The following is a 56920-nucleotide window of genomic DNA, read 5'->3' as shown; positions in this document are numbered from 1 at the left end:
GCCGGCCACCCACATCGCTCGCACGCGCAAACCCCCGTGAGCTCGTCGGGGGTTGGTAGAACCCCTGCCCTCAGGTCACGAGTCGAATCCCAGCCCCATCCGGTCGAGCGCGCGCAGCCACAGATTGCGCTTGCCCTGGTGCTGGTCGGCCTGGGCGATCGACCATCGGGTGAACTGGATGACCCCCGACCGCACCGGCTCCGGAGGGAACGGGATCGGCTTCTCCTTGACCATCCGCAGCTCGGTCCGCTCGGTACGCTCGCCCGACAGCAGGTCCAGCATGACGTTCGCGCCGAACCGCGTGGCCCCGACGCCCATGCCGGTGTATCCGGTGGCGTAGACCAGCCGCCCGCCGTGCGCTTGACCGTAGAAGGCGCTGAACCGGCTGCAGGTGTCGATCACGCCGCCCCACCGGTGCGTGAAGCGCACCCCGTCGAGCTGCGGGAAGGTGTCGTAGAAGTGCCCCGCGAGCTTGACGAACGTCTCGTCGCGCTGGTCGTACTCGGGCTTGACCAGGCCGCCGTTGTAGTAGACGGCGTCGTAGCCGCCCCACAGGATGCGGTTGTCGTCGGTGAGCCGGTAGTAGTGGAACCGGTTGGCGGAGTCGCCCACGCCCTGCCGGTTACGCCAGCCCACCTGGCCGAGCTGCGCGTCGGTCAGCGGCTCGGTCATGAGCGCGTAGTCGTACACGGGGACCACGAAGTGCTTGAGCCGCCGCAGCAGGGGCGGGAACACGCCGGTGCCCAGCGCGACCTTCGGCGCGGAGACAGAGCCGTACGGGGTGTGCAGCGTGATCAGCGTGCCGTCGTCGCGCAGCGAGCGGACCGGGCTGCGTTCGTGCACGCGTACGCCGAGCCGCAGGCACGCCTCCCGCAGCCCCCACGCCAGCCGCGCCGGGTCGAGCATGGCGCAGCCGCTGCGCTCCCAGAGCCCGCCCAGGTAGGTCGGCGAGTCGATCTCGGCCCGCACCTGGTCCTGATCGAGCGGCACGTAGTCGAGCCCGAGCTCGGAGATCAGGTCCAGGTGCTCGTTGAGCCCGTCGAGCTGCCACGGCTCGGTGGCCACGTGCAGCTCGCCGGTGCGTTCGAAGGAGCAGTCGACGCCGTAGCGCTCCAGCGTGCGCTCGATCTCGTCGAGGTTGGCCACCCCCATGCGTTCGAGCCGGTCGATCTCGTCCGGCCACCGCTCCAGCCCGTTGGCCAGGCCGTGGGTGAGGGTCGCCATGCAGAAGCCGCCGTTGCGGCCGGTGGCCGCCCAGCCGATCCTGCGCCCTTCGAGCAGGACCACGTCCAGCGAGGGGTCGCGTTCCTTGGCCATCAGGGCCGTCCAGAGCCCTGAGAAGCCTCCGCCGACGACGACCAGGTCGGCGCTGGTGTTCTGGTCGAGCCGCGGCTGCGGCTGGGGTCTGGCCGGGCTGTCCAGCCAGTACGGCTTGCGCTCCGCGTCAGCAAGCGCCTTCAGCGGATCCACAAATCCCACATCCCTACGAAAAGGTCAGATACGGCGCCTCGCCGCGACCGCGTTGCCGATCGCGATCAGCACCCCGATGCCGAAGATCAGCGTACCCATGACGTTGACCTGCGGTGGGATTCCCGTCTTCACCGCTCCGACGATCCACAGCGGGAACGTGATGGTCGAGCCGTTGACGAAGCTGGTGACCACGTAGTCGTCGATGGACAGCGCGAACGACAACATGGCCCCCGCCATCACGCCCGGCAGGATCGACGGCAACGTGACCTGACGGAACGTCCCCCACGCCGTCGCTCCGAGGTCCTTGGCGGCCTCCTCCAGCGACGGGTCGAGCGTGACGACGCGCGCCCGCACGGTCACCACGACGAACGACAGCGAGAACAACACGTGCGCGATGATGATCGTGTTCGCGTCGCGCGGCACGTTCCCCGAGACGAAGAGCGACAGCAGCGACGCCCCCATGACCAGCTCGGGCGTGGAGATCGCGGCGAAGATCAGGAAGTTCGTGACGCCCTTGCCGCGGAAGCGGTGCCGGCCCAGCGCCAGCCCGAGCATGGTGCCGATCACCACCGTGACGATCGTGCTGACGGCCGCGATGACCAGCGAGTTGCGCAGCGCCACGGTCAGGTCCGAGATGTCGAAGAGCTCGCCGTACCAGCGCAGTGTGAAGCCCTGCCAGGTGGTGTTGGACTTGCTCTTCTTGTCGTTGAACCCGAAGAGGATCATCACGGCGATCGGCGACGACAGCCAGACGATGACCAGCCACGTGTAGACGTGGAGCAGCTTGTCCCCGAGCCTCGTCCCGCGCGCGCTCATCTCGCCGCCGCCTCGAGGACGTTGTCGGTGCCCAGCGCCCTGGCGTAGACGAAGATGCCCACGAGCAACACCGCCATCAACGTGAACGACAGCGCCGAAGCCGTCGGGTAGTTCAGGTTGGTCAGGTATTCGGTCTGGATGATGTTGCCGATCATCGTGTTGGAGGTGCCCCCGAGGATGGCCGCGTTGATCGGGTCGGCCGTGGCGGGCACGAACGTCATCAGCACCCCGGCGAACACCCCCGGCAGCGACAGCGGCAGCACCACCCGCCGGAACGCCGCCGCCCGGGTGGCGTACAGGTCCTGCGCCGCCTCCACCACCCGCGGGTCCACCCGTTCCAGCGACACGTAGATCGGCAGGATCATGAACGGCAGGAAGTTGTACGTCAGCCCGCCGACCACGGCGAACGTCGTGGCCAGCACGTGGAAGTCGTCGGCCAGCAGCCCCCAGCCCTTCAGCGTGCCGAACAGGATGCCGTTGTCGGCCAGCAGGAAGTTCCACGAGATCGTCCGCAGCACGAACGACACGAAGAACGGCAGCAGGATCAGGAACAGGTAGACGGACTTGCGCCGGCCGCCCTTGAACGCGATCCAGTACGCCACCGGATACCCGATGACCAGCATGGCCACCGTGGCCATACCGCCGTAGAGCAGCGAGCGGACCAGTTGGGTGCTGTACCTGCCGATGGCGTCGCCGTAGTTGGAGAAGCTGAACGTCATGGCGAAGCCGTCGATGGCGTTGCCGGTCTGCAACGACACCGACGCCATCGCCACCATGGGCACGACCAGGAAGATCGCCAGCCACATCCAGCTCGGCAACGCCAGCAGGTAGGGGGTGAGCCGCCGCATCGGCTATGCCTGCGTGATGGACTGGAAGATCGGGTTGAACACCTGCTGCGTCTTGTTGGTCAGCGGCGTGTAACCGCGCAGCTTGGCGTAGTCGGCCTCGCTCGGGAACATGAGCGGGCTGTCGACCATGTCCTCCAGCGCCTTCTTGTCCTCGCCCTTGGCCGTCTTGGCCTTCTCCCTGAGCAGGTCCTGCACCGCCGGGACCGGGGTGACGTACTGGATGAACTCATCCAGTTCGGCGGCCACGGCCGGCTGGTAGAGGAAGTCCATGAGCATGAGCGCGTCCACCGGGTTGGCGGCGCCCTTGGGGATGAGCATGTTGTCGGTCCAGATCGTGCCGCCCTCCTCGGGCACCACGAACTTGACGGGCTCGCCGGCGAGCTGACGCTGGAAGACGTCACCCGACCAGGCCATGGTCAGCCAGACGTCGCCCTTGGACACGGCATCGATATAGCTCTGATCGTAATATTTCCGGACAATTCCGGCGTCGCGCTGCTCCTTGAGCTTGTCCCCGGCCTTGCGCCAGTCCGCCTCGGTCGACTTCTCCGGGTCGATGCCCAGCGCGAACATCCCGAAGTTCCCGATCTCCTGGGCGTCGGCCATCATGCCGACCCGCCCCTTGTACTTGGGATCGAACAACGACTGGATGCTGGTGATGTCTTCCTTGACATGCTCGGTGTTGTACGCGATCCCCGTCACGCCGGACGTGTACGGAATCGTGTACTTGTTGCCCGGATCGTAGGAACGTTCCTTGTACTTCTGCCCGGCGTTGGCCGCGAAGTTCGGCAACTTGGAGTGGTCGAGCGGCACCACGTAGCCCAGCTGGAGCATGTTCTGGAGCTGGATGCCGTTGGTCATGACGACGATGTCGTAGCCCAGCGACTGCCCGGCGCGCAGCACGGGCTCGGACTTGCCGAAGAACTCGGCGTTCTCCTGGATGACCTCTTTGTACTCGTACGAGATGCCGGTGGCCTGCTGGAACTGCTTCAGCGGGCCCTGGTCCTCGGGCATGTACTCGGGCCAGTTGGCGAAGACGACCTTGCCGTGCTTGGTCTGCTTGGACCAGAAGTCCTGGACGGCGTCGGCCTTGGGAGGTGCGGCCTTCTGTCCCTGCACGCCACAGGCGGCGAGGGCGAGCCCGGCGGCGGAGAAGCCGGCGATCCTGAAGGCGTCACGACGGGTGCGCAGACGGGGGTTCATGGGGTGCTATCAACTTCCAATCACGTATGAGTGCTGCGCCTGCCAGGACAGCCACACGGAGTCGCCCCGCTCCGCCGTGGCCGTGGCGTCATGCGCGTTCTGCTGGAACACCGTGACCTCGGCCCCGTCAGCGAGGCTCACGGCGTAGCTGTTGTAGGTGCCCAGGTAGACGACCTCGGCCACGGTGCCGCGGACGGAGCTCACGCCGTTCACGGGCTCGTCCGTGCCGATGGTGATCTTCTCCGGGCGCACGGTCACCGTCACGTCGCCCTCCTGCCCCGGCACCAGCACCCGGCCACCGGCGATCTTCAGCTCACCGGCCGTGGCCGTGCCCGCCAGCAGGTTGGAGGTGCCGATGAAACCGGCCACGAACGCGGTCGCGGGCCGCTCGTAGATCTCGCGCGGCCCCGCGAGCTGCTCGACCAGGCCGTCGTTCATGACGGCGATGCGGTCGCTCATGGTGAGCGCCTCGTTCTGGTCGTGGGTGACGTACACGAAGGTGATGCCGACCTCGCGCTGGATGCGCTTGAGCTCGATCTGCATGGCCTGGCGCAGCTTGAGGTCGAGCGCCCCGAGGGGCTCGTCGAGCAGCAGCGCCCGCGGCCGGTTGACCAGGGCCCTGGCCAGCGCCACCCGCTGCTGCTGGCCGCCGGACATCTCGCGCGGCCGGCGCTTCTCCCTGCCGGTCAGGTCGACGATCTCCAGCATCTCGCCGACCCGCCGCTTGATCTCCTCCTGCGGCGTCTTGCGCTGCTTGAGCCCGAACGCCACGTTGTCCCAGACGCTCATGTGCGGGAAGAGCGCGTAGGACTGGAAGACCATGTTGACGTCGCGCTTGTTCGGCGGGACGTTCGTGACGTCCTGGCCGTGCAGCTTCACCAGGCCCTTCGTCGGGGCCTCGAAGCCGGCGATCATCCGCATGGTCGTGGTCTTGCCGCAGCCGGACGGGCCGAGGAGGGAGAAGAACTCCCCCTCGGCGATGTCCAGCGAGACACCCTTGACGGCCTGGACCACCTCGCCGTGAGAGAGGTATTCCTTGACGACGTTCTCTAGCTCGATGGCACTGGTCATCGTGTGCTATTCACCGATGTAGTGCATGACGTGCTTGACCCTGGTGTAGTCGTGCAGGCCGAAGACGGACAGATCCTTGCCGTAGCCGGAGTGCTTGAAGCCGCCGTGCGGCATCTCCGACACGAACGGGATGTGCGTGTTGACCCAGACCACGCCGAAGTCGAGCCGGTTCGACATGCGCATCGCCCGGCCGTGGTCGGACGTCCAGACCGAGCCGCTCAGGCCGTACTTGACGTCGTTGGCCTTGGCGAGGGCGTCGGCCTCGTCGGTGAACGTCTGTACGGTGATCACGGGCCCGAAGACCTCGTTCTGCACCATCTCGTCGTCCTGCTTGAGCCCGTCCACCACCGTCGGCGCGAAGAAGTAGCCCTTGTCGCCGACCCGCTGCCCACCGGTGAGGACCTTGGCGTGGGCGGGGACCCGCTCGATGAAGCCCTGGACCTTGGCCAGCTGGTTCTCGTTGTTGAGCGGCCCGTACAGCGCGTCCTCGTTGTCCAGGCCGCCGGTCACGGTGCCGGCGGCGGCCTCGGTCAGCGCGGCCACGAACTCGTCGTGCACGCTCTCCTGCACCAGCACCCGGCAGGCGGCGGTGCAGTCCTGGCCGGCGTTGTAGAGGCCCGCGGTGGCGATGTCGGCGGCGGCCTTGCGCAGGTCCTTGACGTCGTCGAAGACCACGACCGGCGCCTTGCCGCCGAGCTCCAGGTGCACCCGCTTGAGGTCGTCGGCGGCGCTCTTGGCCACCGACATGCCCGCGCCGACCGAGCCGGTGATCGCGACCATGGACGCCGTCGGGTGGCTCACCACGAGCGCGCCGGTCTCGCGGTCGCCGGTGACGACGTTGAAGACGCCCGCCGGCAGCACCTCGCCGAGGATCTCGGCGAGCTTGAGCGTGGAGAGCGGGGTGGTGTCGGACGGCTTGAGCACGACCGTGTTACCGGCCGCGAGCGCCGGCGCGATCTTCCACACCGCCATCATCATCGGGTAGTTCCACGGCGTGACCTGCCCGACCACGCCGATCGGCTCGTGCCTGATGACGCTGGTGTGCTCGGCGAGGAACTCGCCGGCCGTGGGCCCTTCGAGCGTGCGTGCCGCCCCCGCGAAGAAGCGGAAGTGGTCGGCGGCGATGGGCGTCTCGTCCTCGGCCATGCGGGCGCGCGGCTTGCCGGTGTTGCGGCACTCGGCCTCGTTGATCTCGTCGGCCCGCGCGTCGATGGCGTCGGCGACCTTGAGCAGCAGGTTGGCCCGCTCCCCCGGGGTGGTCCTGCCCCACGAGTCGAACGCGGCGGCCGCGGCGGCGAAGGCGGCATCGACATCCTCGGGTCCCGAGACAGGGGCCTGCACGAAGGCCTCACCCGTGCACGGGTCGATGATGTCGGAGAACTGGCCGCTCTTCGCGTCCACGAACTCACCGTTGATGTAGTTCTGCAGACGGGTGGTCAAGGTCTGACCTCCTCGTGAGTGGGCTGAGATGCCGCGACTCTGACAGAGTGAAAGCATCCGGACAAGGGATTTCGTGGTGAAGATACCAAATTGCTACGAATTCGCTTGACAGACTGCCGAGAACTGACAACATGTCGCACCAGGACGGCAATCCAGCGGGAACGCCCCCGTAACGCCGGACCGCTAGGAGGATTCCTCTCGATGACGACGCCGCCCCGCGTACGCCGCGGCAACGCCAACGCCGCCCCCGTCGTGCTCGATGATCTGTCGAAACAGATCATCGAGCAACTTCAGCGTGACGGGCGCATGCCGTACGCGGCCATCGGCAAGGCGGTGGGCCTGTCCGAGGCCGCGGTACGCCAGCGCGTGCAGCGGCTGCAGGACGCCGGCGTGATGCAGATCGTCGCGGTCACCGATCCCCTCACCCTGGGCTTCCCCCGGCAGGCGATGATAGGCGTCAACATCGAAGGTGACCTGGAGTCGGTGGCGGACGAGCTGGCGGCCATCGAAGAGATCGACTACGTCGTGCTCACGGCGGGCTCGTTCGACGTCATCGTCGAAGTGGTGTGCGAGGGCGACGGGCACCTGCTGGAGATCCTCAGCAAGATCCGTGCCATCCCCGCCGTACGGGCCACGGAGTCGTTCGTGTACCTGAAGCTGCGTAAACAGACGTACTCCTGGGGCACCCGCTAACCGACCCTCGCGAGCGCCCGCACGGGCGCCCCGTCGGCTCCCGGCAGCCGGAGGGGCAGCATGAAGACCTCGATCGGCCTGCCACGCCGCTGTGCGTCCAGAAGCCGTTCCAGACCGGTCAGGTTCTCGGCGATGACGGCGTGCGCCCCGCACAACACCCGGTGCGCCGGGAAGTCCTGGGCCGGCGTGGGATCCACGCTCAGCGCGTCGATCCCGACGGTCCTGACCCCGCGCTCGACGAGCAGCGCCGCGGCCTCCTCGGTGAGGAACGGGTGCGCCTGGTAGGCGTCCGTACCCCAGTACGCCGACCACCCGGTCGCCACCAGCACGATCGCCGGCTCCAGACCCTCGAAACGCTCCGCCCCGATGGCCGAGCGCGGCGGCAGGCCCCGGACATCGACAACGACGGCAGGCCCGCAGAAGCGCTCCAGTGGCAGCTCGTCCAGCGCAGGCAACGCGTCGTCGATGTGGAACGGCGCGTCCACGTGGGTGCCCGATTGAGAGCCCAGGTGCAGCGCCAGCACGTTGACGCCGTCCCGCGCCACGGTGAGCGCCGGGCCGACCGAGACCTCGGGGTCGCCCGGATAGACGGGCATCCCGGTCTCGATCGGCACCGACAGGTCGACGAGCTCCATCACGTGACCGGCTCGGCCGCGGCGTCCACGATGGGCAGCACGGGAGTGTCGGCCGCCCGGACCAGCCGCGGCCCCTCGGGACCGTAGACCTCCCGCGGCTCGGGGAAGACGGCCAGCAGCGCCAGGTAGAGCAGACCCGCGACCGCCAGGCCCACCGGCAGCGAGACGTCCACACCGCCGGCCAGGTCTCCGAGCGGCCCGACGAACTGCCCCGGCAGATTGACGAACATCAGCGCCAGCCCCGCTGACACCAGCCAGGCGCTCAGCCCTCGCCCGTTCCAGCCGTGCGTGAACCAGTAGCGGCCGCCGCGCTGGCGCCGGTTGAAGACCTGGAGGGCGTCGGGGTCGTACCAGCCGCGCCGGGTCACGTAACCCAACATCATGATCACCATCCACGGCGCCGTGCAGGTGATGATCAGCGTCGCGAACGTCGAGATGCTCTGCGTGAGATTCGCGGCGAAACGGCCCACGAAGATGAACACGATCGACAGGGTGCCGATGAAGACCGTCGCCTGCACGCGCGAGAACCGGGGGAAGACGCTGGAGAAGTCGAGCCCGGTGCCGTAGAGGGAGGTGGTTCCCGTGGACATGCCGCCGATGAGCGCGATGAGACACACCGGCACGAAGTACCAGCCCGGCGAGACGGCCAGCAGCCCGCCGACGTAGTTGGGCGCGGCCGGATCCACGTAGTCGGCGGCCTTGGTGGCGATGATCGACGCCGTCGCCAGGCCGAAGAAGAACGGCAGGATGGTGGCGATCTGCGACAGGAACGCGGCGGCCATCACCCGGGAGCGGGGCGTGTTCGCCGGGATGTAACGGGACCAGTCACCCAGGAAAGCCCCGAACGACACCGGATTCGACAAAACGATCAGCGCCGCCCCGATGAACGACGGCAAGAACAGCGGGTCACCCGGCGGCAGAGCGCCCGGGTAGGACGGGTCGAAGTCACCCGCGAACGCGAACGCGCCCAGCACGAACAGCAGCGACGCCGCCAGCACCGCGATCTTGTTGACGAACAGCATGAACCTGAACCCGTACACGCAGACGACGAGCACGAGCACCGCGAAGATCCCGTACGCGACGGCGTACGACAGATCGCTGTCGGGCAGCCCCGCCAACCGGTGAGCGCCACCGACCAGCGCGTCCCCCGATGACCACACCGAGATCGAGAAGAACGCGATCGCGGTCAGCAGCGACAGGAAGGAGCCCACGATCCGCCCGTGCACGCCGAGGTGAGCCGACGACGAGACGGCGTTGTTGGTGCCGTTGAGCGGCCCGAACAACGACAGCGGCGCCAGGATCAGCGCCCCGACCACCAGCCCGAGCACCGTGGCGGCCAAGCCCTGCCAGAACGACAGGCCGAACAGGATGGGGAAGGCGCCGAGCACGCAGGTGGCGAAGGTGTTCGCACCGCCGAAGGCCACCCTGAACAGGTCGAGCGGGCGCGCGGTGCGATCGGCGTCGGGGATGCGCTCGACCCCATAAGTCTCGATTTCGGTGATGCCGCTCATGTCTGCTTCTTCTCCTGCATCGCTAGCAAGCTGACGAGGTCGTACGCCACGTGGGAGGCGGCTATGGAGGTGATCTCCGCATGGTCGTAGGCCGGCGCCACCTCGACCACGTCGGCCCCGACCAGGTCGAGCCCGGCCAGGCCGCGCAGGATCTCCAGCAATTCCCGGCTGGTGAGCCCGCCCGCCTCCGGCGTCCCGGTGCCGGGGGCGTGCGCGGGATCGAGCACGTCGATGTCGACGGACACGTACAGCGGCCGATCCCCGACCCGCTGCCGCAGCACGTCGACCACCTCGTCCAGCCCGCGCCGCAGCACATCGGCCGCGGTCAGGATCCCGAACCCGAGCCGCCGGTCATCCTCGAGATCCTTCTTGCCGTACAACGGCCCCCGGATCCCGACGTGGCTGAGGGCCTCGGTGTCGACCAGCCCTTCCTCCACGGCCCGCCGGAACGGCGTCCCATGCGTGTACTCGGCCCCGAAGTAGGTGTCCCACGTGTCGAGATGCGCGTCGAAGTGCAGCAACGCGACGGGACCGTGCTTCCTGGCGGCGGCCCGCAGCAGCGGCAGCGCGATCGTGTGATCTCCGCCGATGGTGACGAGCTTCGCGTCGAGCGCCCCCGCGGCCTCTTCGACGGCCTCGATGGCGGAGGGGATGTCGAACGGATTGGCCGCGATGTCCCCGGCGTCGGCGACCTGCACCCGCTCGAACGGCGAGACGTCGAGCGCCGGGTGGTAGGGCCGCAGCAGCCGGGACGCCTCCCTGACGGCGGCCGGCCCGAACCTCGCACCCGGCCGGTACGACACGCCGGCGTCGAAGGGCACCCCCACGACGGCGACATCGGCCCGCTCCACCTGGTCGAGGCGGGGCAGGCGAGCAAAGGTGGCGGGCCCCGCGAAACGCGGGACCCGCGAGGAGTCGACGGGGCCGATATTCATGTCGGCCAGTCTTCGTCACGCTTCCGACCTGCGGCAATTGGAGGTCACACGAAGTATGACCCTGCCCGTTGTGGACGATCACAAGGTGGCGGGTTACCGAACCTGGATGGTCGCGATCTCCCAGCCCTTCAAGGGCAGCCGCACCACCCCGTCCGTGACCTCCAGAGACTCGCCCGGCCGGCCGCGCAGATCGGCGTGCCGTGCCCGCAGGAGGTGGCCGGAGATCACGGCTTCCGTGTCGTCCGGGGTCAGGGCGACCACGCGGAGCTCCCGCCAGTCGTCACGCATCCTGAGCGAGGTCATCACCACGCCCTCCCCCGTCACCGACAGCCCGGAGGCCGGTGTGGGCAGCGGAAGAGCACGATCCCCGAGCCCCGGCACCACCAGCAGATCGTGACGGAAGGCTTCCGCCTGCGGCACCACCTCGCCCCAGGACGACTCGTACGGCATCAGCGCCAGGCTCACCGACCGGACGCCCCGCGACTGAGCGGCCGGGGTCGGCAGTTGGGGGCCGGCCGGTTCGGGGCGGAGGGCGTTGCGGTTGCGGGACAGGTAGCCGACCGAGCGCAACAGGGTCAGTGCCAGCTCCCCGTCCACCAGCTCGTACTCCGTGACGTGCTCCAGCAGCGCCGCCACCCCGCCGGCCGCCACCCATGACGAGGCGGGGAAGGTCGGCAGGGGCGTCTCACCGCAGCCGCCCTCGGCGGTCAGGCCGCGGGTGACGACCGCGAACTGGCCTTCGGCGTACGACTCCGCGGCAGGTGCGGGGAGCGGGATGTGCAGGCGGACCCGGTGGTCGTCGCAGCGGTTGTCGAAGCTGATGTGCAGGCGGACGAACGGCTCGCCGGCGCGCAGCTCGACGCGCGTCGTGACGGCGATCTCCTCGGTGCGGGAGGCCCTCGACAGAGCAGGGACCTCCGGCGCGCCGTCGAGGGCGTCGCCCGCGGCCGGCCACGTGTACGTGCGCCGCACGTCCGCCACCGCCACCAGCGGCCCCGACCAGACCATCTCCACCTCGACCGACGACGGCTCGGACACGATCAGGTCCGCCGCCGGAGGCGCGTGGTTGTAAGTGTCGCCGACGTCGCCGCCGTCCACGATGCGGCCCGCCCCCGATACGGTCGTGCCGTCCTGGCCGACCAGCGTCAGCGTGCCGTCGCGGTTGATCGTGACCCGGAGCAGCCCGTTGTCCAGCACCTCCTCGTCCCCCCGCACCGGCAGGGTCGCCGAGTCGGAGCCCATCCAGCACGTCGCGTGATGCTGGACGTTGGGCAGCCCGCCGGACGGCACCGGCGGGTAGAACACCTGGCCGTGCGGGCGGGGCCGCAGGCTGGTGTGGCCCAGGGGCGGGACCTCCACCATGGCGGCGACCGTACGCCGGGGCTCGGCGACGATGCGCACGCGGGTCACACCGTCGAGCGCTTCGCGGCGCAGGCCGGCCACGTCGAAGACGACCGAGGTCTCGCGTGCCACCGTGAACGTCAGCGTGCCGTCCTCGACCGCCCAGCCGGTGATGTGCTGCCCGTAGAGCTCTGTCCCGTGGACGAACGTCAGCGCCGTGGCGGGGTCCATTTCCGCGTCGAGCAGCAGCGTGGGCGCGTACTCCAGCGGCTGCGTCGGCACCGGCTCGCCCGAGGCGTCCACGAGCGGGTCGGTCCCGGCCACGTCCACGATCACGATGCCGCTGCGCACATCGGGCGTGGGGTTGACGACGAGCACCCCGTCCGACGGCACGGCGGCCGCCAGCCGGGCGGTCACCATGTCGCGAACGGCCTGCCCGAGATGTTCGGCCTCGGCGATGCGGGCGGCCACCTGCTGAGCGGTCTCGTCCACGCCGCAGCCGGTCACCGAGTCGTGCCCGCTGGCGTCCACCAGCCGCCACCATGCCATGTCGAGGAAGCGCCCGGGCCACTCGCCGCCCCAGAGCGCGGCCAGCGGCTCGGCGTAGCGCTCGACCATACGTTCGGCGCGGCCCATGGCCTGCTTGACGTGGGGGCGGATGGAGATGACGCCGGGGAGGATGTTGGCCCGGGCATGGGAGCGCAGCTCCCCATGCACGCGCGGCAGCCCTTCGACTTCGCCGGAATAGGCCCCGATATATCCGTACAAGGTGTCCATGCGGGCGCCGATCGCCTTCACCATCTCGGGCAGGCCGCGCACGGGGGCGGAGTGGTCGGTGCCGTACATGGCCAGCAGGTCCCCTTCGGGGCCATGCCAGGCACGCATCGTCTTGACGAACTCGGCCGCCCGCCCGGCCAGCCCGTCCATGTCGTAGAAGAGGTGGGCGCCGTTGCCGTACCCGCCCGCCGGCAGGTATTGGGTCCGCAGCGCCGTGCCGTCGGGGGCGACCCAGGCGAAGGCGTCGGTGGTGACGGAGGACGGCACGCCACGGTAGACGCACGCGTGCAGCAGCCCAGCCTTGCGCAGGATCTGCGGCATCTGCGCCGCGTGCCCGAACATGTCGGGCAGGTATCCCACGGGCATCGCCCCGCCGAGCTTGTCGGCCCGGTCCATGCCGAGCTCCAGGTTGCGGACGATGTTCTCGCCCGAGCACAGGAACTCGTCCAGGAGGATCTGCCACGGCCCGATCGCCAGCCGCCCCGACTCGACCAGCGCGGCGATGCGGTCGCGGTTCTCCGGCCGCACCTCCAGGTAGTCGTCCACGCAGGCGAGCTGCCCGTCGAGGGTGAAGTGGTAGCCGGGCTCGCGCTCCATCGTGTCGAGCACCTCGTCCAGCAGCGCCACCAGGCGCAGCCGGAAACGCTGGAACGGCTCGTACCACTCCCGGTCCCAGTGCGTGTGAGGTACGACGACGATCTCCATGCTCACGCGGCCTCCCCTCCCACGGGCAGATCATGTTGTACGGCGTAGCGGGCGGCGATCCGCTGGGCCGTCACGATGTCCTCCAGAGCGCCGCCTACGTCGGTGAGCGGCGGCTTGCCATCGTTCACGAAAGCATGGAAGGCGGCCAGCTGCACCTCGAACGCCTCGGTCACGTCCCGCCATTCGGTCCGGCTCTCGCCGCCGGACACCACGGTGAGCGTCGTCGGCGCGTTCATCAGGTAGGGCGTGGGGAAGACCAGCTCCAGCGTGCCCAGGTCGTGGTGGATGGCCACGGTCTCGCGGTAGGCCGGGTAATCCTCCAGGTAGTGCCAGCGGATGGAGAACCTGCCCTGGACCGGCAAGGGGCCGGAGATCTCGATGGAGCCGGGCGCGGGGCCCCAGGCCTCGACGTACGAGATCTCATGCGGCGACCCGGTAAAGCGCCTCAAGAGCGACAAGTCGTGACATATCGAGCCGAGTGCCACCCCGTACAGACTCTGCACCGCCGGCGAGTCCCCCACCGCCTGCGACACGAGCGTGCTCTCGGCGGCCCGCAGCGAGGCCAGCAGCCCGGCGTCCACGTCACGCGCCTGCGTCAGGTTCGCGAACGCCAGCTGCGACTCCCCGCTCGGATGCAGCACCGTCACCTCGACCGCCCGGATCACGCCGGGCCCGCCCAGCTCGGCCAGGAGCTCCTCCGCGCGGCGCACCGCGGGGTCGTACTGCTTCATGTAGCCGACCATCAACCGCCCCTCGGGCAGCGCCGCCACCTCGGCCCTGGTCAGCGCCAGCGGCTTCTCGCAGAACACGGCGTGACCGGCGGCCAGTGACCGGCGCACCGCCTCGCCGTGGGACCCGGAGGCCAGCACGAGCACGGCGTCGAAGCCGCCGGCGGCGAGCATGTCCTCCAGCGTCGTGTACCGGCGGGCGGCGCCGAGCCGGTCCCCGACGGCGGCGGCGAGCGTAGGCGACAGGTCGCAGACGGCCGTCACTTCGAACAGGTCGCGGCGCCTGGACAGCAGCGGCACGTACACCGCCTGCGTCACCGCGCCGCACCCGAGCAGAGCGATTCTCACAGTCCCAGCTCCTCCAGCTTGCGGCGGTTGGCGGCCTGGTCGGCGATGTTGCTGTCGACGGTGCGGCGGCCGGGCAGCGTGTCCTGCTCGATGACGATCCACCCCGCGTAGCCGATCTCGTCGAGCGTGCGCACCACGGCAGGCAGGTCCAGCTCGCCCTCGCCGAGCGGGGCGAACCCGCCGCGGCCCATGAGCTCGCGCAGGTCGGCCCCGTCGGACAGGGCCTGGGCAAGGATCTTGGTGTCGCCGTCCTTGATGTGCACGTGCCCCACGCGGCCGGCCCACGCGCGCAGCGCCGCCACCGGGTCTCCCCCGGCGAGCAGCAGGTGCCCGGTGTCGAGGCAGAGCTGCACGTCGGTCAGCTCCAAGAGCCGCTCGACGTCCTCGGGAGTCTCCACGTACGTGCCGAGGTGGTGATGGAAGGCGGGCTCGAAACCGCGGTCGCGGCAGCGGTTCGCGGCCTCCTGCACGCGGGCGGCGTAGGCGGGCCACTCGGACGGCGGCAACCCTGGAACGCTCCCGCCGGGGCGGGCGAACCGCTCCGGCGTGCCCGAGCAGGCCAGCGTGGGCCGCGGCCCCAGCCCCTCGGGCGCCGGCGGCGCGGCGGCGAAGACGTCCAGCGCGGCCTCCAGCGCGGGCAGGCCCCGCGCGTACGCCTCGGCGTCGCCGTAGCGCAGGTCCACCCAGCCGCCCGCGAGCAACAATCCGCTCCCGGCCAGCCGATCGGTCAGCTCCGAGCCGGTGCCCAAGTAACCGATCGGCCCGGAGTCGATGCCCTCGTACCCGGCATCGGACAACGCGCGCACCATCTCGTCGGGGCTGAGCGGCGGCGGCGCGTCGGACAGCTCGAACACTCCGAAGCTCACGGGAGCATTGGCGACCTTTGTCACTCGCACAGCGCCATCACCTCGTTCTCGTGGGTTTCCAACCGGTGCCGCCCTACACCTGCGGGGACCAGCGCCCGATCGTCGCGGATCAGCTGCCTGGCGCCGTCCGGACGCACCAGGACCAGGCCGCTCGCGTCCAGCGCCAGCAGCTCGTCGCCCAGCCTGAGCAGCAGCGGCGCGTCGGGACCCGCCGAGACGGCGGTGCGTCCGGCCCGTACGCCGTCCAGCACCGTGCTCGTGTCCTCGGCCAGCACCCAGGTCGTGGGCGCGCCCGGCAGGCCGTCGGAGCCGTGGCGGTGGAAGTCGCTGCCGCCGATCGCGATCACGTCGTCGCGCCAGGCGTCCGCCCAGGCCAGCGGCGCGCCCCAGCGCCGGTCCCACCAGCCCGAGCTCCACACCTCGGCGAGCCGGGGCCGCCAGCTGATCGGCAGCAGCCAGGCGCAGTCGCCGCCGAGCGGGTGATTGACGGAGATCAGGCCGCCCGCGCGCTCGGCATGCTCGACCCAGGCGTCGGCGGGCTGCCGGAAGTCCACCCAGCCGACGTCGCCGAACACGTTCGCGTGGCCGCGGTCGGTGGTGACCTCCTGGCCCGGGATGAGCGTGATCTCCCGGTCGATCTTGGCGAGCCAGGGGTGGTGGCTGACGGTGTTGTGGTCGGTGACGGCCAGGAAGTCGAGCCCTCGGCCGTGGGCCAGCTCGGCCAGCTCGGCGATGGTCAGGTTGCCGTCGCTGTGCAGGGTGTGGGCGTGGAAGTCCCCGGCGAACCACCGCATGCCCTCGATATCCGGAATATCCCGACGCGGCGGCCGCTCTCCGTGCGGCGGCTCCTCGACGACCGGCTCCGCCGGGGCCACGGCGCCGGAGGTGATCTCCAGCGTGTAGTCGAGCCCATGGAGCGGGATCCGGTGCAGCCGCAACCACACGTGCCAGGTCCCGGCCTCCACGGCACCGGGCAGGTAACCGGGCGTCGCCCAGTCGGCGGTGATCGTGTACTCGTCACGCGCCCCGCCCGACCAGCCGCGGAACCCGCCAGGCGAGCCGCATCCGAGGTCGATCACGCCCTGCGACCGGTCGTAGGACAGCCGCACCGTCACCGCCGCGGTCCCCGCGGGCACCTCGAACGGCACCTCCCGCAGCGTCCGCTCCAGCCGATCGTCCAGGCTCCAATGGCCCCGCCCAACAGAAAAACCGCCCATCAGACTGCCGCTCCACTGTGGTGCCCGGTCAAGACCATAGCGGCAGTCCGCTTCGCACCTATGGTCATACGAGCTCTCCGTCCCGGTAGACGAGCGCCCGGTCCCGCCGGGGAACGGCGTAGCCGTCGTCGCCCAGCGCCGGCTCGCTGCCCTCGGGCACGACGGCCTGCACGATCACGTCGGCGACGTCGAGGGTCACCAGGTGGGAGGCGCCGAGGTTCTCCACGATGGCCACCTTCCCGCCGAGCGCCCCCTCCGCCGGTTCGGCCGAGTAGGACATGTACTCGGGTCGCACGCCGTACACAATCTTCTCCCCGTCGCTCAGCCGTCCCTCGGCCGAGACCGGTACCGCCACCTTGCACCCTGCCACGTCCAGCGTGTCACCTCTCACGGCGCCGTTCAGCAGGTTCATCGGCGTGGAGCCGATGAACCCGGCCACGAACGTGTTGGCGGGCCGCTGGAACACCTCGGCCGGCGTGCCGATCTGCCGGATGTGCCCGGACTCCATCACCGCCATCCGATCGGCCATGGCCAGCGCCTCGGCCTGGTCGTGGGTGACGAAAACGGTGGTGACGCCCAGCTCCCGCTGGAGTTTCTTGAGGAACGTCCGCGCCTCCAGCCGCAGCCTGGCGTCCAGGTTGGACAGCGGCTCGTCGAAGAGGAACGCCTGCGCCTGCGTGGCCATCACGCGCGCCAGCGCGACCCGCTGCTGCTGCCCGCCGGACAGCTGGCCGGGACGCCGGTCCATGAGCTGTTCGAGGCCGAGCCGCGCCGCCACCTCGACGGCCTTGTCGCGGCGCGCCGCCTTGGCGACCTTCTTGATGCGCAGTGGGTAGGCGATGTTGTCCGTGACGTCCATGTGCGGGAACAAGGCGTAGTCCTGGAAGACCATCGCGACGTCCCGGCCGCCCGGCTGCACGCCGGTCACGTCACGCTCGCCGATGACCACCGAGCCGCCGGTGGCGGTCTCCAGCCCGGCGATCGTGCGCAGCAACGTGGTCTTGCCGCAGCCGGAGGGGCCGAGCAGGGCGAAGAACTCGCCGTCCGGGATGGCGAGGTCGAGCGCGTCGAGGGCTTTCACTCCGCCGGGATAGACCTTGGTCAGCCCGCGTAGTTCGATGGCGGCCATTTAACGCTTGATCCCTCCATGGAAGCGGAAGCCGTATTTCTTGCTGACGAACAGGTACATGAGCACCACGGGGACCGAGTACAGCAGCCCGAACGTGGACAACATCCGCAGGTTGGCCTGGCCGCCCTCGGTGTAGAGCGTGTACGTGATCACGGCCGCCGGCTGCTTCTCGACGTCGCTCAGCAACAGGTAGGGCATCAGGAAATTTCCCCACACGTTGGCCACGGCCCAGACCGCGATGGTCGCCAGCCCCGGCCGTACCAGCGGCACCACCACGTGCCGCACGATCTGCAGCGGCGACGCCCCGAACACCCGCGCCGACTCCTCATAGGACTTCGGCGTCGAGTCCATGAAGTCCTTCAGCATGAAGATCGCCGCCGGCAGCAGCCCGCCCGTCAGGATGAGGATCAGGCCGAGCTGCGAGTCGATGAGGTTGAGCTCCACCGCCAGCTGGAACAGTGGCACCATGGCCGCCGTCCCCGTGATGATCGACGACAGCAGCAACAACGCGTACAGCAGCGCGTCGCGCCCCGGCATGCGCACCCGGCTCAGCGCGTACGCCGCCAGCGCCGCCATCGCCACCACCAGCACCGCCGTGCCGACCGACAACACCAGCGAGTTGTACAGGGACGGCAGCGCGTACGGATGCTCCACGACCGCCTGGAAGTTCTCCCAGGTGAAGTCGGGCACCGCCACCTCATATGTCGGGTCGGAGGTGAACGGCGCGGTCGCCAGCCAGAGCAACGGGATCGTGAAGAACGCCAGGAGCACCGCGATCAGCGTGTAGAAGCCGATCCGGCCGGCCACGAACCGCGCCGTCATTTCTTGCTCCGCAGCAACCGCAGGTAGAACACCGCCACCACCAGGTTGATCAGCAGGATGACCGTGGAGACCGCCGCCCCGTAACCCAGCTCGCCGCTCTGGAGCGCGACCTTGTACACGTGCACCGCCAGGATCTCCGACCGCCCGTCCGGCCCGCCCGCCGTGATCAGGAAGGGCGTGAAGTCGTTGAACGTCCACAGGCTGATCAGCAGCAGGTTCGTCAGGATGTGGCCTCTGATGTGCGGGAACACCACGTCCCTGAGCTGCTGCCAGCCGGAGGCCCCGGCCAGGCGGGCGCTCTCCAGGTGCGAGGGCGGCACGTTGCCGAGCGCGGCGCCGTACAACATCATCGAGAAGGCGGTGCCGCGCCATGTGTTGAAGATGATGATCGACAACATCGGGTGGTCGAGCAGCCAGGCGAAGCCGGGCAGGCCGAGCAGCGCGTTGAGCGTGCCGCCGTCGCGGTCGAGCAGCGCCACCCACAGGAACGACACCACCGCGCTCGGCAGGATCCAGGCCAGGATGACCAGGCCCTCGACCAGCCGCTTCAGCGGACCTCGCCGGTCACGCAGCAGCCAGGCGATGGTGAAACCGAGCCCTACCTGCCCGATGACGGCCGAGCCCAGCACGAACTGCACCGTCAGCCACGTGGAGTCCCAGAAGACCGGGTTGGAGACCGCGTCGAGGAAGTTGGCCGGCCCCACGAACTGCGGCTCGGCCGCGGCGATCCCGGTCAGCCGGTAGTTGGTCAGCCCCAGGTAGAGCACCCAGAGCGCGGGGAACACGAGGAAGGCCGCGATGAGCAGCAGCGCGGGGGCCACGAACATCCCGGCCCGCAGCCGGCCCAGGCCCGCCGCGTCCGAGTTGTAGGAGCGGCGGGCGGGGGCCTGCTCGTCGATGATGTCAGGGGGCGATGATGTTGCCTGCGCCACCGACGAGTCCTTCGAGCTTCTTCTGGTACGCGGTCGCCGCCTGGTCCGGCGCGGTGCCGCCGACGACCGCGGCGGTGGCCTCCTGCAGCGCCACCGACACCTGCGGATAGACCGCGACCGGCGGCCGGAAGGCCGTCAGCGGCAGCACCTTGTCCGAGATGTAGGTCAGCAGCGGCTCACCGGCGAGGATCTCCTTGTTGACGTCCGTGCGCGGCGTGATGCGCACGTTGCCGTCCTTCGTCTCCTCCTTCAGCGCCTCCGGCGACAGCGTGAAGGTCAGCAGCTCGAACGCTTCCTTCGGATGCTTGCTGTTGGGGTTGATCGTGCGCAGCGCGCCGCCGGACATGCTGACGAAATCCTGGCCGCGGATGCCCTTGCCGGGCTCAATGGCGGGGATGAGCGCGTAGCCGACGGTCTGGTCGCGATCGGCCATCGGGGCCACGCCGTCCTTGGGGTTGATGACGCCGCGCCAGAAGTAGTCGCCTTCCATCAGGATGCCGATCTTGCCCGCGGCGAACTGCTGGAACGACTTGTCGCGGCCCTTGGCCTCCTGCTGCAGCTTGGGGTCGCCGAGGCCGCCGCCGTAGATCTTCTGGTAGAAGCCGAGCGCGTCCTTGAGCGGCTGGGACGCGCCCGTCCACTTGCCGTCCTTCTGCACCTCGCCGCCCGCGCCCGCGAGCAGCGGCAGCACGCCCTGCATCGAGGTGGCCTCGCCCATCGCCGTCCCGGCGTTGACCTGGATCGGCACCGGCACGCCCGCGGACTTCAGCTTGGTGCCGGCGTCGAGGATCTCCTGCCAGCTCTTCGGCTGCCAGTCGGCCGGCAGCCCGGCCTTCTGGAAGAGCGTCTTGTTGAAGTAGAGCACCCGGCCGTCGGTGCCGATCGGCAACGCGTACTTCTTGCCGTTGTAGGTGGCCAATCCCTGTACGGACTCGGGGATCTGCGCCCAGCCGTCCCAACTGTCGGCCTCGGCGCCCACCAGGTCCGCCAGCGGCTTGATGTAACCGGCCTCGGCGAACTCGCCGGCCCAGATGCCGTCAATGTCGATCACGTCCGCGCCCTTGCCCGACTTGAGGTCCAGGGAGAGCTTGGTCTTGTACTGCTCGTCGTCGACGCCGCTGGGGACGAACTTGACCTTGACGTCCTTGCCCTTCGCCTTTTGGGCCGCCTCGAACTGGGGGATCACCCAGTTGGCCACGAAGTCCGCCGCGGCGGCGTTCTTGCCGCCCGCGATGGCGTTCTGGGCGATGGTCAACTCGATGGTGTCACCGCCACCGCCGGACGACTGGCCGCAGGCGGTTAATCCGATCCCGGCCGCGGCGAGGACCGCGGCGACTTTACGCAATGCCATGCAAACCCTCCGACAGATCAGGTTAGGAGGTAAGCCATGGGCCAATATGTCATGACATTCATATGACGTAAAGGCCTGATCATATTTCCGGGAGGGGCACCGCATACTGCCTCTTCGACCGGACAGTGGCCATCTAACAACCGAACACTAGACGATGTGAAGAGCGAAGCTCCACGTGGCTACATAACGGACATCAGAATGTCATGACAATGTGCCATAGTGTCGGAGCCGAGCTCGGCCTCGGGAGGTGCGTTGTACGACCTGATCACGATCGGCCGCTGCGGCGTCGACGTCTATCCGCTGCAGACCGGCGTCGGGCTGGCCGATGTCGAGACCTTCGGCAAATTCCTCGGGGGCAGCCCCACCAACGTCGCGGTCGCGGCGGCCCGCCACGGGCTGCGCCCCGCGGTGATCACCGGCGTGGGCGCGGACCCCTTCGGCGCGTACGTGCGGCGGGCGATCCGCGACTTCGGCGTCGACGACCGCTTTGTGGTCACCTTCACGGAGGCGCCGACGCCCGTCACGTTCTGCGAGATCTTCCCGCCCGACCACTTCCCGATCTACTTCTACCGCGGCGAGCATCCCCCTGACCTGCGCATCACGTCCGGCCACCTGGATCTGGACGCCATCCGCGCCACGAGCCTGTTCTGGTTCTCGCTGACCGGCCTGAGCAAGGAGCCGAGCCGCGCGGCCCACCACGCTGCCCTGTCGGCGCGTACGTCGGGCTGGACGGTGTTCGACCTGGACTACCGGGCCCCGCTGTGGGAGTCGCGTGCGGCGGCCCGCGAGGCGGCCGGCCGGGCGCTCCCGCACGCCAACGTGGCGGTCGGCAACCTGGAGGAGGTGGAGACCGCCGTCGGCGTCCGTGACCCCGAAGCGGCCGCGCAGGCGCTGCTGGACGCCGGGGTTCAGATCGCCATCGTGAAAATGGGGCCGGAAGGGGTTTTCGCGCGTACCTCCGGGGAGAGCTGTCTGATCAAGCCAGTGGAGGTGGACGTGCTCAACGGGATCGGCGCGGGAGACGCGTTCGGTGGCGCCCTGTGCCTGGGGCTGCTGCGCGGCTGGCCGCTGGAGCGGACGATCCGCTTCGCCAACGCCGCGGGGGCGTTCGTCGCCGGCCGGCTGGCCTGCGCCGACGCCATGCCCACGACGGCTGAGGTGGAAGAGTTGCTGGAAGGTCCGGGGGTGCGCTCTTGAGTGACCTCACCCTGCCCATGACCAGCCGCACCGACCTGCTCGACCGGCTCCAGACGGCCCTGTCCAGACCCGGCGTGGACGGCATCCTGGCCGCGCCCGACGTCCTGGAGGACCTGCTCCTGCTGGGGGCCCTCGTGGTGGGCCGCGCCCTGCTCTACCCTCCGGACGACGACGTGGCGACCACGGCGGACGGTGCCGCGGCACTGGTGCGAGAGGCCCGCGCATGACCTACCTTCCGTACGGCACGACCGCCAACGGCCCCTGGTCGGTGGAGATCACCCCGGCCTCGGCCGGGTGGACCTACTCGGGCCTGCGGATCGCGGACTTGACGGACGCGCCGGTGTCGTTCGACACGGGCGAGGAAGAAATGCTGGTCCTGCCCCTGGCGGGCTCCTGCACGCTCATCATCACCCCGTCCCCACCATCTCCCACCCCCGGTACGCCGGACTCCGAGACGTTCCGGCTGGCCGGCCGCGCATCCGTCTTCGACGGCCCGTCAGACCTCGTCTACGTCCCGATCCATTCGCAGGTGACCTTGCAGGGCGCCGGCCGCATCGCGCTGCCCTCGGCCCGCGCCACCCGCGCACTGCGACCCCGCTACGTGGCCGCCACCGAGGTCCCCGTCGAGATCCGCGGCGCCGGCCAGGCCAGCCGCCAGGTGAACAACTTCTGCGCCCCCGACGTCTTCGACTGCCACAAGCTCATGGCCGTGGAGGTCCTCACCCCGTCCGGCAACTGGTCCTCGTACCCGCCGCACAAGCACGACACCCCCAACCCGGGCGAGGCGGTGCTGGAGGAGATCTACTACTTCGAGGTCGCCGACCAGGGCATCGGCTATCAGCGCGTCTATTCCTCCGAGCGCGGCCACATCGACACCCTCGCCGAGGTCTCCTCGGGCGACGTCGTCCTGGTCCCCTACGGCTACCACGGTCCCTCCATGGCCGCCCCCGGCTACGACCTCTACTACCTGAACGTCCTGGCCGGCCCGGCGGAGCAACGTTCGATGGCGTTCTGCGACGACCCTCGCCACGCCTGGATCCGCTCGTCCTGGGAGGGCCGGCTCATCGACCCCAGACTGCCGTTCGGGAGGACCTCATGACGACCCGGTTGACCGTGGCACAAGCCGTCGTACGCTTCCTGGCCCACCAGTGGAGCGAACGCGACGGCGTGCAACGCAGGTTCTTCGGCGGCTGCACGGGCATCTTCGGCCACGGCAACGTCGCCGGTCTGGGCCAGGCGCTGGCCACCTCGACCGAGAACCTGCCGTACCACCTGAGCCGCAACGAGCAGGCCATGGTCCACACGGCCGCCGCCTACGCCCGGGCCAGCAACCGCCTGGCGACCTTGGCGTGCACGACATCGATCGGCCCCGGCGCCACCAACATGATCACCGGTGCGGCGGGCGCCACCATCAACCGGCTTCCGGTGCTCCTGCTGCCCGGTGACATCTTCTCCACCCGCGTCGCCGGCCCGGTGCTCCAGGAGCTTGAGGACCAGCGCTCGTACGACATCTCCGTCAACGACTGCTTCAAGCCGGTCTCCCGCTACTGGGACCGGATCAACCGCCCCGAGCAGTTGCCCTCCGCGCTGCTGGCGGCCATGCGGGTGCTCACCGACCCGGCCGAGACCGGCGCGGTGACCCTCGCGCTGCCGCAGGACGTGCAGGCGGAGGCGCACGACTGGCCGGACGAGCTGTTCGCCGACCGCATCTGGCACATCCCCAGGCCCCGCCCCGAGCGCGCCACCGTGTTGCGAGCGGCTCAGCTCGTCACGTCCGCCTCGCGCCCCCTGATCGTCGCGGGCGGCGGCACGATCTACAGCGACGCCACCGAGCAGCTACGGCGCTTCGCCGAGACGTACGGCATCCCGGTGGCCGAGACGCAGGCAGGCAAGGGCGCGCTCCCGTACGGGCACCCGCTCGCGGTGGGCGCGATCGGCGCCACCGGCACGACCGCGGCCAACGCGCTGGCCCGCGAGGCCGACCTGATCATCGGCGTCGGCACCCGCTACAGCGACTTCACCACCGCCTCCCGGACGATCTTCGCCCCCGACGCGCGGTTCCTCAACGTCAACATCACCGGCTTCGACGCCGCCAAGCTCTCGGGCCTGCAACTGGTGGCCGACGCCCGCGAAGGGCTGGCGGAGCTGGCGGAGGCGTTCGCGGGCTGGCGCGGCACCCCGGACGACTACCGCGAACGGGCCGCCGAGCTGACCCGGGCGTGGGACGCGGCCGTGGACGCGGCGTACTCGCTGGAGGGCTCCCCGCTGCCGCAGTCCGCGGTGATCGGCGCGGTCAACACGGCCGCGGCCGATGACGGCGTGGTGGTGTGCGCGGCCGGTTCGATGCCCGGCGACCTGCACAAACTCTGGCGGCCGAGCGGCCCGGGCAATTACCACGTCGAGTACGGCTACTCCTGCATGGGCTACGAGATCGCGGGTGGGCTGGGCGTCAAGATGGCGGCCCCGGAGCGCGAGGTGTTCGTGCTGGTGGGCGACGGCTCCTACCTGATGATGGCCCAGGAACTCGTCACGGCGATCTCCGAGGGCATCAAGCTGGTGGTGGTCCTGGTGGACAACTCCGGCTTCGCCTCGATCGGCCACCTGTCGGAGAGCGTCGGCGCGCAGCGGCTCGGCACCTCCTACGCCTACCGCGGCGCAGGCAGGTTCGACGGCGGGCCGCTGCCGGTCGACCTGGCCGCGAACGCCGCAAGCCTCGGCGCGTCCGTGTTGCGTGCGGAATCGGTCGCCGACCTGCGCAAGGCGCTCGACACGGCCCGCTCAGCGACGGAGACCACGGTGATCTACGTCCGCACCGACCGCATGGCCGCCGACGCCCCGTCCTCCGAGGCGTGGTGGGACGTGCCCGTGGCGCAGGTGGGCACGCCGAACGCCATGCGGGAGGCGTACGAGGCGAACAAGCGTTTCCAGCACCCGCACCTCGCCCCGCCCCCTGATCAACCGGGAGCGCCCGTCAGAGGATGAGCTCGAGCTCCAGCTCGTGCTTGATCGGGATGCCGTCCGCCTCCGCCGGGATGCCTGGCTTGAGTGCCCTCGCCCGGTCGACGCCGTTGCGGTGCAGGGCCACGAGGTCGAAGCCGTAGCGCTGGTAGAACCGCAGGGCATGCGTGTTGTCGTTGGTGGTGATCAACGACAGCCGGATCATGCCCCGCTCCACCGCGACGGCCCGTACCGCGTCGAGCAGCGCCTTCCCGACCCCCTTGCCGGGCACGACGGCGTCGATGGTGACAATCTCCACGGAGCCGTCGTGTTCGGCATAGGTGATCACCCCGGCTACCTGATCGCCGATCTCCGCGATGAACCCGGGCTGGGCCGCCGCGTCGATCAGCTCGCCGCGGCCCAGTGCCACCACCGTGGTGCCGCCCCAGCTGTCTCTCAGCACCTGGGACACCATGTCGAGATCATGGGGCTCGATGGGTCGTACAGAGAGTGTCATGGGCAGCATTATGTGACCTATGCGATGGGTAACGTTTGACTGCTTTGGCACTCTTGTCGACTGGCGGCACGGTCTGCTCACCAGCGCCGACCTGATCGCACCCGGCCAGGGCGCGCGCCTGCTGGAGGCCTACAACCGGCACGAGCACGCCGTGCAGGCCGAGTCGCCGACGCTCCGCTACCGCCACGTCCTGGCCGAGGCCCTCCGCAGGGCGTGCCAGGACGAGAAGGTGGAGCTGAACGAGGACGACGCCGGTGTGCTGGCCGCGACGCTGCCGTACTGGCCGGTGTTCCCCGAGGTCGGCGCCGAGTTGTCGGCGCTGCGCGCGGCCGGCTGGAATCTGGCGCTGCTCACCAACTGCGACCGCGACCTCATCGCCGAGACGCTGCGGCGGCTGCATGTGCCGTTCGACGCGGTGGTGACGGCGGAGGACGCCCGCGACTACAAGCCGTCCACCGCGCACTTCGACGTCTTCAGGCGGTCCCACGAGCCGTCGGCCTGGGTGCATGTGGCGCAGAGCTACTTCCACGACATGGTTCCCGCGCACCGGCTGGGCATCCGCCGCGTGTGGATCAACCGGCTCGGCGAGCGCGCCCCGGACGAGACGATCATCCAGACGGTCCTGCCCGACCTGCACGGCCTGCTCACGGCCGTCCAGGACGGCCGGCGCCCCTAGGGGCGGCGCTGCTCCAGCACGTCCGCGATGCTCGAGAGGAACGAGTCCACATCGGCGATCAAGTAGCCGGACCTGAACAGCACGGTGGAGAACGTCGCCTCCCGCACCTCCTTCGCCGTCACGGGGAAGTCGGTGGTGCCGCGTAACGTGGCCACGATGCGGTCGAGGAAGGCGTCGACCTCGTCCTCGTTGTAGCCGCCGCCCATCCGGCCCGGGCGGAAGGCCACCCGCTCGACGCGCGCCGCCTGGCTCTCGAACCACTCCTCGCGTAACAGATCGCCGGTGGGCTCGGCCAGGGCCAGCCGTACGGGCCGTTTGGCCTGGGTCTCCAGCGCCACCACGAACGCTTCCAGGGCGAAGTCCACAGCGGTCTCGTGGTAGCCGCCGCGCTTGGCGCGGAAGGTGGCCGTGCGCACCTCGTCGGCGGTGACGGGCTCCAAGGCGTGCGGGCCCCTGCCCAAGGTCGCTTCGATCCGCCCGATCAGGGCGTCGACCTCCTCAGGGTCATAGCCTGAACGCATACCCATGACGCGCGGAAAGCGGTTCAAGCTCACACTCCTTTTGAATCGTGCTGGGGCCCCTCCATTGTGGGGCTCTTTATCCCACGCACGCGACCCGACATATACCGTTACAGCCACCATGCGACTGTCCCAGGTCTCCTTCCGCTACCGAAGACGTGAGCGTTTCGTCATCCAGCATGCCGACGCCCACCTCGCGCCCGGTGACGTGATCGAGCTGGCCGGGGTCAACGGGGCGGGCAAGTCGACCCTGCTCCGGCTCCTGGCCGGGCTCGCCGCGCCGACGAAGGGCACGATCACCGGCCGTCCGGACGTCGTCGGGTTCGCACCCGACCGCTTCCCCGCCGACCAGCCGTTCACGGTCACGGCCTACTTGCGTCACATGTCCCGGGTACGCGGCGGCGCCCGCTGGGAGCCGTGGGCCGAGCGGCTCACCATGGATCACCTCCTGGCCGTGCCCCTGGGCGAACTGTCGAAGGGCAGCGCCCACAAGGTCGGCCTGGTCCAGGCCTTGATGGCGGAACCCGGGCTGCTGATCATGGATGAGCCGTTCGCCGGGCTCGACACCGACACCCGCGAGTCACTGCCCTCGATCGCCGCCGACGTCGCGGCACGCGGCGGCATCGTCATCGCCAGCGACCACCAGGGCGGCCTGCGTGCCTTACCGGGCCTGCGTCATTGGACGGTCGTCGACGGCCACCTCAAGGAGAGCACCACCACCGTTCTCCAGGAGAGCACCGCCACCGTTGCGGAAGCCGTCACCGCCCCGGAGACCGTCACCGCTCCAGTCGAGAAGAGCGGCGCGCCGGTGGCGACCGTGGCGGTCACACTGCCCGCCGCCGACGTCGCCCGCTTCCTCACCAGGATGCGCGACGAGGGCTACCAGGCCCGCGAGATCGAGGAAACCGGATGATCATCTCCTTGGCCACGTTCCGCGTGGCCGCCTACATCCGCTCCCACCGCGTCTACCAGGCCCTCCTGCTCACCCTGGCCATGCTGGCGATCCTGAACGGCAGCCGGGCGCCACGCGGCGAGGAGGCGAGCGTGCTCACCGACGGCGCCGTACTGATCATCCCGATCCTCGCCTGGGCCGCGAGGAGCCTCCTCGACACCGAGCCCGACCGTCAACGCGAGATGTCCGCGGTCACGGTGGGCGGCCGTGGCAGGGAGCTGGTGGCGGGGCTCGTGGCGGCGTTCGCGACGTGTGCCGCCTTCGCCGGGATCGCCCTGGCCGCGGCGCTCCTGCTCGGCGTGAGCGCCGCCCCGGAGCCCGGCCTGCTGACCGCCGCCCTCGCCCTGCACGCCCTGGCGGCCTTGACGGGAACCGCGCTCGGCGCGCTGACCAGCCGCGCCGTCCTGCCCTCCCCGGCCCTGTCGATCATGGGTCTGGTGCTCGGGTTCCTGCTGATGCTGCTGCTGAGCGCCTCGCCGCTGTACTGGCTCACGGTCCCGGCCGTGCGCTGGATGCGGGCCGCGAACGACGGCGAGTTGCTCACCCGCTTCCCCGAGCTGGCCGCCGTCTCGCTCGCCTGGTGCCTGATCGCCCTCGCGTTCTACGTCCGGCGGCGTCTCAGAGGGTGACCTAAGCGGCGGCGAGCTGGTCAGACGGCCCCCCGCCGAGTCGGTCGCCTATTCGGCCGCGGCGAGCTGGCCGCAGGCGCCGTCGATCTCCCGCCCGCGCGTGTCGCGGACGGTGACCGGCACGCCGTGGAACTCCAGCCGCCGGACGAACGCCCGCTCGTCCTCGGGCCGCGACGCCGTCCACTTGGACCCGGGCGTCGGGTTGAGCGGGATCAGGTTGACGTGCACCAGTTTGTTCTTGACGAGCTTGCCCAGCAGATCGGCCCGCCACTCCTGGTCGTTGATGTCCTTGATCAGCGCGTACTCGATCGAGACCCGCCGCTTGGTCTTCGCCGCGTACGCCCACGCGGCGTCGAGCACCTCCGACACCTTCCAGCGCGTGTTGATCGGCACCAGCGTGTCACGCAGCTCGTCGTCGGGCGCGTGCAGCGACAGGGCCAGCGTGACCGGCAGCCCCTCGTCGGCCAGCTTGCCGATGGCCGGCACCAGGCCGACCGTGGAGACCGTGACGCCGCGGGCCGAGATGCCCAGCCCGTGCGGCACCGGCTCGACCAGGCGGCGGACCGCGCCGATCACCTGCTTGTAGTTGGCCAGCGGCTCGCCCATGCCCATGAACACGACGTTGTTCACCCGCCCGGGCCCGCCCGGCACCTCGCCGGCCGCCAGCGCCCGCGCACCCGCCACGACCTGCTCGACGATCTCGGCGGTCGACATGTTGCGGGTCAGGCCCGCCTGACCGGTGGCGCAGAACGGGCAGTTCATGCCACACCCGGCCTGCGACGACACACACATCGTGACGCGGTCGGGGTAACGCATGAGCACCGACTCGACCAGCGCGCCGTCGAACAGCCGCCACAACGTCTTACGCGTGGTGCCGCCGTCGGTGGTCATCTCCCTGACCGAGGTCAGCAGGCTCGGCAGGAGCGCCGCCAACTTCTCGCGGGAGGCCGCGGGCAGGTCGGTCATCGCGCCGACGTCGGTGGTGAGGCGCTCGAAGTAGTGACGCGAGAGCTGGTCGGCGCGGAAGGCCTTCTCGCCCAGCTCGGTCACCGCGGCCCGCCGATCGGCCATTGACAGGTCGGCCAGGTGCCGAGCGGGCTTGGCCCGGCGCGGCGCGACGAAGGTGAGCTGACCTGGGGGCTGGGACACGTTACTGCCTTTGCTTCAAGGATTTCCGGCCAGGGTAATGAACGCTCGGATCGGAGGTGGAATTCCTGGTAACGCTACCGCTCGCAACATGGTCTCCGCCGGATCTACAGTGCTCACGTATGGCGATTTTTCGGTCGGCATCAGGCGAGGGTGGCACCGAGGTCGTTCTCGCCGCGGGTAACCCGTACGGCAGCCGGACGCTCGTGGTCGAGCGGGACGAGGACTCCTCGGTAGCTTACCTGTGCTCGCCCGACGGAACGGTCCACGGCGCCGTCTGGCTGGCCAACCACCGTCCCGCCCCCGCCGTCGTGGACCTGGCCAGGATCAACGCCGGCCTGCCGCCGGTGATGCCCCGGCACAACACGCTGCACCCGGACGGCCGCCGGCCGCTCGGGCAGCTCACGGCGCTGTGGTTCGAGGAGGGCGACGGGGTCGCCCTGTACGAGGACGACGACCTGCTGGCGGTCATCCCCGGCTGGGCGGACATGAGCAGAGGCATGCCCGGGTACGCGCGGGACGCGGTAGGCGAGTCGCCGTTCGCGTGGGCGCTGTCAGAGGCCCTGGAAGGGCTGGAGCCCCGGATCTCCAACGCCACGTCCTACTGGCGCTGGCGGCACAGTGAGGGGTCGTGGCCGTCGTTCCAGCAGTTCGTGATGGGGCATCTGGATCGGGCGCTGGGACCGGCGGCCAGGTATTGGGACGCCAGCGGCGAGCGGTTGCCGACCGTAGGGATCACCGAACGGCCGCCGCACGGCAAGCGCGACTTCACCGTGTTGTCCACCGTGGGGATGAGCTGCCAGCGGATGCCGACGGTCGAGCAGTGGATCGACAAGCCCGGCGCGTACGCCAGGATCGAGCTGGCCGTGGCCACCCGTGACGACCCCCGGGACGCGGCGCTCCTGCTGGTGTGGTTGTCACAGTATCCGTGGCACTCGGTCACCTGGCTCGGCCACGGGCACACCGCGAAGTGGTATCACGAGCCTTCGACGTTCCCGCTGGGACCGCAGTACTCGGGTGTGCTGATGCGGGCCGACGTCCCCCACATGCCCAACATGTCAGGATTCGCCTTCGGAGGCGAGGCCGTACGGTGGCTCTGGCTGACCCCCGTCACCAGAGAGACGCTCGAGGCACAGCACCGCTAGAAGAACAGCGTCATCAGCAACCAGACCGGCACCAGCGTCGTCACCAGCGAGTCGAGCCGGTCCATCAGGCCGCCGTGGCCGGGCAGGATCGTCCCCAAGTCCTTGATGCCGAGATCCCGCTTGATCATCGACTCGACGAGGTCGCCCACGGTCGCCAGCAGCGCGGCCAGCGCGCCGATCAGCGCCCCCTGCCAGAGCTCCCCGCCGAGCAGCCACGTCACCAGCCAGGCCCCCACCGCCGTGCACGCGATGAACGACCCGGCGAAGCCCTCCCAGGTCTTCTTCGGGCTGATGGCGGTCATCCGGTGTCGGCCGAACAACACGCCCGCGACGTACCCGCCGATGTCGCTGGCCACGGTCACCGCGATGAAGATCACCACACGGTGGTCGCCGTCGTCCGCCCGCAGCAACAGGGGTACGAACGCCGCGAGCATGGCGGGATAGAAGAGCGTGAACACCGACGCCGTCGCGTCGCGCACGTACCCTTCCGTACCGGCGCTGAACATCCGCCAGATCAGCAACACGAACGCGAATATCGCGAACGTGGCGAGCAACCAGACCGGCCCGCCCCAGTATCCCGCCGCCTGCATCGCCGCCAGGCCGCCCAGCACGGGCACGGCCGGCACCTTGATGTCCCGGGTGGCGAACGCCCTGGTCAGCTCCACCACACCGACGCCGACGGCGCCCACGACCACCAGGAGGAACAACTCCTTGATCGTGTAGAGGGAGCCGATGACCAGCGCGCCCAGGACCACGCCGACGGCGATCGCGGCAGGCAGGTTCCGTCCGGTACGGCCGCCGCCGCTCGGGCTGGTGCCAGCCGTACGTTCTTCCACAGAGTTCTCCATGAGCCACGGCCCTCGCCGACTCGGGCGAGGGCCGTAGGTGCCAGACCGCCAAGTGCGGAGTGCCGCTCAGACCTCGAGCAGCTCGGCTTCCTTGTGCTTGAGCAGCTCGTCGATCTTGGCGACGTGCTTCTGGGTGATGTCGTCGAGCTCCTTCTCGGCCCGCCTGACCTCATCCTCGCCCGCGTCGCCGTCCTTGATCATCTTGTCAAGGATTTCCTTGGCCGAACGGCGGATGTTGCGGATGGAGACCTTGGCGTGCTCGCCCTTGTTCCTGGCGACTTTGATGTATTCCTTGCGGCGCTCCTCGGACAGCTCCGGGAACGTCACGCGGATCACCTGGCCGTCGTCCGTCGGGTTGACACCGAGGTCGGAGTCGCGGATGGCCTTCTCGATCGCGCCCATCGAGCTCTTGTCATAGGGCTGGATCAGCACCATGCGAGCCTCGGGCACGTGGAACGACGCCAGCTGCTGGATCGGCGTCGGCGTGCCGTAATACTCGGCACTGATCTTGTTGAACATCGATGGCGTGACGCGGCCCGTCCGGATGCTCGCGAAGTCCTCCTTCGCGACCGAAACGGCCTTGTCCATCTTTTCCTCGGCTTCGAGGAGGGTTTCGTCGATCACAGCGGCTCCCTGTCGTCTTCTAGCTGCCGGTGTCGGGCTCGCTCCGTCATTTCCCTGCGGGACTCACCAGCGTGCCGATTTTCTCACCGCGCACGGCTCGCAGGATGTTGCCCTCGCCCATCAGGTCGAAGACCACGATCGGCAGATCGTTGTCCTTGCACAGGCTGATCGCGGTGGCGTCCATGACCGCGAGGTCGCGCAGCAGCACCTCGCCGTAGTCGAGATGGTCAAACCTGACCGCATCAGGATTCTTCCGTGGATCGGAGTCGTAGATGCCGTCCACCTGCGTGCCCTTGAGCAGGGCCTCGGCGCCGATCTCCAGAGCCCGCTGGGACGCCGCGGTGTCGGTGGAGAAGAAGGGCGAGCCGAGCCCGGCGCCGAAGATGACCACGCGCCCCTTCTCGAGGTGCCTGATGGCGCGGCGCGGCAGGAACGGCTCGGCCACCTGCTGCATGGTGATCGCGGTCTGCACACGTGTCTCGACGCCCCGGCGCTCCAGGAAGTCCTGCAGGGCCAGGCAGTTGATGACCGTGCCGAGCATGCCCATGTAGTCGGCCCTGGCCCGGTCGATGCCACCCTGCGACAGCGTGGCGCCGCGGAACATGTTGCCGCCGCCGACCACGACGGCGACCTGCACGCCCTCACGTACCGCCTCGGCGATCGAATCGGCCAGGTGATCGACGACGCCCGGGTCGATGCCGAGCGGCTCGCTGCCGGCGAACGCCTCGCCTGACAGCTTCAACATCACCCGCTTCCACCTCAGGTGGTTGGGCGGGATCGGAGACGAGGAAGCCGCCGCCCGTGTGGATTCGTGGGCTGACTCCCGGTGGTCCTGCACGGCGGCGGCCTCCTTCATTCGGTGGATCGGTGGGGCTGGTGGCTTTGGCTGAGCCGTTGAGCCGGCGGCTAGCCTAAAGCCTAAGCCTGACCGACCTTGAAGCGGACAAAGCCGAGGACCTCGACGCCGTTCTCCTCGGCGTACTTGCCGACGCTCTTCTTGTTGTCCTTGACGAACGCCTGCTGGAGCAGCGTGAAGTCCTTGTACCAGCCGTTGACCCGGCCCTCGACGATCTTGCCGATCGCGGCCTCGGGCTTGCCCTCCTCGCGGGTCATCTCCTCGAAGAGCTTGCGCTCCTTGTCGACGACCTCGGCCGGAACGGACTCGGCCTTGAGGTACTGCGGGGCCATGGCGGCCGCGTGCTGCGCGATGTCCTTGGCGACGTCGGCGTTCGGCTTGTCCAGCTGGACCAGCACACCGACCGCGGGCGGCAGCGCGGGGTCGGTCTTGTGCATGTAAGCACCGATGTAGCCGCCCTCGAGCACCGCGAAGCGGCGGATCTCGATCTTCTCACCGAGCGCGGCGTTGGCCAGGTCCAGGTGCTCCTTGACGGTCTTGCCGTCGAAGGAGGACTCCAGCAGCGCGGCCACGTCGGCGGGCTTGGTCTCCAGGATGTGCGCGACGACCTGGCCGGCCAGCTCCTGGAAGCGCTCGCCCTTGGCCACGAAGTCGGTCTCGCAGTTGAGCTCGAGGAGGGCCGCTGCGGAGTCGCCGTCCTGCTTGAGCGCGACCAGGCCGTTGGAGGCGGTGCGGGCCTCACGCTTGCCCACGTCCTTGGCGCCCTTGAGGCGCAGCAGCTCGATGGCGCGGTCGAAGTCGCCCTCGGCCTCCTCAAGCGCCTTCTTGCAGTCCATCATGCCGGCAGCGGTGATCTCGCGAAGCCGCTTGACGTCGGCCATGTTCACGGAAGCCATTGCTCTTATTCCTTGTGGGATTTCGTCGTCGTGGGATTCGTCGTCGTGGATCGGGTGGGCGCCCCGGATATCCGGTCGCCCACCCTTGGTTCGCACGGCAGGCGCGCCGTACGAGGGCCTTGCCTTGCTTGCTCGGGCCCGTGTCGGCTTCGCCGCTGCTCCGCTGGCATACTGCCCAGCCTCGCCGCGACCTACCACCTGAACTCGGGCCACCACCGCACAACCGTCGGCCATGGCCTCCGGCGCGCCGCGGCCTGGACCTTGCGGCCACCCGCCCGGGGCTTCCCCCAGCCGTCGTCCGCTCGGTGCCTCGCTCCGACCGGCAACCGCCTGCCGCCCCCTGGTCTGGCTTACCGCCTCACCATGGCGCCACGGCGGCCGGCTCGCCGGTCATAGCTCAGCCGTTTGCCCAGTTCGGACATATGCCTTGCGTACCGCTCAGCCGATCGGTGATTCGCCGTTATTCAGATGTCAGCTTGCCGTACCGTGCCGTGCTTGCCTTTATCCGAGCCCGAGGCAACGACCGCGACCGCCGCCGTGACCCTTGGTTCTCACCGTCAGGTCAGGCCGGCAGCTCGCGGCCCTTGCCGTCGTCGGCCGGATCAGGCCTGCTGCTCGGTCTCGCCCTCGGTGGCGGCCTCTGCCGGAGCAGCCTCCTCCGCAACAGCCTCCTCCGGAGCAGCTTCGGCCGCAGCGGTCTCTGCCGGAGCGGCCTCCGCCGGAGCGGCCTCCTCGGCGGCGGGCTCGGCCGCGGCCTCCTCAGCCGGACGCTCGCCCGTGCCCTGCTCGATGAGCTCGCGCTCCCACTCGGCCAGCGGCTCGGCGGCGGCCGGCTTCTCGTCGCCGCGGGCGGCGCCGGAGCGGGCCATCAGACCGGCGGCGACACCGTCGGCGACGACCCTGGTGAGCAGGCCGACGGCGCGGATGGCGTCGTCGTTGCCCGGGATCGGGTAGTCGACCTCGTCGGGGTCGCAGTTGGTGTCGAGGATCGCGACCACAGGGATGCCAAGCTTCTTGGCCTCGCTGATCGCGATGTGCTCCTTCTTGGTGTCGACGATCCACACCGCGCTGGGCACGCGGCCCATGTCACGGATGCCGCCGAGCGTGCGCTCGAGCTTGTCCTTCTCGCGACGGCGCATGAGGAGCTCCTTCTTGGTGAGCCCCGAGCCCGCGACGTTGTCGAAGTCGAGCTCCTCGAGCTCCTTCAGACGCTGCAGCCTCTTGTGCACGGTGGAGAAGTTGGTGAGCATGCCGCCCAGCCAGCGCTGGTTGACGTAGGGCATGCCGACTCGGGCCGCCTGCTCGGAAATGGCCTCCTGAGCCTGCTTCTTGGTGCCGATGAACAGGATCGTGCCGCCGTGGGCGACCGTCTCCTTCACGAAGTCATAGGCACGGTCGATGTAGGAGAGCGACTTCTGCAGGTCGATGATGTAGATGCCGTTGCGCTCGGTGAAGATGAAGCGCTTCATCTTCGGGTTCCAGCGTCGGGTCTGGTGACCGAAGTGAACGCCGCTCTCGAGCAGCTGTCGCATAGTGACGACGGGGGCCATCTGCTGGTCCTCCAGGTCTGGGCGCCCTGCGGATGGGCGCGGTTCTCGGTTGTGCCGCGGCAGCGCATGTCTGCCGCCCTGATGCCCCGAACCCGCTCCAGCCGGGCCATTGAGCCCGGACCGATGGCGCGGTCCGCAGTGGGACATGCGAAGTCGGCCTGTGGTCACAGGCCACCGAAAAGTCTACCTCCCACACCGCCCCAGCCTGACCGTCTGAGGTCAAACGGACCTTCTCCCCCTGATGTCCACATTCTCAACATCAGGGCCACCACTCCTAAAGCGCCCCAGACCCGCCGCCCACACCGCCCCCAGCACTCTCACGGCAACCCGCGCCACCAGGACGACCGCCTCGCACCATCTCAACCAGAACGCCCGCCGCGCACGGCGACTCGCCACGGCACCAGAACGGCCGGGCCGTCCCGACACACAGCGACTCGCGCCGCACCACCCAGAGCGGAACCCGCGTCCCAGCCCCCGGCCGACACGGCACCGTACGCCTTGCCTCACCAAACCGAAATCCGCCGCCTAGCCCACCACCGTCACATCCACGCACCCGAACACCACACCCGCACGACGACCATCGCCGGCGATCAGCGCGCGTCATGATCCTCAGTGGGCAGCCCGGGAACCGGCCTCTTCGCGACCGGGAACAGATTGACCTGCACCTCGGCGATCCTGGCCCCGCTCGGCGCATCCTTCTCCTCACGACTGCGAAGAGAGTACGGCTCGATGAGCTGCTGGATCGCCTCGTTGAGTCGCAGCATCTCCTCAGCATCGACCCTGATCCGCCTACGGTCGAAGGAAGTCGCGTCGCGCCACTCAGGCGACTCCTGATCGATGCCGGCCAGCGCCCGCGCGGCCTCCTCGTTTGCTTCGCGCCGGAAGGCCAGCATCAACGACACCTTGGCGTCCCGCACGTCGGGCTGGTCACCAGGCAGCAGTCCGACGCGGATCGGCCGATCGACCGGCCGCCACAATCGCTCCCTGCCGTCGCCCCGGGGCGGCGCGTCCTCGACGAAGCCGTACTTGGCCAGCATCCGCAGGTGATAACTGGCCGCACTGGGTGTGATGCCCGCGATTTCCGCCACTTCGGTTGCGGTGGCGCTGCCCTCGACGCCGAGCCTGTTCAGGATCATCAGCCGTGCCGGGTGAGCCAGCGCCCGCATCGCCTTGGGATCACTGAGCGCGTCACTGTCCCGAGTCATGCGCCTAAGGTACCGGGGCGAGATATGAAGTATTGCCTTCAGAACTATGAAGGATTACTTTCACAAACTATGAAGCCATCCCTTCATAACTCGCCGTCCTCCGAGCCGCCGCCCCTCCTCAGGCAACGCGACTACCGTCTCCTGTGGACGGCCCGTACGATCTCGATCACCGGCTCCGAGGTCTCCAAGCTGGCCATCCCCCTGACCGCGGTGACCCTGCTGACCGCCTCCCCGACCCAGATGGGACTGCTGACGGCGGCCGCCTCGATGCCCGCTCTCCTGCTCGGCCTCCAGTCGGGCGCCATTGCCGACCGGCTCACGCGGCACCGCCCACTCATGATCGCTTGCGAGCTCGTCTCCTGCGCGGCGGCCGCCACGGTCCCCCTGGCCTGGCTCTTCGGCCTCCTGAACGTCACCTGGCTGATCGCCGTGGCGTTAGTGATCGGCGCGGCCGGGGTGCTCTTCAAAGCAGCGAACTTCCCGCACCTGGCATCCGTGGTCCCGCCCGCCCAGCACACGGAGGCGATGGCCGGCTTCCACGCCTCCTACTCCGTCGCCTCGGTCGGCGGCCCCGGCCTGGCCGGCCTCCTGGTCCAGGTCCTCACCGCGCCACTGGCCGTCCTGGCAGAGGCACTGTCGTTCCTGACCTCGGCGCTGCTGCTGCGCTGCATCGGCACCTCGGAGCGGAACGAGCCCGCATCTTCCCGAGGCATGTGGCGCGATGTCACGGCGGGCCTGCGAGCCGTCCTCACCCATCCGGTGCTCCGTGCCCTGCTGGCCGCGGGCGTCACGATCAACTTCTTCGCGATGGCGTACACAGCCGTCTACATGCTCTACATGGTGAACACCCTGGCCATCCCCAAGGGCTTGATCGGCGCCCTTGTCGCCCTCAGCGGCGTGGGCGGCCTCCTGGGCGCGTGGATCACGGCCCGCCTTTCGAAGCGCTACGGCGAGAACCGCATCCTGCTCGTGGCGGTCGTCTTCTTCCCGATAGAGATCCTGGCGGTCGGCCTGCTGACCGGCCCTCTCTGGTGGAAGCTCTCCCTGCTGACTGTCACCGGAACGATCACTGGCGGCATAGTGGTGGCCTTCGCCACATGCATGGGCGCGATCATGCTGCGCGAGACGTCGCCGGAGCTCCGCGGCCGGGTGAACGCCACCACGACATTCGCGGTCCAAGGCGTCCTGGCCCTGGGCGGCCTGGCCGGGGGCGTAGCAGCCGACTTCCTCGGTCTGCGCCCAGTCATCCTCCTCTGCGCCGCCGGCATGGCCCTGAGCACCATCTGGATCTGGACCTCCCCACTACGACCCCACCACCGCCATCCTCCTACTCCGACACCCCCAGGACCCGATCTATCTCTGAGCACCTTCATGGCCCAGAAACGCCATCTCTAGACCTGACTTCATCCACCCCGCGGATGCCTCCGCCACGTAACCACACCGCATGCCCGACACCGGCACGCCGCCACACCCCTCCGACCCCAACCCCACACCGGCACCGAACACGACCCGAAGCCTCACAGGCGAACCATCCGCCGCATACCCCGCACAACCGCAGGCCCAAAAGGCCACCGCTACACCCGGCCGGCTCGCCGTCGTCATGCCCGTCACCACCTTCAACCACGCGCGCCTGCTCTCCGGCACTCTGGCCGCAGCCCACGAGGCGGGACACGTGGCATAGCCCTCAAAACCCCAAGCCACAACAACTGCACCGCCACCAAACGAATGACGACCGCTGTCTCACGACGCCGAACCTGACAGCGACGCGTATCGCTGAACAGGGCACCGTCATTTAGAGCGATGTCTAATCAGCTTGGCCGAACGCCATTCGAAGTGACAGTGCCAATCCGAGCGCGGTTCGGGAAAGGTCTGGATGGTTGCGGGATGCGGCATCGCCGCGCTCATTTGGCCTGTCGGGCTGATCTGCGGCAGGTGGCGGTCGACGACAGCGGGTGTCGGCGTGGATCTCCTTGGGCGCCGCCTCCCTCTCCTGCTGCAGCAGCCCCCGATGATGTAGACCGCCCCCACACCCCGCACGGGATGAACCGGGAGAACAGCGCGATGTAGTGGCTCGGCAAGGTGGTGACGAGCCTCTGCTTGAACCGGCCGGAACCTCCACGGGCGCGCGAGAGCTAGGTGGCCCCCTGGATGAACCGGGTGCTCGCCGTGGTCCCGGGCGGGCGAGCCGCGGGCCCGACGACGCCGCCAGGGCATCGGGCCCGGCGACCTGTGGCAGGTCGCCGGGCCGGTAACCGGTGGTCAGCTCGGGATTGCGCTGCCCTCGCAACCTTTGCCGATCTGGCCCGTCTCGAAGTACCGCACCACGTCGGCGGCGCACTTGGGCACCCGGGTGGTCGACACGTGCACGTCGTCGGCGACCGTGTAGACGGTGCCGCCGATGGCGCGCCGTGTCTGCAGCGTCCAGTCGTAGACGGACATGAACTCGTGCAGGTGCCCCGCCAGCACCAGTGACCCGCTGCTCCGCTTCAACGTGGCCTGCTGCACCGGCAGCGGCCAGCCGGGACACATGACAGGCAGTCCCCAGGACCGGCCGGTCGCCGGATGGCGCTTCACGAGCTGCTGGTAGTCACGCCAGGCGGTGTCGAAACCGGCCCGGCTGTTGTCCTCGTTGCACGCGACGGCCAAGTTCATGGTCCTGTTCAGTGTTTCGGGCGCGCCGGGCATGGGCGTCCCCATCATCGGTGCGCCGAGCAGCTCCTTGACGGCGGGCGGGGCGGTGGTGCCCGTCGCCGTCCGCAGTTCGGCCAGCGCCTTGCCCGCGCGCACCCACTCGGTCGAGTTGCGCCTGGCCAGGTCGGCGACGGCCGAGCCGTCGATGGGCCGCTGCAGGTCGGTGTAGGTCTTGGGGCTCTCGTCGTACGCGCGGACCAGCTTCGCCACCTCCTCGCGCACCGTCCGTGCGGTGGCACCGAGACCGTAGGTCCCGTCGCGTCGGGCCAGCCAGGCGGCCATGCGCCCGAAGTTGCGCTCGGCCGCCTCCGCGCTGTCCTTGGCGTGCTCGTCAATACGGGTCCACGGCGGCGCCACGCTGTCCAAGAAGGCCTGTCTGGTGTGCCCGGGGAACAGGCTGCGGTACACCATGCCCAGATATGTGCCCCAGGAGAAGCCGAGCAGGTTGAGTTTGCTCTCACCCAGCGCGGTCCGTACCAGGTCCAGGTCCTTGGCCACGTTCTCGGTGGTGAGCTGTCCGAGGAAGGCGGGGTCAGAGCGTCCGCACTTCTGGTTGGCGGCGACCTGGGCGTCGTATATCTTCCTGGCCGCCTCCTTGGTCAGCGTGCCGGGCTCCTGCGGGCCTGCTGGCGAGAAGGTGCAGGCGACCTTGGCGCTGTTCCCGACCCCGCGCGGGTCGAAGCCGATGATGTCGTATCGCTCGTTGAGCCCCGCCATCTCCTCGTTCCTGAGCGCGGCCCGCAGGACCGGGTCCAGGTATCCGCTGTTGCCCGGCCCGCCCGGCAGGACTGCAACGGCGCCGAGCCGGTGGGCCTCGTCCGTGGCGGCCAGCCGGGTCACCGCGATGTCGATCTTCCGCCCGCTGGGGTCGCGATGGTTCAGCGGGACGCTGACCGTGCCGCACTCCAGGCGTTTCATCAAGGAGCGGAACGCCGCAACCTTGTCCTCCGCCACGCCCAGGCTTCGGATCACCTCATCGGAGTAGGCCGGGCAGGATTTCCACTGCACGGAAGACACGCCGGAGCTCGAGCTGGGGTTCGCGGTGGCGCTCGCGCTCGCGGCGACGGTAGCTGTGGCGCCCGCCGCGGAAGGATGCGCCGCCAACCCCGCCAGCGCCAGGGCCAGTGCCGTCAGTGAAGTTCGGTGCGTCATGCGGATCAGTAGTAGAGCAGCGGTTGTTTCCTTGCCGTTTCTATGAGGATGGTCGCCCGCCCTACGCAGACTCTCAAGATCCACGCCAAACTGTCAGGGATCCATTCGATACCGCCAACCGATCAGCCCAAGAGGCGAACGACTGGTTGGGCTGTGTGGTTCAAGCATCAACGCCAGACGCCGAGGGGCGATTCGCCCAGCTATACCTCAATCACGATCTGTTGTCACTGGAAGGATGACCGGACGCCTGTGATCGTCTGCCAAGGCGTAGGCCTTCACCGGCCAGCAGCAGCGCGGCCTCGGGCAGGTCCAGACGTACACGCTCCTACTGCCAACCCCGATGGCCCACTGCCATGTCCGCTTCCATCTGGCGTGACGCACTTTCATCTGCAAGGCCGTCAGACAACCGCGAAGCCCCACAGCGGCCGCCGCACCCACCCCAACACGACCCCAAGCCCCCTCAAGGACACCCGCCACTACGTACCCGCAATACCACAGAGCCCGAATCCGGCATCGCTCCGCGCAGCGCTCGCCGCGCACAACTGCGTACCGGACCGCCTTCGTACCGGACCGCCTTCGTACCGGACCGCCTTCGTACCGGACCGCCTTCGTACCGGACCGCCTTCGTACCGGACCGCCTTCGTACCGGACCGCCGAAAACCTGCACTGACGACGCACCCATAACGACGGATGCCATGGCGCGTCGCAACACCGAACTCGCCGCATCGCTCAGCACTACCTGCGCCCGGGCGCCAACGTCCCAGACCGGCGACATGCGGCATGGCGGCGCACAATCCACCACCGACCGGCACCGCGCCCCTGGCGAATATCCACAGGCCGTCGAACCTTGGCCCGCCTCATCAACAGAATGACGTTCGCCCCAACGCGGCCTTCACCATCTCGATCAGACTCCCGCCATGAAGTCCCGAGCCGCCGCCGCACCGAAGCCCCGGGCCGCCACCGCCGCCTTGCTGGCCATCGTCCTCGCCACCGCGGTCCTCACCCTCACCGCTCCCCCAGCAAGAGCCTCACCTCCCACCTGGCGCTGGCCCTTGGACGGAAACCCCCGCATCCTCCGCCGGTTCTCCCCACCCCCCGAGCCTTGGCTCGCCGGACACCGCGGCATAGACCTGGCCGCCCCCACCGCCACCCCGGTCCTGGCAGCAGGCGGAGGCACAGTTCGCTTCGCCGGCCCCGTGGCGGGAAAAGGCGTGGTCACCATCGACCACGAAGGCGGCCTGCGCACGACGTACCTCCCGGTCGCAGCTTCGGTGAAACGGGGCCAATCCGTCACCCCAGGAACCGAACTCGGCGTGATCGAACCCTCAGGAGGCCACTGCCCCGAGTCGTGCCTCCACTGGGGCCTCCTCCGCGAATCCCGCTACCTGAACCCCCTGATCCTGCTGGGCCGCGCCCCCATCCGCCTCCTCCCTTTCTGGCCCCCTCGCCTCCCAACGGCGACTACACCCCGGCACGCAGCATGGTCCGAACCAAGAACACCGACCACATCAACCAAACCCGTCGCCTTCACGCCACCACGCCGATCACCAGCTACCGCCACACCACCCAGCCCTCTGAACGCCTACCCCCTGAGCAGTTCAACCTCGGCCGGCCCGCTACCCGCCATCGCCCTAGGCAGCGCGCTACTAGGGACGACCTTCCTGATCGCCGCCCTACACCGACGCCGCCGCCGGCAACGCAGTGCCCCAGCACGTGATCACGGCCCGAGAAGGGGCCAACACCGCAAAGGCCGCCACAGCCGCCGCCACGCCAGATGAACCCGCATGCAACGACACCAACGGATGGGAAAGGGCCTCATGCCCGGGGATGAGCTTGCCTGTACGCGGCCCGCAGGCGCTCGATCGAGACGTGTGTGTAGATCTGCGTGCTGTTCAAGGACGCATGCCCGAGCAACTCTTGAACACTGCGCAGATCAGCGCCGCCCTCCAATAGGTGGGTCGCCGCGGTGTGCCGCAAACCATGCGGCCCCATGTCCTGCGCGCCTTCGACCTGCGCCAACCGCGCGTGCACCACCCGCCGAACGGTCCCCGCGTCGATGCGACCACCACGCACCCCGAGGAAGAGCGCGGGCCCCGACCCCTCCCGGACCCACAGCGGCCGACCGTAAATGCACCACCTGTCCAACGCCCGTAGAGCGGGCAATCCGAACGGCACCGACCGCTCCTTGCGACCTTTGCCCAACACCCTGATGACGTGCCGGTCCCGGTCCACGTCGTCGACATCGAGCGCACACAACTCACTCACGCGCACGCCGGTCGCGTACAACATCTCGAGGAGGGCCTGATCCCGCAGTTCCTTGGGTTCCGCCGTCGCAGGCTCGGCCAGGACGGCCTCAGCCTGCTCCTGATCGAGTACGGAAGGCAGGGAGCGAGGCGCCTTGGCGCTTCCGAGCAGCAGCCCGGGGTCGGTCGGCAACCAGCCCCGACGATGGCAGTAGGCAGTGAACGTACGAGCGCAGGCCGCCCTTCGCGCCAGTGTGGCCCGCGCCTTCCCTACCCCATGCTGATCGGCCAGCCACCTCCTGAGCACCCCGACGTCCAAGTCCTCAATCGGCCCGTTCAAGTGATCGAGCAGGGAGTTGACATCACCCAGGTAGGCCCGGACGGTGTGCGGGGAAACATCACGCTCGAACCGCAGGTACCGGCCGAACTCGGCCACCGCCTCGTCCCTGCCCACAGCCGACCTCCCCTTCACCACCACCTAGAAAACGATCGTCCCACCCTCGCCCAAGCCCAAACACCACCTCAGGACAGATTGCCCCACAACAGCCCAGCCACGCGACCGCCGCATCCACCTACCCGCGGACCATCCGTCCGGCCGGGAAGCCCAAAGCAAGCACTTGCCTTCGGCCGCGGCGACGCCCGTGCACGGTTCCGAAATCGACGCGCAGCAGTGCGGCATGATCGGCCCCGCGTGATCTTTCCACGGCCTCACGATCGATGAACTCAACTGGCCGCACGCGCACACAACGCCAAATGGTGCGGGCCACCGCAACGATCCTCCGGCCTGAATCGTGTCGGAGGAATCTGAAGCGATGGCCGCAGAAAGCAGTCTGTCCCTTGTCCTGGCCGCCGCTGAAGGAAATGCAAACCAGTGGCCCCCACTTGTTCGCCGCTTCCGCCTCAGCACCGAACCGTCCGCTTACGCCAACACGGCTAGGCGAAGCAGCCTCTCCCTGGCTTCCGCCACCGCACACCCGCACTCAGGCGGCCCTCATCACCTCATCAACGACCGCCTCGCGGGCCGGGGCGATGCTGATCGTGCTCTCGCTGCCGGCCGTGCCGGCACACGCCGCCGTAGCGACCTTGCAGCACGTCGGCCTCATTCTCGATGTGCTGGTCGTACGTGTGTCCCGTCCGCTGCTTCGCGAACCGCGCGACTCGGTCCAGCACGCCCAAGCAGGCCCGCCACCCGCCGCAACCCCGCCTTCCACCACCCCCCACCCGCCGCAACCCCCGCCTTCCACACCCGCCGCCCGCCGCAACCCTCGCCTTCCACACCCGCCGCCCGCCACGCCAATCCCAACCTGTCGCCACTGCCTCGTTCGGACCCCGCACGGCCTCTCACCGCCTCCCTGTGGCGATGGCGACGCCCTCACCCATGCTGACTGCCGCCTCCGGCCGTTGTGCTCTCGACCTTGGGAACCGTCTTCTAGCCCGGAAGGCCATCCTCATAGCGGGGCGAGGCCGTCCTCGTCCGGGAAAGGTGGTTCTTGGGTTGGGTCGCTGTCCTCGGCCGTCTGTGGCGGCTCAAGGTGGGTGGATCCCGCGGCCTTCCGATACGTGGCGCCTTGTTTGCGGAGACGCCAGCCGTCTGGGGAACGCTCGATGTAGCCCGCCGCGGCCAGGCCGCCGAGTGCGCTTAGCGTGGCGTCCAGGCCGAGCCCTGCTGCGACCGCTATGGAAGCCGGGCCGGCGCCGCCCCGGGTGGGGATCGCGTCCAGGACCCTCCTCGTTGACTCGTTGAGCTTGTCCCTGGGGACCGCTGGGCCTCGGGTCTGCGGGGCCAGGTCGTCGCCTATTACGCCGACGAGGTCGATCATCTCCTCTGGCGAGGTGACACATACCGCTTTGCGTTCGCGGAGGAGTCGGTGGCAGCCGGCTGACATGCGCGAGGTGACCGGGCCGGGTACGGCTGCCAGGTGCCTGTTGAGTGTCAGGGTGTGGGCGGCGGTGTTGAGCGCGCCGCTGCGCAGGGCGGCCTCGACCACTACGGTGCCTCTCGACAGGGCCGCTATCAGGCGGTTCCTGATGAGGAAGCGTGCCCGGGTCGGATGGACTCCTGGCGGGCATTCACTGACCAGCACGCCCTGGTCTCTGACGGCCGCGAAGAGGGTGTCGTGGCTGCTTGGGTAGCAGACGTCCACACCGCAGGCCAGCACTACGACCGTCGGGGAATCGCCTACCAGCGCTCCTCGGTGGGCCGCGCCGTCCACCCCGAAAGCGCCGCCCGACACGACAGTCCAACCAGACTCGCTGAGACCGACGCCGAACTCGGCCGCGATGTGCACGCCGTACGCTGTCGCGGACCGTGCGCCCACCACTGCCACCGACGTCAGGCAGGAGAAGCGGAGGTCCGCCGTGCCGTGCAGCCATAGCCCGAGCGGACGACTTGCACCAAGGTGATCCAGTTGCGTGGGCCATTCCGGGCTGCCGGGAATGATCAGGCGAGCACCGGACTTCTCGCCGGCTTCCAGGTCGGCGGCAGGGTTTGCGGCGGCAAGGCGGGCGTGCCAGGCGTTCAGGCGTGCCGTCAGGTCAGCGGGACGCTCCTGCTGGGCCTCCTGAGCCAGGAATTCTGCTGGAAGCGCGCGGGCACGGATCGCCTCCACCACGTCTTCGGCTCCATACCTCGCCACGAGACGGCCCATGATCGTGTCACCGACGTCGGCGGCCCGCATGAGGGCGGCTCTCGCCTCATACTCCAACTGCTCACGATGCTCCCCACGCTCATCTTGCTCGACACGCTGAGCCCGATCGATAGCCTCACACCGCTCACCACGCCGAGCCCGGTCGATACCCTCACACCGCTCGACTCGTTCAGGCCGCTCGGCGCCTTCCAGGCACTCAACTCCTCCAGGACGCTCGGCGCCTTGCAAGCGCACGACTCCTCCAGAGCCCCCGCCCCCTTCCAAACGCACGACTCCTCCAGAGCCCCCGCCCCCTTCCAAATGCACGACTCCTGCAGACCCCTCGCTCCCTTCTTCCAGGCACTCGACGTGCTCAAGGTCCCCAATACGGTCGGCGCGCTCATCGTGCTTGAGGCACTGACGACGCTCGGCGGCCTCAGGATGTGCGACGGCGTCGTCTTGTGGCTCGGCAGCAGGCCCGGCCTCGTGGTTTTCGTGGCGGCCGCCCGGCTGCTGAGGTCCGCCCGCGGATCCGCCGATTGCCGAGCCGTCGGTCTCACGATGCACGAATGCATCAGAGGCTGGCGTCCCCTGATCGGCGAGGTCGCGGTCCGTTGCTTGATGCTCGGCGATGGTCGCCGAGGCCGTTGGAGGCGCGGATAGCGGAGGGTGCCGGGGTGTGAGCGTCGCGGCCCGCGACGAGCGCCTGGACGGTGGGGGTGACGGTGCGGGTGTGAGGCTCTCTTCATCCCGATCGGAGCGAGAGATCATGGACGGGGTCATGACTCCTTCCTGGTCTTGGACTGCTGGGGGGTGGGGGCTGCGGAGCTTGTGGTGGCGCGCATTACGACGTCACTCCGAGCCAGAAGTGGAGGGCGGCGGTGGTTTCCTCTTCCTGCGGGCATTCCTTGTCGGCCAGATCGGCGAGGGTCCACGACACGCGGACCGCGCGGTCCAGGCCCCGGGCGGTGAGGGTGCCCGAGTCGAGGCAGGAGGTCATGGGCTTCATGGCCTTCGGGGACGGGCGGAAATCGCTGTGGAGAACGGATGAGGGGATTTCGGCGTTTGTCCGCCAGGGGGTGCCGGCCAGGCGTTTGGCGGCTCGTTCGCGAGCCACGAGGACGCGCTCGGCCACCGTCGCGCTGGATTCGGCGAACTGGCGGTCTGCCATGAGCTCGCGCCTGGAGGCCCGCGCCACGGTGACCTTCATGTCCACACGATCGAGCAGCGGGCCGGAGAGCCTGCCGAGGTATCGGCGCCTGACCGTGGGAGAACACTTGCAGGTTCCTCCCTGATCTTCCGCCTGGGCGCACGGGCAGGGGTTCGCGGCCAGGACGAGCATGAATCTGGCCGGGAACGTCACCGAGCCCGCCGATCTGGAAACGGTCACACGGCCCGACTCCAGCGGCTGCCGCAGCGCGTCAAGCACGTGGCGGGGGAACTCAGGGGCTTCGTCCATGAACAAGACACCGCGGTGCGCGAGCGAGACCGCCCCGGGGCGCACGATCGTGCTGCCGCCTCCGATGATGGCGGCGGCGGTCGCCGTGTGGTGCGGGCTGACGAACGGCGGCCTGTTCATCATGGGCGCGCTGGGCGGCAGGACGCCGGCGACCGAATGGATCGCCGTGACCTCCAGAGCATGGTCGAGCTCCAGGTCGGGCAGGAGAGTCGGCAGGCGCTCCGCCAGCATGGTCTTGCCCGTGCCGGGCGGACCCAGCATCCACAGGTTGTGGCCGCCCGCCGCGCACACCTCGAGGGCTCGGCGGGCGACCGGCTGACCGACGACATCCGCCAGGTCGACTGCGGGGTCCGTGGTGGTGGAAGGCGGCTCGGCGCCTTCTTCGACCTGCGGTTCGGGGGTCTCGTCTCCGTTTCGCAGCCATTCCACGAGTTGGCGCAGGGTGGCCACCGGGACCACCTTCACATCGGGGACCAGAGCCGCCTCCGCTGAGTTGGCGGATGGCACGATGACCATGGCGTCTCCATGCTTGGCCGCCCCTAGCACGGAGGGCAGCACCCCGCGTACAGGTCTGATGCGGCCGTCGAGGCCCAGCTCCCCCAGGAAGAAGGGCTCCGCCACGCGCTCGGCGGGAACCACCCCGGCGGCACCCAGGATCGCCACAGCTATGGCCAGGTCGAACTGGGATCCGCGCTTGGGCAGGCTCGCCGGGAAGAGGCTGACGATGATGCGGGCGTCGGGCCATGGGTATGTGCTGTTGACCACTGCCGATCTGACCCGGTCGCGGGCCTCGCTCAGTGCCGTGTCCGGGAGACCGATGAGGTGGATGCCTGCCAGGCCGTTGCCCACGTCGGCCTCGACCTCGACGGTACGGCCCGTCACGCCCACGAGGGCGACGCTCCGGGTGCGGGCCACGGCCATCTAGATCGCCCCCCGTACGTGGCGAAGGGCGAAATCCCCCGCGAACTTGTCCAAGGCGATGACGTCCACGCGCACGGCGTCGAACGTGCGAGACTGCGTGGCCAGCCACTTGGCCGCGAGCACCCGGAGCCTGTCCAGCTTGGCGGGACTCACCGACTCCAGGGCCGTGCCGTGGGATCTGCTCGATCGGGTCTTTACCTCAACGACGACCAGGTTGGGGCCTTCTTCGGCGATGATGTCGATCTCGCCGTAGCGGCAGCGCCAGTTACGTTCGATGATCTTCATCCCCTTGGACTCCAGGTAGATCACGGCTATCTGCTCGCCTTGCTTGCCGAGCTCGATGTCCTTGTCCTTCTTCATGGCCATGCGCCACCTCCGTCAGGTCGGGTCAGGCCGGCATCGATCCAGTCCGGTACGGGAACTGACCTTGGCGGATGCGAGGTGGCGGCCGTCGGGCCGAGCAGGATTCTGGGGATTGCGGAGCCGCCAGCGCTGTGCTTGTGGATAAGTGACTGCGACTTGCACGCCGTAGGCCGTACGCATAGGTCGCAGGCATAGATTGTCGAGAGGAGACGTATGGGAACGCCTGAGCGCGCCGGATGCGGGTTCCGGGCAGCGGCACACGAGGGCATCAGCGTCGGCAGCCCATACGGGCGTCGGCATCGACAGCGCGTCGACGCAGCGGCGTCGGGGGCGCGTGCGGGCGTCGGCGTCCGCAGCACGTCAGAGCAGCACGTCAGAGCGGTGGCGGAGGCGCGTCAGAGCAGCACGTCAGAGCAGCACGTCAGAGCGGTGGCGGAGGCGCGTCAGAGCAGCACGTCAGAGCAGCGCGTCAGAGCGGTGGCGGAGGCGCGTCAGAGCAGCACGTCAGAGCAGCGCGTCAGAGCGGTGGCGGAGGCGCGTCAGAGCGGTGGCGGAGGCGCGTCAGAGCGGTGGCGGAGGCGCGTGCCAGCAGTCACGACGAAATACGGCCTCACAGAGCGAGGTGAAGCCCGGCAGGAAGACAGCGCCGTCGAGTCGACGACGGCGGCGGCACACACTTCGGGAGCGCCACGACCGGAGCGCCACCGCCGGAGCGCCCGCCAGGCTACGCGGCAAGCCCAGTCCAGGCCCGCCCGGCATCTCGCGTATCGACGGCGCTGCTGACGGCGCAAAGAGAGCTGAGCCGTCCCCAGATGAGCCAGCCCGCACAAGGGCCGGACCCGGCATGGGCTGATCCCCACAAGGGCCGACCCGCAAAGGGCCGACCCGCAAAGGGCCGACCCGCACAAGGGCCGGTCCGCGCATCGCGTGGTCCGTGCATGATCCGTGCCACCTTTGAGCCGCGCCACAGGCAAGACCGGCTACGCCAAGGCCGAGCGGGCCAGCCGCGGTGAGCGGGCGAGACCGGCGGCAGGCGGGGCCAGTGGCGGACCGGACCGGACTACCCGGAGAACCCCTCCTTCGGCATCTCCAGATCGGCCTTGGCCAGCTCCTCCACGTTGACATCCTTAAACGTGACCACCCGCACGTTCTTCACGAACCGCGCCGGCCGATACATGTCCCACACCCAAGCGTCCTGCATCTTCACATCGAAGAAGACGTCGCCGTTCTCCGCGGTGCGGACGTCGAGGTCGACCGAGTTGGTCAGATAGAAGCGTCGCTCCGTCTCCACGACGTATGTGAACAAACCGACGACATCACGGTATTCGCGGTAAAGCTGCAGCTCCATCTCGGTTTCGTACTTTTCGAGATCCTCTGCGCTCATCGCGGTCCTCCTGTCGTACCGGTCCCCCGGTTTGCCTGCTCAGGCAACCCCGGCCCCCATTTCATTCTCACCCATCTCCCTGGCCACCGTGACGAAGGAGTAACGGTGATCAGGACATGGGCCGTGCGTTTCCAGTGCCAGCCGATGCCCAGGTGTGACGTATCCCTTGTGCTCGGCGAAGCCGTACTGCGGGAAACGTTCGTCGAGCGCCACCATCAGGCGGTCCCTCGTCACCTTGGCCACGATGGACGCGGCCGCCACGCACGCGGCCACCTGGTCCCCCTTCCACACGGCGAGCGACGGCGCGGGCAGCCCGGGCACCGGGAAGCCGTCCGTCAGGATGTACTCCGGGTCACAGGGCAACTGTGCGACAGCTCGCCGCATTCCTGAAACGTTGCACTTGTGAAGACCTTTGGCGTCGATCTCCCCCGGCGGGATGATCACGACACCCACATGGGCAACACGCGTGATCTTGTCGTAGAGGCTTTCGCGCACCGCCGGGGTGAGCAGTTTCGAGTCGCCGAGGCCGTCGATCTCCCTGCGCAGGATCACGGCCGCGACCACGAGCGGGCCCGCGCAGGCGCCGCGGCCTGCCTCGTCCACACCGGCGATCGGGGTGAGGCCGCGGCGGGCCAGCGCCCGCTCATAGGCGTAGAGACCGGAATCGCGCCGGACGACGCTCGGTCGAGGGCGGAACGCAACTGTCATGACAGTGGCAGCGTACGCCCCATTCGCCGCAACCCGCGACCAAAAGCCCTCTCTACTTGACCTTGTCGAAAGTCTCGGGCCGGGAGAAGAGATAGCCACGGTTGAGCGGCCAGTAACGCACCACCGCCTTGCCGATCACCGCCTCTTCCGAGATGAACCCCTTGCCGGGCTCCCTCATGTGGGACCGGGAGTCGGCGGAGGCGCTGCGATGATCTCCCATCAGCCACAGTTTCCCAGCGGGCACCGTCACGTTGAGCTTGTTATCGCAGGGGAAATCACCGGGGTAGAGGTAGGACGTCTCGTCCAGCGGCGTGCCGTTGACGGTGATGCGCTTCTTCGAGTCGCACACCACCTTGTCGCCGCCGATGCCGATGACGCGCTTGATGGTGTCCTCACCGTTCCAGCCCTTGAACACCACGATGTCGCCGCGCTCCGGCTTGCCCGCCAGCTTGTTGACGAACACGCGGTCGTTGACCAGCAGGGTGTTCTCCATCGACACGGACGGGATGTAGAACGAGCCGATCACGAACGCCTGCAGCAACAGCGCGATGCCGACGCCCAGGACCAGGAGCAGCACCGTCTCACGGAAGCTGCCCTTCTTCTTCTCTTTCCCCACGCCCTCCGCCTTCTTGGTGACGGCCATCAACGCCTCCTCCGTAGCCAGCGCCGACGAACCAGGACCAAGGGTACGGCCAGCCCGAACCCGGCGAGCATCGGGACGGACCCGCCGAGCGCCTGGAGCGCGGGCTGCGCGAACGTGGCCGGGATGTCGATCACGCTCGCCCGGTCGAACGGCCAGACGATCACGAACGCCCGCCCGATGACCTGGCCTTCGGGAATGGAACCGCCGCCCGGGTCGCCGGTGTGTGAACGCGAGTCGAGCGAGACCGAGCGATGGTCGCCCATGACCCACAGCCGCCCCTGCGGCACCGTGATGTCGAAGAACTTGTCAGAGGGCACGTTGCCCGGGTAGAGATAGCTCTCCTCGTCGATGGGCGTGCCGTTGACGGTGATGCGCCCCTTGGAGTCGCAGCACTTGACGTGGTCACCACCGATGCCGATGACCCGCTTGATGTAGTCCTTCTCACCGGGGATGAGGCCGAACGCCGTGCCGACCCACTGGAAGAACGCCGCGACGGCGTTGGACGGCTCTTCCATCTGGAACTCACCGTCCCAGGAGTCGACGCCCGAGAAGACCACCACGTCGCCACGCTCGATGTCACGCGTGTGGTAGACGAGCTTGTTGACCAGGACCCTGTCGTTCTTCAGCAGGGTGTTCTCCATCGACTCCGACGGGATGTAGAAGGCCTGGACCACAAACGTCTTGATGATCAGTGCCAGCACCAGGGCTACGACGACAAGAACGGGAAGCTCTTTCCAGAACGACCCTTTCTTCTCCTTATCGCGTTTTTCGCCCTTGGCAGGCTTCTGAGTCTCTTCGGCGACCACGTCCACCTCGTCCTCGACAGGGCGGCGCGCCGCGCCGTACTCCTGGCTCTCGCTAGTCATCGCTGACGAGCCTAGATGATGATTCGGCTCGACAAGCCTCGACAGACGTTACACCGGGCACGAGTCGCTCCACATAAAGGAAACGGCCCTGTAAAGCCGAATGGCCCGCACGGGGCGGGCCATTCGGGGAAAGACCAGGGCTACTTCGCGGCCGTCGTCTCGCGCTTCTCGCGAATGCGGGCGGCCTTGCCGCGCAGGTCGCGCATGTAGTAGAGCTTGGCCCGGCGCACGTCGCCGCGGGTCACGAGCGTGATCTTCTCGATGACCGGGCTGTGCACGGGGAAGGTGCGCTCGACGCCGACGCCGTAGCTGACCTTGCGGACCGTGAAGGTCTCGCGGGCGCCGCTGCCCTGCCGGCGCAGCACGAAGCCCTTGAAGACCTGGATACGGGAGCGGTTGCCTTCGACGACTCGTACGTGAACCTCGAGCGTGTCACCGGGGCGGAAACCCGGCACGTCGCTGCGCAGGGTCGCCTTCTCGAGCTCCTGGATCTTCGTGTGCATGAGAGCTGTCCTCAAGTCCTCGTAAGCACGCGGAGGTCCACCCGGCCTTGGCTCGCGGCGGACACGCCTGCTGATGTGATGAACCCGGGACCGTTTCCCGGGCATGACAGACCAACCAATGAAAGGTTGGCAGCGATTCAGTTTGCCATATCTTCCGGCTCTACGCGAAACGAGAGCTCCTCCAGGAGCTTCCTGTCGTGCTTGTCGAGCGTGCCGGGGTCGAGCGCCGCCGCCAGCTCGGGCCGGTTCTGCACGGTACGGCGCAGCGCCTCGTCCCGGCGCCACCTGGCCACCTTCCCATGGTGGCCGGACATCAACACGGCAGGCACCTCGTGCCCCCGCCAGACGGGCGGCTTGGTGTAGACGGGGCCCTCGACCAGGTTACGCATGGACCCGGGCGCGAAGGAGTCGTCCACGGCCGACTGGGCGTTGCCCAGCACGCCGGGCAGCAGCCTGCCGATGGCCTCCACCATGACCAGCACCGCGACCTCGCCGCCGGCCAGCACGTAGTCGCCGATGCTGACCTCGTCCACGCGCAGCCGCGTGGCGTATTCAGCCATCACCCGCGCGTCGATGCCCTCGTAGCGCCCGCACGCGAACAGCAGCCACGGCTCCTCCGCCAGCTCCTGCGCGAGCTCCTGGGTGAACGGCCGCCCGCTCGGCGTCGGGACGATCATCCGCGGCGTGCCGTCTCCGATCACCGCGTCGATGGCCTCGCCCCACACCTCGGGCTTCATGACCATGCCGGGTCCGCCGCCGTACGGCGTGTCGTCGACGGTCTTGTGCACGTCGTGCGTCCAGTCGCGCAGCTGGTGCACGCGTACGTCGAGCGTGCCCCGCTCCCGTGCCTTGCCGATCAGCGACACGTCCAGAGGCGTGAAGTATTCAGGGAAGATCGAGATGATGTCGAGCCGCATCACAGCAGACCCTCCGGCGGATCGACGACCAGCCGCCCGCCCTCCAGGTCCACCTCCGGCACCAGGGCCTTCACGAACGGGATGAGCGCCTCGTCGGCGCCCTTCCTGCGGACGACCAGCAGGTCCTGCCCGTGGTGCAGGACGTCGGTGATCTCGCCCACCGGGTCGCCGGCGACGGTCTCCACCGCCAGGCCGATGAGTTGGTGGTCGTGGAACTCGTCGGGGTCGTCGAGCGGCTCCACTTCGGCCGAGTCGATGACCAGCATGGTGCCCCGCAGTTCCTCGGCCACATCGCGGTCGCTGACGCCCTCGAACGACACCAGCAGGATGTCCTTGTGCCAGCGGCGGCCGGCGACGACGAGCGGCCCTGTGTCGGCGGGGTCGGTCGTGATCGACGTGCCGACGGCGAAGCGCCGCTCCGGATCGTCGGTAAGCACCTCTACGGTCACTTCACCGCGTACCCCGTGCGGACGGCCTATCCGGCCGACGACCAGCTGCACGTGAATGTGCCCTTTCTCAAAGCAAGCGCCCCCATCGGCCGGAGAGCCGATGAGGGCGCGGAAACCTGACGCTAACGGACTGCTTCGTGCAGGTCGAGCAGGTCGACCCGGACGTACTTCCCGTCGGCCAGGGCGTTCACGACCGTACGCAGCGCCTTGGCGGTGCGCCCGCCGCGTCCGATGACCTTGCCCAGGTCCTCGGGGTGCACCCGGACCTCCAGGACGCGCCCGCTGCGAATGCGGCGTGCGCGGACCCGGACATCGTCGGGATGTTCGACGATGCCCTTCACGAGGTGCTCGAGAGCCTCCTCGAGCACGTCAGGCCTCGCCCTCGGTCTGGGTCTCGGCGGGGGCCTCAGCCTCTTCCTTCTTCTTGGCCTTCTTCGGCGTGGTGGCGGCCGTGCCGGTGTCGCCACCGGACAGCGCCTCCTTGGCCGCGGCCTCGTAGATGGAGTGACGGTCAGGCTTGGGCTCGGCCACCTTCAGCGGCGCCGGGGCGGGCTCGCCCTTGAACTTCTGCCAGTCACCGGTGAGCTTGAGCAGCTTCAGCACCGGCTCGGTCGGCTGCGCGCCGACCCCGAGCCAGTAAGCCGCACGCTCGGCGTTGACCTCGATGCGCGAAGGGTCTTCCTTCGGGTGGTACAGGCCGATCTCCTCGATCGCCCGGCCGTCACGCTTGGTGCGGCTGTCGGCGACGACGATACGGTATTGAGCGTTGCGGATCATGCCGAGCCGCTTGAGCTTGATCTTGACTGCCACGGGTGTGGTCTCTCCTGCATTCGAGCGTGGGTGAACGGCGCTTCGCCGAGTGGGGCACGGCTGCACGACGCTCCAGGGACAGACGCGGCCGGCGGGAGGTTAGAGGGCGCCCGCCTGGTCACGGTGTTCCAACATGTCATTGTGCCAGATCGACGGCACTGCCTACGCCCTCACACGGAAGGGAGCCGCAAAGCCTCGGCAACAATCCCGCCGACCCCCGACCCCGAAGCCGCCGCCAAAGAACGGCGGCCGTTAGTTCTGGCCGGGGAGCTTGAGCTTGGAGGGGTCGAAGCCCGGCGGCAACTCCATCCCCGGAGGCAGCTTGCCCTGCAGGTTGCCCAGCACCCCGCCCTGCTTGGGCTGCGCCGGAGCCTCACCCGGCGACGCCTTCTCCAGCGCCGCCTTCCTCGGGTCCCCGCTGACCCGCCGCCCCTTCTTGTTCTTCTTCTGCGCCTTGGCCGCCTTGCCGCGTCCGCCCGGCATGCCGGGGATGCCCATCCCGCCGGCCATCCGCTTCATCATCTTCTGTGCCTCGAAGAAGCGGGTGACCAGATTGCTCACGGCCGTGACCGTGACACCGGAGCCGGCGGCGATACGGGCACGACGGGACCCGTTGAGGATCTTCGGGTCCTGACGCTCGGCCGGGGTCATGGAGCGGATGATCGCGGCGATGCGGTCGAGGTCGCGATCGTCGATCGAGTTGAGCTGGTCGCGCATCTGCCCCATGCCGGGCATCATGCCGAGCAGATTCTTGATCGGCCCCATCTTCTGGACCATCATCATCTGCTCGAGGAAGTCCTCCAGCGTGAAGCTCTCGCCCGACGTGAGCTTGCCGGCCATCTTGGCGGCCTGCTCCTCGTCGAACGTCTTCTGCGCCTGCTCGATCAGGGTGAGGATGTCGCCCATGTCGAGGATGCGGGAGGCCATCCGGTCCGGGTGGAAGGCGTCGAAGTCCTCCAGCTTCTCACCCGTCGACGCGAACATGATCGGCCGGCCGGTGATGTGCCTGACCGACAGCGCGGCGCCGCCGCGGGCGTCGCCGTCGAGCTTGGTCAGCACGACGCCGTCGAAACCGACACCCTCCATGAACGCCTGGGCCGTGGTGACGGCGTCCTGACCGATCATGGCGTCCACGACGAACAGGACCTCGTCGGGCCGGACCGCGTCGCGGATGTCGGCGGCCTGCTTCATCATCTCCTGGTCGATGCCCAGGCGGCCGGCGGTGTCGATGATGACGATGTCGTGATTCAGGCGCTTCGCCTCGTCGATCGACGTGCGGGCGACCCCGATCGGGTCGCCTACGCCGTTGCCCGGCTCGGGCGCGTAGACCGCGACCTGCGCCCGCTCGCCCACGACCTGGAGCTGCTGGACGGCGTTGGGCCGCTGCAGGTCGGCGGCCACCAGCATGGGCGCGTGGCCCTGCTCGCGCAGCCACCTGGCCAGCTTGCCGGCCAGAGTGGTCTTACCGGCGCCCTGCAGACCGGCGAGCATGATGACGGTCGGCGGCGTCTTGGCGAAGCGGAGCCTGCGGGTCTCGCCGCCGAGAATCTCGATGAGCTCATCATTGACGATCTTGACGACCTGCTGCGCCGGGTTGAGCGCCTGGGAGACCTCGGCGCCGCGGGCGCGCTCCTTGATCTGGGCGACGAACGCCTTCACCACCGGGAGCGCGACATCGGCCTCCAGCAGGGCGATGCGGATCTCGCGAGTAGTGGCGTCGATGTCGGCGTCGGACAGCCGGCCCTTGGCTCGGAGGGAGGAGAAGACCGATGTCAGCCGGTCGGATAGCGTCTCGAACACGTGGTTGGCCAGTCCTCGAAGCGAATGTACGTCGGAGAGTCCAGCCTATCCGCTCTCCTAGCCGCTCCATCCTGGCACGGCCATACGAACCGTCAGCGCGTGCTCGACCAGGTTGATCAGGGCGCCTTTGACCGAGTCCTTCGAGCGGGCGTCCAGCCGCACCATCGGGATGTGCGGCGCCAACGTCAGAGCGTCGCGCACTTCAGCGTCGGTGTGCGGATATTGGCCGTCCCAGCCGTTCACCCCCACGATGAACGGCAGCTGCGCCTCTTCGAAGTAGTCGATCGCCGGAAAACTGTCGGCAAGACGGCGGGTGTCCACCAGCACGACCGCACCGATCGCGCCCCGGACCAGGTCGTCCCACATGAACCAGAACCGGTGCTGTCCAGGCGTGCCGAACAGATAGAGGATCAGGTCACGGTCCAGGGAGACGCGCCCGAAGTCCATGGCCACGGTGGTGGTCGACTTCAGCGGCGTCATGCCGAGATCGTCGATCCCGGCGGAGGCGTCCGTCATGACGGCCTCCGTCGTCAACGGCATGATCTCCGACACCGCACCGACGAACGTCGTCTTGCCCACGCCGAAGCCCCCGGCCACGACGATCTTCGTCGAGGTGAGGCCGGGGCTAGAGCCTGCGAAGTCCACTGAGCACCCTTTCCAGCAGGTTGACGTCCGGCCTACCCGCATCCAGCTGCGGCTGATGCACTCGTACGAGTCCTTCTGCCGCCATATCCGCGATCAGAACACGCACCACGCCGAGCGGGATCCGCAGCAGCGCCGACACCTCCGCCACCGACCTGACCTGCAGGCAGAGCTGGCTGATCGCCTTGTATTCGGGCGTGATGTGCGAGAA

At 68.8% G+C, this 56920-nt stretch carries 55 protein-coding genes and 1 pseudogene (1 of these 56 cut by a window edge); 12 read left to right on the top strand and 44 right to left on the bottom strand.

Annotated features, from left to right (window positions below; translation table 11 throughout):
- The 7 genes in view from EDD27_RS00280 to EDD27_RS00250 are tightly spaced (at most 60 nt apart) and all read right to left on the bottom strand, a layout consistent with a single transcriptional unit that may run on beyond the window.
- On the bottom strand, positions 1–15 hold the 5' end (the start) of the coding sequence (locus EDD27_RS00280) for a serine hydrolase (RefSeq protein WP_241564765.1). Its footprint begins 885 nt before the window's first position; 15 of the gene's 900 nt are visible here — the first part of the coding sequence; its start codon is at positions 13–15; the stop codon falls past the left edge of the window.
- Between the two features lie 60 nt (positions 16–75).
- A complete protein-coding gene (locus tag EDD27_RS00275; RefSeq protein ID WP_127930512.1) occupies positions 76–1470 on the bottom strand; it encodes an NAD(P)/FAD-dependent oxidoreductase in 1395 nt (464 codons plus the stop codon).
- A 24-nt stretch (positions 1471–1494) separates the two neighbouring features.
- On the bottom strand, positions 1495–2286 hold the full coding sequence (locus tag EDD27_RS00270; protein WP_127930511.1) for an ABC transporter permease: 792 nt from the start codon (positions 2284–2286) through the stop codon (positions 1495–1497).
- Positions 2283–3134 carry an ABC transporter permease gene (locus tag EDD27_RS00265; RefSeq protein WP_127930510.1) on the bottom strand — a complete coding sequence of 284 codons (852 nt, stop codon included), beginning with the start codon at positions 3132–3134 and terminating at the stop codon, positions 2283–2285. Before EDD27_RS00265 ends, EDD27_RS00270 begins: the two co-directional genes overlap by 4 nt.
- Positions 3135–3137: 3 nt before the next feature.
- Positions 3138–4334 carry a polyamine ABC transporter substrate-binding protein gene (locus EDD27_RS00260; RefSeq protein WP_127930509.1) on the bottom strand — a complete coding sequence of 399 codons (1197 nt, stop codon included), beginning with the start codon at positions 4332–4334 and terminating at the stop codon, positions 3138–3140.
- Positions 4335–4343: 9 nt separating this feature from the next.
- On the bottom strand, positions 4344–5405 hold the full coding sequence (locus tag EDD27_RS00255) for an ABC transporter ATP-binding protein (protein WP_127930508.1): 1062 nt from the start codon (positions 5403–5405) through the stop codon (positions 4344–4346).
- Positions 5406–5411: 6 nt separating this feature from the next.
- Complete coding sequence (locus tag EDD27_RS00250; protein ID WP_127930507.1) at positions 5412–6845, bottom strand: gamma-aminobutyraldehyde dehydrogenase; 1434 nt, start codon at positions 6843–6845, stop codon at positions 5412–5414.
- A gap of 201 nt (positions 6846–7046) precedes the next feature.
- Here EDD27_RS00250 and EDD27_RS00245 point away from each other — a divergent pair, with 201 nt between their 5' ends.
- Positions 7047–7538, top strand: a complete 492-nt coding sequence (locus tag EDD27_RS00245; RefSeq protein ID WP_127930506.1) for an Lrp/AsnC family transcriptional regulator — start codon at positions 7047–7049, stop codon at positions 7536–7538.
- Here the strand turns inward: EDD27_RS00245 and EDD27_RS00240 are convergent.
- The 11 genes from EDD27_RS00240 to EDD27_RS00190 form a co-directional block, all read right to left on the bottom strand.
- Positions 7535–8173: a cyclase family protein gene (locus EDD27_RS00240; protein ID WP_127930505.1), complete on the bottom strand. Its 639-nt coding sequence runs from the start codon at positions 8171–8173 to the stop codon at positions 7535–7537. The two genes, EDD27_RS00245 and EDD27_RS00240, sit on opposite strands and share 4 nt — an antisense overlap.
- Entirely contained in the window at positions 8173–9684 is a 1512-nt protein-coding gene (locus EDD27_RS00235) for a purine-cytosine permease family protein (protein ID WP_127930504.1), read from the bottom strand. The genes EDD27_RS00240 and EDD27_RS00235 overlap by 1 nt, the downstream gene beginning before the upstream one ends.
- The gene (speB, locus tag EDD27_RS00230; protein ID WP_127930503.1) at positions 9681–10619 is read right to left on the bottom strand and encodes an agmatinase; all 939 of its coding nucleotides are present in this window, start codon (positions 10617–10619) and stop codon (positions 9681–9683) included. The genes EDD27_RS00235 and speB overlap by 4 nt, the downstream gene beginning before the upstream one ends.
- A gap of 93 nt (positions 10620–10712) precedes the next feature.
- Positions 10713–13442: a glycoside hydrolase family 38 N-terminal domain-containing protein gene (locus EDD27_RS00225; protein ID WP_127940378.1), complete on the bottom strand. Its 2730-nt coding sequence runs from the start codon at positions 13440–13442 to the stop codon at positions 10713–10715.
- A 2-nt stretch (positions 13443–13444) separates the two neighbouring features.
- Complete coding sequence (locus tag EDD27_RS00220; RefSeq protein WP_127930502.1) at positions 13445–14518, bottom strand: Gfo/Idh/MocA family protein; 1074 nt, start codon at positions 14516–14518, stop codon at positions 13445–13447.
- Positions 14515–15384, bottom strand: coding sequence for a sugar phosphate isomerase/epimerase family protein (locus tag EDD27_RS00215; RefSeq protein ID WP_241563779.1), 870 nt, complete (start codon positions 15382–15384; stop codon positions 14515–14517). Before EDD27_RS00215 ends, EDD27_RS00220 begins: the two co-directional genes overlap by 4 nt.
- A gap of 20 nt (positions 15385–15404) precedes the next feature.
- Positions 15405–16601, bottom strand: a complete 1197-nt coding sequence (locus tag EDD27_RS00210; protein ID WP_127930501.1) for a CehA/McbA family metallohydrolase — start codon at positions 16599–16601, stop codon at positions 15405–15407.
- A gap of 64 nt (positions 16602–16665) precedes the next feature.
- Positions 16666–17730: an ABC transporter ATP-binding protein gene (locus tag EDD27_RS00205; RefSeq protein ID WP_127930500.1), complete on the bottom strand. Its 1065-nt coding sequence runs from the start codon at positions 17728–17730 to the stop codon at positions 16666–16668.
- Entirely contained in the window at positions 17731–18552 is an 822-nt protein-coding gene (locus EDD27_RS00200; RefSeq protein ID WP_127930499.1) for a carbohydrate ABC transporter permease, read from the bottom strand.
- A complete protein-coding gene (locus EDD27_RS00195) occupies positions 18549–19484 on the bottom strand; it encodes a carbohydrate ABC transporter permease (protein WP_206641174.1) in 936 nt (311 codons plus the stop codon). The genes EDD27_RS00200 and EDD27_RS00195 overlap by 4 nt, the downstream gene beginning before the upstream one ends.
- The gene (locus EDD27_RS00190) at positions 19456–20835 is read right to left on the bottom strand and encodes an extracellular solute-binding protein (protein WP_241563778.1); all 1380 of its coding nucleotides are present in this window, start codon (positions 20833–20835) and stop codon (positions 19456–19458) included. The genes EDD27_RS00195 and EDD27_RS00190 overlap by 29 nt, the downstream gene beginning before the upstream one ends.
- Positions 20836–21054: 219 nt before the next feature.
- Between EDD27_RS00190 and iolC the strand changes: the two genes are divergently transcribed.
- From iolC to iolD, 4 genes and pseudogenes are all read left to right on the top strand, one after another.
- A complete protein-coding gene (gene iolC, locus EDD27_RS00185) occupies positions 21055–22032 on the top strand; it encodes a 5-dehydro-2-deoxygluconokinase (protein WP_241563777.1) in 978 nt (325 codons plus the stop codon).
- An 11-nt stretch (positions 22033–22043) separates the two neighbouring features.
- A pseudogene (locus tag EDD27_RS00180) lies at positions 22044–22166 on the top strand (Cgl0159 family (beta/alpha)8-fold protein); the annotation flags it as partial.
- Between the two features lie 89 nt (positions 22167–22255).
- On the top strand, positions 22256–23131 hold the full coding sequence (gene iolB, locus EDD27_RS00175) for a 5-deoxy-glucuronate isomerase (protein WP_127930498.1): 876 nt from the start codon (positions 22256–22258) through the stop codon (positions 23129–23131).
- Entirely contained in the window at positions 23128–25014 is a 1887-nt protein-coding gene (iolD, locus tag EDD27_RS00170; protein WP_127930497.1) for a 3D-(3,5/4)-trihydroxycyclohexane-1,2-dione acylhydrolase (decyclizing), read from the top strand. The genes iolB and iolD overlap by 4 nt, the downstream gene beginning before the upstream one ends.
- Here iolD and EDD27_RS00165 read toward each other — a convergent pair.
- The gene (locus tag EDD27_RS00165; RefSeq protein ID WP_164903397.1) at positions 25004–25486 is read right to left on the bottom strand and encodes a GNAT family N-acetyltransferase; all 483 of its coding nucleotides are present in this window, start codon (positions 25484–25486) and stop codon (positions 25004–25006) included. The two genes, iolD and EDD27_RS00165, sit on opposite strands and share 11 nt — an antisense overlap.
- Positions 25487–25505: 19 nt before the next feature.
- On the opposite strand from EDD27_RS00165, the gene EDD27_RS00160 reads away from it, so the two are divergent.
- Positions 25506–26162: an HAD family hydrolase gene (locus EDD27_RS00160; protein ID WP_127930495.1), complete on the top strand. Its 657-nt coding sequence runs from the start codon at positions 25506–25508 to the stop codon at positions 26160–26162.
- On the opposite strand, the gene EDD27_RS00155 is transcribed toward EDD27_RS00160, so the two are convergent.
- Positions 26159–26803, bottom strand: a complete 645-nt coding sequence (locus EDD27_RS00155; RefSeq protein ID WP_127930494.1) for a DivIVA domain-containing protein — start codon at positions 26801–26803, stop codon at positions 26159–26161. The two genes, EDD27_RS00160 and EDD27_RS00155, sit on opposite strands and share 4 nt — an antisense overlap.
- Here EDD27_RS00155 and EDD27_RS00150 point away from each other — a divergent pair.
- Positions 26802–27593, top strand: a complete 792-nt coding sequence (locus EDD27_RS00150; protein ID WP_127930493.1) for an ABC transporter ATP-binding protein — start codon at positions 26802–26804, stop codon at positions 27591–27593. The two genes, EDD27_RS00155 and EDD27_RS00150, sit on opposite strands and share 2 nt — an antisense overlap.
- Complete coding sequence (locus EDD27_RS00145; protein ID WP_127930492.1) at positions 27590–28261, top strand: hypothetical protein; 672 nt, start codon at positions 27590–27592, stop codon at positions 28259–28261. Before EDD27_RS00150 ends, EDD27_RS00145 begins: the two co-directional genes overlap by 4 nt.
- A gap of 48 nt (positions 28262–28309) precedes the next feature.
- On the opposite strand, the gene rlmN is transcribed toward EDD27_RS00145, so the two are convergent.
- A complete protein-coding gene (gene rlmN / locus EDD27_RS00140) occupies positions 28310–29410 on the bottom strand; it encodes a dual-specificity RNA methyltransferase RlmN (protein ID WP_127930491.1) in 1101 nt (366 codons plus the stop codon).
- Between the two features lie 119 nt (positions 29411–29529).
- Here rlmN and EDD27_RS00135 point away from each other — a divergent pair, with 119 nt between their 5' ends.
- On the top strand, positions 29530–30552 hold the full coding sequence (locus EDD27_RS00135; RefSeq protein WP_127930490.1) for a suppressor of fused domain protein: 1023 nt from the start codon (positions 29530–29532) through the stop codon (positions 30550–30552).
- Here the strand turns inward: EDD27_RS00135 and EDD27_RS00130 are convergent.
- The 6 genes from EDD27_RS00130 to EDD27_RS00105 all read right to left on the bottom strand — a co-directional run bounded on the left by EDD27_RS00130 (position 30549) and on the right by EDD27_RS00105 (position 36531).
- The gene (locus EDD27_RS00130) at positions 30549–31388 is read right to left on the bottom strand and encodes a phosphatidate cytidylyltransferase (RefSeq protein ID WP_241563776.1); all 840 of its coding nucleotides are present in this window, start codon (positions 31386–31388) and stop codon (positions 30549–30551) included. The genes EDD27_RS00135 and EDD27_RS00130 overlap by 4 nt on opposite strands.
- 78 nt (positions 31389–31466) lie before the next feature.
- Entirely contained in the window at positions 31467–32024 is a 558-nt protein-coding gene (gene frr / locus EDD27_RS00125) for a ribosome recycling factor (RefSeq protein ID WP_127930488.1), read from the bottom strand.
- 46 nt (positions 32025–32070) lie between these two features.
- Positions 32071–32769, bottom strand: a complete 699-nt coding sequence (pyrH, locus tag EDD27_RS00120) for a UMP kinase (RefSeq protein ID WP_241563775.1) — start codon at positions 32767–32769, stop codon at positions 32071–32073.
- Between the two features lie 173 nt (positions 32770–32942).
- Positions 32943–33776, bottom strand: coding sequence for a translation elongation factor Ts (tsf, locus tag EDD27_RS00115; protein ID WP_127930487.1), 834 nt, complete (start codon positions 33774–33776; stop codon positions 32943–32945).
- Positions 33777–34378: 602 nt separating this feature from the next.
- Entirely contained in the window at positions 34379–35326 is a 948-nt protein-coding gene (rpsB, locus tag EDD27_RS00110) for a 30S ribosomal protein S2 (RefSeq protein ID WP_127930486.1), read from the bottom strand.
- Between the two features lie 590 nt (positions 35327–35916).
- Positions 35917–36531, bottom strand: coding sequence for an ArsR/SmtB family transcription factor (locus tag EDD27_RS00105; RefSeq protein ID WP_127930485.1), 615 nt, complete (start codon positions 36529–36531; stop codon positions 35917–35919).
- Positions 36532–36600: 69 nt separating this feature from the next.
- On the opposite strand from EDD27_RS00105, the gene EDD27_RS00100 reads away from it, so the two are divergent.
- Positions 36601–37926 (top strand): MFS transporter, encoded by a 1326-nt coding sequence (locus EDD27_RS00100; RefSeq protein ID WP_127930484.1) that lies wholly within the window; start codon positions 36601–36603, stop codon positions 37924–37926.
- 864 nt (positions 37927–38790) lie between these two features.
- Here the strand turns inward: EDD27_RS00100 and EDD27_RS00095 are convergent.
- The gene (locus tag EDD27_RS00095) at positions 38791–40374 is read right to left on the bottom strand and encodes an alpha/beta fold hydrolase (protein WP_127930483.1); all 1584 of its coding nucleotides are present in this window, start codon (positions 40372–40374) and stop codon (positions 38791–38793) included.
- Positions 40375–41342: 968 nt separating this feature from the next.
- On the opposite strand from EDD27_RS00095, the gene EDD27_RS58505 reads away from it, so the two are divergent.
- The gene (locus EDD27_RS58505; RefSeq protein ID WP_421917239.1) at positions 41343–42152 is read left to right on the top strand and encodes a M23 family metallopeptidase; all 810 of its coding nucleotides are present in this window, start codon (positions 41343–41345) and stop codon (positions 42150–42152) included.
- A 37-nt stretch (positions 42153–42189) separates the two neighbouring features.
- On the opposite strand, the gene EDD27_RS00085 is transcribed toward EDD27_RS58505, so the two are convergent.
- The gene (locus tag EDD27_RS00085) at positions 42190–43071 is read right to left on the bottom strand and encodes a tyrosine recombinase XerC (protein WP_241563774.1); all 882 of its coding nucleotides are present in this window, start codon (positions 43069–43071) and stop codon (positions 42190–42192) included.
- Between the two features lie 994 nt (positions 43072–44065).
- A complete protein-coding gene (dprA, locus tag EDD27_RS00080) occupies positions 44066–45295 on the bottom strand; it encodes a DNA-processing protein DprA (protein WP_164903395.1) in 1230 nt (409 codons plus the stop codon).
- A gap of 36 nt (positions 45296–45331) precedes the next feature.
- Here dprA and EDD27_RS00075 point away from each other — a divergent pair, with 36 nt between their 5' ends.
- Positions 45332–45907, top strand: coding sequence for a hypothetical protein (locus EDD27_RS00075; protein WP_127930481.1), 576 nt, complete (start codon positions 45332–45334; stop codon positions 45905–45907).
- A gap of 181 nt (positions 45908–46088) precedes the next feature.
- Here EDD27_RS00075 and EDD27_RS00070 read toward each other — a convergent pair whose 3' ends face one another.
- The 14 genes from EDD27_RS00070 to EDD27_RS00005 all read right to left on the bottom strand — a co-directional run.
- Entirely contained in the window at positions 46089–47624 is a 1536-nt protein-coding gene (locus EDD27_RS00070) for a YifB family Mg chelatase-like AAA ATPase (RefSeq protein WP_127930480.1), read from the bottom strand.
- Complete coding sequence (locus EDD27_RS00065) at positions 47625–47990, bottom strand: YraN family protein (protein ID WP_164903394.1); 366 nt, start codon at positions 47988–47990, stop codon at positions 47625–47627. It lies immediately after the preceding gene.
- A 1057-nt stretch (positions 47991–49047) separates the two neighbouring features.
- The gene (locus EDD27_RS00060) at positions 49048–49371 is read right to left on the bottom strand and encodes a DUF2469 domain-containing protein (RefSeq protein ID WP_026215037.1); all 324 of its coding nucleotides are present in this window, start codon (positions 49369–49371) and stop codon (positions 49048–49050) included.
- Positions 49372–49410: 39 nt separating this feature from the next.
- Positions 49411–50079 carry a ribonuclease HII gene (locus EDD27_RS00055; RefSeq protein WP_127930479.1) on the bottom strand — a complete coding sequence of 223 codons (669 nt, stop codon included), beginning with the start codon at positions 50077–50079 and terminating at the stop codon, positions 49411–49413.
- A 52-nt stretch (positions 50080–50131) separates the two neighbouring features.
- Positions 50132–50722, bottom strand: a complete 591-nt coding sequence (gene lepB, locus EDD27_RS00050) for a signal peptidase I (RefSeq protein WP_127930478.1) — start codon at positions 50720–50722, stop codon at positions 50132–50134.
- The gene (gene lepB, locus EDD27_RS00045) at positions 50722–51588 is read right to left on the bottom strand and encodes a signal peptidase I (RefSeq protein ID WP_127930477.1); all 867 of its coding nucleotides are present in this window, start codon (positions 51586–51588) and stop codon (positions 50722–50724) included. The genes lepB (EDD27_RS00050) and lepB (EDD27_RS00045) overlap by 1 nt, the downstream gene beginning before the upstream one ends.
- Positions 51589–51728: 140 nt before the next feature.
- A complete protein-coding gene (rplS, locus tag EDD27_RS00040) occupies positions 51729–52091 on the bottom strand; it encodes a 50S ribosomal protein L19 (protein WP_127930476.1) in 363 nt (120 codons plus the stop codon).
- 137 nt (positions 52092–52228) lie between these two features.
- Positions 52229–53008 (bottom strand): tRNA (guanosine(37)-N1)-methyltransferase TrmD, encoded by a 780-nt coding sequence (gene trmD / locus EDD27_RS00035; RefSeq protein WP_127930475.1) that lies wholly within the window; start codon positions 53006–53008, stop codon positions 52229–52231.
- Positions 53008–53508 carry a ribosome maturation factor RimM gene (gene rimM / locus EDD27_RS00030; protein WP_127930474.1) on the bottom strand — a complete coding sequence of 167 codons (501 nt, stop codon included), beginning with the start codon at positions 53506–53508 and terminating at the stop codon, positions 53008–53010. The genes trmD and rimM overlap by 1 nt, the downstream gene beginning before the upstream one ends.
- 71 nt (positions 53509–53579) lie before the next feature.
- Positions 53580–53825, bottom strand: coding sequence for an RNA-binding protein (locus tag EDD27_RS00025; protein ID WP_043634919.1), 246 nt, complete (start codon positions 53823–53825; stop codon positions 53580–53582).
- Between the two features lies 1 nt (position 53826).
- Entirely contained in the window at positions 53827–54267 is a 441-nt protein-coding gene (gene rpsP, locus EDD27_RS00020; RefSeq protein WP_127930473.1) for a 30S ribosomal protein S16, read from the bottom strand.
- 252 nt (positions 54268–54519) lie between these two features.
- Positions 54520–56067 carry a signal recognition particle protein gene (ffh, locus tag EDD27_RS00015; protein WP_127930472.1) on the bottom strand — a complete coding sequence of 516 codons (1548 nt, stop codon included), beginning with the start codon at positions 56065–56067 and terminating at the stop codon, positions 54520–54522.
- A gap of 57 nt (positions 56068–56124) precedes the next feature.
- The gene (locus EDD27_RS00010; protein ID WP_127930471.1) at positions 56125–56712 is read right to left on the bottom strand and encodes a GTP-binding protein; all 588 of its coding nucleotides are present in this window, start codon (positions 56710–56712) and stop codon (positions 56125–56127) included.
- The coding region (locus EDD27_RS00005; protein WP_127930470.1) for a DUF742 domain-containing protein at positions 56693–56920 on the bottom strand (228 nt) is incomplete at its 5' end. The genes EDD27_RS00010 and EDD27_RS00005, both read right to left, overlap by 20 nt.

The sequence above is a fragment of the Nonomuraea polychroma genome, assembly GCF_004011505.1.
GTDB classification, from domain to species: domain Bacteria; phylum Actinomycetota; class Actinomycetes; order Streptosporangiales; family Streptosporangiaceae; genus Nonomuraea; species Nonomuraea polychroma.
The sequence above is the reverse complement of the archived record's forward strand: the minus strand, read 5'-3'. Positions and strand labels throughout refer to the sequence as shown.

Bases quoted from the DNA above. Each gene is read 5' to 3' on its own strand.
- EDD27_RS00270 (WP_127930511.1), bottom strand. From the start codon at position 2,286: ATGAGCGCGCGCGGGACGAGGCTCGGGGACAAGCTGCTCCACGTCTAC.
- EDD27_RS00265 (WP_127930510.1), bottom strand. From the start codon at position 3,134: ATGCGGCGGCTCACCCCCTACCTGCTGGCGTTGCCGAGCTGGATGTGG.
- EDD27_RS00260 (WP_127930509.1), bottom strand. From the start codon at position 4,334: ATGAACCCCCGTCTGCGCACCCGTCGTGACGCCTTCAGGATCGCCGGC.
- EDD27_RS00255 (WP_127930508.1), bottom strand. From the start codon at position 5,405: ATGACCAGTGCCATCGAGCTAGAGAACGTCGTCAAGGAATACCTCTCT.
- EDD27_RS00245 (WP_127930506.1), top strand. From the start codon at position 7,047: ATGACGACGCCGCCCCGCGTACGCCGCGGCAACGCCAACGCCGCCCCC.
- EDD27_RS00240 (WP_127930505.1), bottom strand. From the start codon at position 8,173: ATGGAGCTCGTCGACCTGTCGGTGCCGATCGAGACCGGGATGCCCGTC.
- EDD27_RS00235 (WP_127930504.1), bottom strand. From the start codon at position 9,684: ATGAGCGGCATCACCGAAATCGAGACTTATGGGGTCGAGCGCATCCCC.
- speB (WP_127930503.1), bottom strand. From the start codon at position 10,619: ATGAATATCGGCCCCGTCGACTCCTCGCGGGTCCCGCGTTTCGCGGGG.
- EDD27_RS00225 (WP_127940378.1), bottom strand. From the start codon at position 13,442: ATGGAGATCGTCGTCGTACCTCACACGCACTGGGACCGGGAGTGGTAC.
- EDD27_RS00210 (WP_127930501.1), bottom strand. From the start codon at position 16,601: ATGGGCGGTTTTTCTGTTGGGCGGGGCCATTGGAGCCTGGACGATCGG.
- EDD27_RS00205 (WP_127930500.1), bottom strand. From the start codon at position 17,730: ATGGCCGCCATCGAACTACGCGGGCTGACCAAGGTCTATCCCGGCGGA.
- EDD27_RS00200 (WP_127930499.1), bottom strand. From the start codon at position 18,552: ATGACGGCGCGGTTCGTGGCCGGCCGGATCGGCTTCTACACGCTGATC.
- EDD27_RS00190 (WP_241563778.1), bottom strand. From the start codon at position 20,835: ATGGCATTGCGTAAAGTCGCCGCGGTCCTCGCCGCGGCCGGGATCGGA.
- iolB (WP_127930498.1), top strand. From the start codon at position 22,256: ATGACCTACCTTCCGTACGGCACGACCGCCAACGGCCCCTGGTCGGTG.
- iolD (WP_127930497.1), top strand. From the start codon at position 23,128: ATGACGACCCGGTTGACCGTGGCACAAGCCGTCGTACGCTTCCTGGCC.
- EDD27_RS00165 (WP_164903397.1), bottom strand. From the start codon at position 25,486: ATGACACTCTCTGTACGACCCATCGAGCCCCATGATCTCGACATGGTG.
- EDD27_RS00160 (WP_127930495.1), top strand. From the start codon at position 25,506: ATGCGATGGGTAACGTTTGACTGCTTTGGCACTCTTGTCGACTGGCGG.
- EDD27_RS00150 (WP_127930493.1), top strand. From the start codon at position 26,802: ATGCGACTGTCCCAGGTCTCCTTCCGCTACCGAAGACGTGAGCGTTTC.
- EDD27_RS00155 (WP_127930494.1), bottom strand. From the start codon at position 26,803: ATGGTGGCTGTAACGGTATATGTCGGGTCGCGTGCGTGGGATAAAGAG.
- EDD27_RS00145 (WP_127930492.1), top strand. From the start codon at position 27,590: ATGATCATCTCCTTGGCCACGTTCCGCGTGGCCGCCTACATCCGCTCC.
- EDD27_RS00135 (WP_127930490.1), top strand. From the start codon at position 29,530: ATGGCGATTTTTCGGTCGGCATCAGGCGAGGGTGGCACCGAGGTCGTT.
- pyrH (WP_241563775.1), bottom strand. From the start codon at position 32,769: ATGTTGAAGCTGTCAGGCGAGGCGTTCGCCGGCAGCGAGCCGCTCGGC.
- tsf (WP_127930487.1), bottom strand. From the start codon at position 33,776: ATGGCTTCCGTGAACATGGCCGACGTCAAGCGGCTTCGCGAGATCACC.
- rpsB (WP_127930486.1), bottom strand. From the start codon at position 35,326: ATGGCCCCCGTCGTCACTATGCGACAGCTGCTCGAGAGCGGCGTTCAC.
- EDD27_RS00105 (WP_127930485.1), bottom strand. From the start codon at position 36,531: ATGACTCGGGACAGTGACGCGCTCAGTGATCCCAAGGCGATGCGGGCG.
- EDD27_RS00100 (WP_127930484.1), top strand. From the start codon at position 36,601: ATGAAGCCATCCCTTCATAACTCGCCGTCCTCCGAGCCGCCGCCCCTC.
- EDD27_RS00095 (WP_127930483.1), bottom strand. From the start codon at position 40,374: ATGACGCACCGAACTTCACTGACGGCACTGGCCCTGGCGCTGGCGGGG.
- dprA (WP_164903395.1), bottom strand. From the start codon at position 45,295: ATGCGGGCCGCCGACGTCGGTGACACGATCATGGGCCGTCTCGTGGCG.
- EDD27_RS00075 (WP_127930481.1), top strand. From the start codon at position 45,332: ATGCTCCCCACGCTCATCTTGCTCGACACGCTGAGCCCGATCGATAGC.
- EDD27_RS00070 (WP_127930480.1), bottom strand. From the start codon at position 47,624: ATGGCCGTGGCCCGCACCCGGAGCGTCGCCCTCGTGGGCGTGACGGGC.
- EDD27_RS00065 (WP_164903394.1), bottom strand. From the start codon at position 47,990: ATGGCCATGAAGAAGGACAAGGACATCGAGCTCGGCAAGCAAGGCGAG.
- EDD27_RS00060 (WP_026215037.1), bottom strand. From the start codon at position 49,371: ATGAGCGCAGAGGATCTCGAAAAGTACGAAACCGAGATGGAGCTGCAG.
- EDD27_RS00055 (WP_127930479.1), bottom strand. From the start codon at position 50,079: ATGACAGTTGCGTTCCGCCCTCGACCGAGCGTCGTCCGGCGCGATTCC.
- lepB (WP_127930478.1), bottom strand. From the start codon at position 50,722: ATGGCCGTCACCAAGAAGGCGGAGGGCGTGGGGAAAGAGAAGAAGAAG.
- lepB (WP_127930477.1), bottom strand. From the start codon at position 51,588: ATGACTAGCGAGAGCCAGGAGTACGGCGCGGCGCGCCGCCCTGTCGAG.
- rplS (WP_127930476.1), bottom strand. From the start codon at position 52,091: ATGCACACGAAGATCCAGGAGCTCGAGAAGGCGACCCTGCGCAGCGAC.
- trmD (WP_127930475.1), bottom strand. From the start codon at position 53,008: ATGCGGCTCGACATCATCTCGATCTTCCCTGAATACTTCACGCCTCTG.